Raw genomic sequence first — 57,671 nt, 5'->3', positions numbered from 1 at the left:
CGGCCACTTCTCGACGCTTCGGATATACACGATTCCGTTGAAAAAGTTGTTCCAGTATCCAACAGCGGCGAACAAGCCTAGGGTCGCTACGATCGGCATGGAGAGCGGGAACACGACGCGGAACAAAATGTACGGCTCCGAAGCCCCGTCGATCCGGGCCGCTTCTTCGAGCTCTTCCGGCAGGCTCTCCATAAAGTTTTTCATCAGAATCAGGCTGAAGCCGGACATTAATGCCGGAAGGATGAGCGCGGCCAGCGAATCCAGCAGCCCCAGGGAGCGCATCAGGTAAAAGTTCGGAATGAGCCCGCCGTTAAACAGCATCGTGAACACGATAAGCAGCATGAATATCCTGCGGCCGCGCAGATGGCTTTTGGATAACGGGTAGGCCGTGATCAGATACAGGAAAACGCCGATGATGACCCCGGATACGGTCACGATGATGGTGTTCAGGTAGCTTTTCCAAAGAATCGGGTGACTTAAAATTTCCTCGTAGGCGCCAAAAGTGAAATCCTTCGGCCAAATCAGCATCGGGTTCGCAACGAACGCCGTATAGGAGCTGAGCGAAACCGCTGCGACGTTAACGAACGGATACAGCATGCCTATACAGGTGAGTACAATCAGTACGTAGTTAACGATGTCGAATAGTTCTATCCGCTTCCATCTCATGAGCTTCACCTACCAGATTTGTTTGCCGAACAGGCGGGAGAAGCGGTTCGCTCCCACGATCAGCACGAAGCCGACAGCCGCTTTGAACAGCCCCACCGCAGCAGCGAACGACATCCGGCCGTCAATTAAGCCGATTCGGTACGTGTACGTTTCGAACACATCCGCCACATCGTAGGTCATCGGACTGTAGAGGAGGAAGATTTGCTCGAAGCCGTTGTCGAGAATATTGCCCAGCTGCAAAATGAACAGCACGATAATCGTGCCTGTAATGCCCGGCAGGGTAATGTGCCGGATTTGCTGAAAACGGTTGGCTCCGTCCATTTTGGCTGATTCGTACAGCGTAGGATCGATGCCGGTCATGGCCGCCAGGTAAATGATCGTCCCCCAGCCGACGCCCTTCCACACCTCTGCGGTCACGATGATGCTCCGGAAAAACTCCGGCTTAAGCAGGAAATTGATCGGCTCGCCGCCGAATTCCTTGATCACGTGGTTCACTGCTCCGGTAGAGGGGGACAGGAAGTTCATGATCATACCTGCGAGGACAACCCACGAAATAAAATGCGGCAGGTACAAAATCGTCTGGGAGATTCGCTTGAACAGCATGTGCCGGACCTCATTGAGCATTACCGCCAACAGAATGGGCGCCGGAAAGCCGAATAAAATCTGGTACATACTGAGCACAAGCGAGTTGCGCAGCACCTTGTAAAATTCAGCCGATTGGAACAAATACTCGAAGTTCTCGAAGCCGATCCACGCGCTGCCCCAGATGCCCCGCACGAGGCTGAAATCCTTGAAGGCAATGACAATGCCGAACATAGGGATATATTTGAAGACCAGGAGATACGTGAATCCCGGGATCAAAAACACATACAGCCATTTATTCTGCCTCATGTACGTGAGCAATGATTTGCGTCTGGGAGCGGCTGCAGCCTGCTTCGCAGCCTTGGAGGAGGCCGTTATTTCCATCGTTGTCACATCCTTTCTTATCTGCTGACGAGGCAGGTCTCTTGTCGTACCTTTATTAAACCATGACCTCCGGGTGAAAAAAGTTCAGAATCTGGCGAAATGTTTCACTATATCGTGGAGTTGCCGGGCCGGCGCGGGCCTGTATGTTCTGCAGTTAGAACCGGGATTACCATGGATCGTCCTGCCTGGGAGGCAGGACATGCAGATGAAAAAAAGCCCCCAGATGTAACACCTGGAGGCGTCCCGTCATAAGGACTCGTTTATCTGTAGAAGGCTGTCGAATCAATCATTCGGCTTCTCCTATCAAGCCCAAATCAAGCAGCATCCGGTCAGCGAACGCCGGTTGGATTCCTTTGCCCCGCTGGGCGCGGAGCTCGTTCATCAGCGGTCGTACCCGGTCCTGCTTCGCCATGAGGCTTCTCAGCAAGCCCTCGCCATCAATCCAGCCTTGGGCATAGGCGTAGTTCAGCGCTTCCCCGATGTCCGGGGCCTGCAGCTGCACCGCAAACCCGTGACGCTGCACAGCTTCATTACCAGCCCCGTCAACCGCCCTAACCAGCAGCTCGTGGCTGCCGGAAGCAAGGGAATAAGCTTCCGCTCGATAAGGCGCAGGGAGCGGGTTGCCATCCAGCTGCACGCTGCTGTATACCACACCGCTAACCGTATCGGCTATCCTAATGTTCGCGGTAAAGGCTTGCGCCGGCGAAATTCGCTCCGGTGCGGTCAATGTAATGACTGGCGGAGCCCCATCCTCCGCCTCCGCCGGAACCCAGCGAAACTTCACGGCATCCGCCCGCGTATAGATGCGGTCAAGCACTTCCGGCGGCAGCGTCGGTGCCGTGCGTGTCAGCTTCACGTATTCCGTTCCGCTGCCGGTGAACTTGAACCGCCCCAGACTGACCCAACCCGAAGGAGCCTCGGTGGCATTGATCGTACGGGTTTCCGTCCGATCCCCGTACCGTACCTCTACCTGAACGGAAGCATCGTTCCCCGAGGTATGGACGATTTTGTAGAAGGAGACCTCATAGTCTCCGGCATGCAGCACCGGCGTCCATGTCGCTGTAGCGCCCTGTTCTTCGGTATAGCGGCTTTTGACGGCTTTGTTGTAGCCGGTCAATCCGCTGGCGGACCACCTGCCGGTCTCCCGGTAACCCGTCTGCGAGGAATCCACGATGATCTCCAGCTCTTTCAGCGTCAGGCGGGCCGGCTCCGTGACATGCCTCTGCCCGTCAGCCGTAACGACCTCTGCCCATACGTCCAGCTCCGGAACTTCCGGGTTATACCTCTCCAGCGTCAGCCTTCCGGCTCCATCGATGCTAACCAGCTCCGGGTGATACGTATGGTACGTCACTGTCGCCTGCGACAGATCGCCGTCCACTCCTGTTGTCAAGGTGCCCCGCACCTTCAACTGGGTCGACTCAAACCTGCCTAACACTTGCTTATCGGCTTCGATCGTGATGCTGCTCCACTCATCGGCTACCGAATCGTGAATCAGCATGATCGCATCGGCAGCCACTTGAGGCTTGCTGCCGGTATTGGTCAGCTCCACGCGTCCGCTCGTGCCTGCTGTGAACTCGTGCGTCCCAAGCAGCTGCCACCGGCCTGTGGAGGCGGATTGATCCACCGTATACGTCTTGGTCCCGGCCGCGTCGTACACCGTATACTTGGCGTCAGGAGACCACTCCGTCCGTCCGACAGGTACATTAACATACACGCGGTACGTTCCTGCCAGCTGCAGCTCCGGTACCCACGTCACCTTGGCGGCAGGCGCTCCCGGAACGGTGTTGGCCACCAAATAATTATCATAATAATAGCCGTTTGCGGCCGTATTCCGCATCCATGTGCCGCTGAGCTCGGCCTCGGCATTATCTACACGCACTACGCCCGGCTGTTCCTCATACGCAGGCTGCTCCGGCACACTCGAAACCGCATAAGGCAAATACAGCGTACGTGCTCGCGTACTCTTGCCATTCGATTCCACATAATACGTAAATGTCGTGTTCAGCTCATCTACACGAATAGACCATTCCATCGGATACACGGTATCCGGACTGGATTGATACGTTTGTCCGCCGTCCAGCGAATAATGCAGCGTCGCCGGGTCCGTCGTCTTGGCTTGAACATAAGCCTGGTAAGAAGATTTGTCCGGCTTCACGAGCAGCATTCCCTTCACGGCGTCAATCGGGCTATGCGTATCGAAGAAGTAGCTCGCGTCCGACGTGTCCTGCTCAGGCGCCGCCTGATGCAGAGGCACCTGGATGTTCATGCCGCCGACGATGACGGCCGTAAGACCTCTCGCCGATACGGTAACGTTCAGCTCCCCGCCGGTAAGCGTTGTCGTCTCCGGTGCTCCGCCGTCCCGAATGATCGTGACCGGATACGACAGCGCCGGATCAAATCCGATCAACGCCGCGTTCAGCTTCAGGTTGACCTGTTCCTCCGACTTGGCTTCGTTAGCCAAAGAGATGAACAGCTTATCGCCGCTTTCCGCCGTTATCCAGTTGATTTGCGGATTGCTGGACTTCAGAATGCCTTTCGGCATCCAGAGCCATGCATTCGGATGGCCGTAGAACGTGCCCGGCTTCGCCCCGAACACATGGTACTTAAACCATAGGAAGTCCGTTTCAAAAACCGACGGGAACGAAATTTGCCCGTTCGAGCGGGCCATCTGCTCCGTGATGAGATAATCGATCGTCTGCCCCAGCTGCGCCGGAGCGTGATGGTAGTAGATCGACGTACCTTCTGTCGGACCGAGGATCGGGAAATCCGGCTCAAGCTGGCTGGTGATAAATCCTCGGTAATAATAGCCGGGATAGTTCGAATAACGGCCGACGACGGCATTGTGAGCAATATCGGCCATCAGCGTATCGCCTGTATACTCCGCCAGCCTCAGCAGGAACGGCGCTTCCTGCGCATTCATGCGGTAAGCCGAATTCGTGTTGCCTGCCTCATACGTCAACCCGTTCGGCGATACCATCCAGGCTTCCGCCTGCATCGCAGCCCCCGGCTCATCCTCCGGCAGCTTCGCCCTCAGATAGTGATACTTCCCTTCATCCTCCCAGTTGTTCGCCAAATAATAACGGAACGGAGACGGATCGGGGATCGGGACCGTTCCTTCGGGAACCGGCCTTACGGTAAAAATACTGACATATCTCTGCGCTTCCTTATGGGCGGCGGCCAGGTATTTCGGATCTTTCGTCTCCTCGTACAGCTCCAGAATCTCCACCCACAGCTTCCCGTACTGGTAGAAAAAGCTGTTCCGGTCGCCGTTTCTCGTCGCCGGGGTGTCGATCTCCTCCGCGATATATTTATCCGCGGCCGCCTTAGCCTGCTCAAGGTAAGACGCGTCTTTCGTCATCCGGTACATCATAAGCGGCTGAATGACCGGTCCCCTGGCATACTGCCCCTCATTGCGCACCTTGAAATCGTCCTGGCCCATCCGGTACAGTCCGGCGTTGTACCCTTTGGTCATCTGATAAAAGGTCGACAATGTCGTCACGTCGAAGGCGACGGAAGTCATTTTCCACAGCGAAGGATCTCCGTAAACCGGCTTCTGCTTGGGCGACCAGCCGCGCTCATTGCGGGAGACCCCGTGCTCCAGCATCGGCAGCGCCCTTTTATCATAAAGCTCTCCATCGTTCGTCACATAATAAGCGCCCATCAGCGTGCTGCTGGCCTCCGTACGGATCGCCTGGTCGTTCTCGATGTCGATAAAGCCCTTGGCCCGGCTCCACCAGCCGCTGGCGCTAGGCACATAATTGACCGTATCGTCCCCTGCCGGATCAATCTTGAGCAGGTCGATCATATTGAACATCGCATCGGTCAAGGATTGGCCTTTGACGTTCTGGCGGTAGGCGCTGTAGCCGTATTCCTCCCGCAGAAGGCTGGTATAGGCTTCATAGATCGTGCCTTCGCCGGCATAAAGGCCGATCGTGAACCGGTAAGGGTGACCGGCCGTCAGCTTCGAGTAATTCCCGAGCTGCGGGGCATACAGTATCGGCTGAACCGCATTCTCGTTGTTCACCAAGCTGATCCCTACCGGCTGATTGCTCGCCGTACCGGCCGGCTCGAAGCGGAGCGGCAGCTCGGCGGCAGGAATGTACACGCCGTACGTAAGCGGCCCGTCCGCGCCCGGCTTCTCCACCAGGCCCAGTGGAGCCGTGAGCTCCCAGAGACCGGTCGACTCGGCCGTGCCTACCATTTTGGCCCGGTTGCGCCCCCCGCTCAGCACCTCGGTAACCGTCTCCAGCTTCTCCTCCGTGAACGATTGATAGCCTACCACATAATCGCCTGTGGTCTTCGGCACGAACTCCAGGGAGATTTGCGGCGTTTGGGACGCCAGTGACCAGTTCACTTTAAAGTCAAACTGATCCGCATGCTCCGTATCGGTCAGCTCCACCGTTTGGGCATCCACCTGCCGGATTTGCCCGGGGAGCACCCACGCGGTGTTCATCGTTTCGTAGTAGTTCAAGCGGCTGCCCGAAGCTCCGCTCAGCACGACCCACTGCTCCTCCAGACGCTCCGCCTGCCCGTGAACCGGAACCCATGCTCCGTTTTTCCGCAGGAACAGATCTTTTACGATCGTTTTCCCTCCGTCCCAAGCCGCTTCATAGAAAACGACCCGGTAATCGGCATTCTCGATGGCCGCCTTCTCCGTGTAAGTCAGATTGCTGAGCTGGCGGGTTCTCAAGGCGCCCGGCGGAGGGTCCTTGCGAATGATATCGCCTTCGAACTTGACGGCATCCACACGGGTATAAATGGTTGACCCGCTTGCGGCCGTCCGCGTCACCTGAACATATTCATGGATCGGATCTCCGGCAAACTCATACGTGCCCAGCTCCAGCCAACCGGCGCCCGGCTTGGTGAAATCCACATTAACTGTGTCCGTACGGCCGTTATGCACGATATCCACCCGGATATTCGGATCCGCCTTATCCGGCCAATCCGGCTTGTAGAGGGAGATAGCCGCCGTACCCGCTTCAATATTCGGGCGATACAGGACGGAAGAGTTCTGTGTCGTCGTATATCGGGTGGAGGACTGGTTGTAGCCCTTCACCGTCGTCGACCCGTTCCAGCTGCCGCTCTCTGTGTAGCCATAGTCGCCAAAATCAATAACAAAGGCCGTCGTCGCCTGGCGAAGCACTTTGACGACATAGGTTTGCGAAATGCCGGTACTGCCGGTTACGGCAATCATGACGTTCGTTTCCGCTCCGGTAAGCGGCACGGGACCGAAGGGAACGCCGCTCTCTGCCGTCTGCCCGTTCACTTGAATGGCCGCCGACGGCTCCGACGCCGCAGCTGTTACTGTTACCGCTTCCACAGAAGCGGATACTTGCGCTTCATACTGGAATACCGCCGGATCAAAGGCCGGGCTGAGTGAGGCTTCCTGTACCGTTAACCCTGACAAAGCGGCCGCCGGAGCATCCTGAACCCGCTCGAATCGGACCGCATCCGCATGCGTAAACGTTCCGCTTAGCGTGGTGATGCGGGTCAGCCTTACCAGCTCATTCCCGCTGCCTTCGAAAGCGAATGTCCCGAGCTCGACCCAGCCGGATGTGCCCTCTGTTGCATTGATCGAAGCGGTGTGCACCGCACTGCCGTGCACTACCTCCACCTTCATCTGAGGATCCCCGGTGCTGGCTATAGGACGCACGACCTTGTAGAAGGAAACGCGGTAAGTCCCCTTCTGCAGCGGCGGATTCCAGGACGCCGTATGCCCGGTGCCCCCGGTCACTCGGGTGGCCGTGCCGTTGTAGCCTTTGACACTGCTTGCACTCCAAGAGGGAGTCTCCGAGTAGCCCGCATCCCCGTTGTCGAGGATGATCGTTTCCTCTGCCTCCGCCGCATGGATCATAGCTTCAGGAAGCCACAACCCTTGCAGCGGGAGCATGCCGGCGACCAGCAGCATCGTCAGCCATAACGCCGTTTGTCTTCGTATTCGAACCATCAAGCTGCACATCACAACCCATCCTTTCCTCATTTCAGTTTGCTTCAACAACCTTTCAAACGGAATGATTCAATATCACCTCCTTCTTTCTTGTTTCTATTATCAGGGAGGAATTGGGAGGAAAACATTACACGATCTGAGGAAATTGTTCAGTATTCCACGAATGTACGGAATGCAAAAAAGCCCACACCTTTGTGAGAGCTGATGAAATCGTACTAAAAGGTCCTCATTGAATACCTTCGTCTTAGGACAATTAAAGATAATTGGATTTACAACTACAACGACATATGTTACTATTAACCTATGTTATCTATAACGAGGTGTAATTATGTCAATCCAATTAGCCATATTAGGCATTCTGAGTTGGAAGTCCTCAACAGGATATGAACTAAAAAAGATTTTTGAGGATTCCTCCTTCATGTATTGGTCCGGTAATAATAATCAAATTTACAAGGCGTTAATGAAGATGGAAAATGACGATTTTGTTACCAGTGAAGTGGTCCATCAGGATAACTCTCCTTCAAAAAAAATATATGCCATAACAGAAGAAGGACTAAAAGAATTAAAAAAATGGCTTGTGTCATCACCAGAAGCCCCCGAGATAAAAAAAACTTTTTTGGTGCAGTTTGCATGGTCAAATATGTTAAGTAATCAAGAATTAAGTAATATACTCTCAGAATATGAAAATGCTATCAAACTGCAATTGATTATGCAGAATGAGAAAAACAGACGTGCTCTTCATTCACCTAATAGAGCCACTAGGGAAAGCTTAATATGGGAAATGATTTCAGAAAACATTATCTCAACCTATAATAATGAACTAAATTGGGTCCGTGAAACCCGTCATAAATTGTTTGAAAATGAAGCTGTGGAAGAAGAGGAGAAAATGAACTATCAAATTAGAGAAATAGAAAGTAAAAAATATATTGAACTGATCTCTACTACTGAACCTTTAAGCACAGAGGATGATGCACTTGATCTCATAGCTTTGTGTTGGGAGCATGAGTCAAATGCAATTATGATACACTATGCAGCCTTATCAGAAGTCTTCTTCAAACTTAAAACCAAAGTTGCTGGTGATATTATTCAAAAATTTATAAATTATGGTATAAAGGCTGCTGCTATTATTCCTCAGGAGACCATTCAAAAGGGCAGATTTAAAGAAATGGCCATGGAAATGAACAAAGGCCATCATTTTAGAATGTATGAAAGTAAAAAAGAAGCTGAAGAATGGATTCTGAAATAGAGAGAAGGCGAGAACTGATGGAAAATCTATATAAGTCAGAAGCAGGTAAACGAGAAGTTTTAGGACAGTACCGAAAAATACTTGCCAGCTGGCCGGTGGAAAACCGCCAATATGAAGTTGAGACAAGTTTCGGACCGACTTTTGTCATTGAGTCAGGATTAAAGGACAATCCCCCGCTGATCCTCTTGCATGGAAGCGTATCGAATTCTTACACTTGGTATGGCGATGTAGCTTCTCTTTCTAAAACTCACAATGTTTATGCAATCGACATTATTGGAGAAGCAGGATTATCAGCGGCAAGCCGTCCAGGCTACGAAAGTGGTGCATATGCTCTATGGTTGAACGAAACAATAAACGCGCTTAGATTAAGCTCCTGTTCAATTGTAGCTATGTCATTAGGCGGCTGGATGGCGTTGAGTTTCGCAACCACTTATCCCGATAAGGTTGAGAACTTGGTTTTGCTTTGTCCTGGAGGGCTTGCGCACGAAAAAGCCAGTTTCCTATGGAAAGCAATCTTCTTCTCTCTTCTTGGAAAATGGGGTCGGCCACAAATTCTTAAATTAGTGGGTGCTGGGAATCTTTCTTCATCATCGTCCGGATTTCAAGAAGATCTTGCATTCCCATCACTTACTTTCAAATATTTCAAACCACGTACTGCAAAAATGCCACTATTTGATAATCAGTCACTTAATCAATTAACGATGCCGATATTAATGCTTTTTGGCGACTCTGATCAATTAATACCTGCTAGCAAGAGTATCAATCGACTTCAACAATTTGCACAACATGCTAAGATCGAGTTGCTTCCGGATACGGGCCACCTTATTGTCAACCAGGCAGTTAGAATACTAAAATTCTTAAACCCTCAGGGCAGTTGATAGGTTACTGCAAAACATAATCTATCTACCTATTACTTACTAGAAACAGTCATGCATAGCAAGACAACTGGCTCGGTATCGATGAAATCCACATAAAGCCAGCATGCGTTATAACGAATCTAAGCGGCTGCCGGCTCGGCCAAGTGTGTCTCACAAAGGCGGCAAGCGGCCGGCACCCGCTTCTTATACACGCAAGCTAAAGTTCAGACCGCGGCTGATCAAGCCGGGTAGAATCGAGACGTGGGCTTCCTCCTCCAAGTAGTCGAACCGGAAGCGCATGCCTTTCGGCTTGAGCCTGTACAGCCTCTCGGCCAACATGCGTGCATCGACAATCATATGCGGCTTCTCAGCCCCTCCGACCGCCAGCAGCAGAGAGGCGTCAAGCTGCGGGCGTTCGCCTTGGAATCCACGCTCCCAGTCTTCCACATGCTGCACAAGCTCATGCTCGTTCCACCAGATGGACGGGCTGCCGGCTATGTACGTTTGAAACGCAGCCGTGCGGGTAAACAGCGTATCCACTACGAACAAGCCTCCCAGCGAATGCCCGAACAACGTCTGGCGGCCGCGATCCACGGGCAGCTCGCGCTCGATATGAGGCTTCAGCTCGGCTTCGATAAATTGGATAAACGCTTCCGCGCCTCCGTTCGGAGGCCAATCACTGCCGTCCGGCCGGGCAGGCAGCTTGCTCGGATCGGCGGGACGGGTGAAATCATAGAAGCGAGCCGGGTCCATAGGGGAATCCGTCTCGTATCCGATGCCCACGACGGCGACCGGTCCGAAGCCGTGAGGCTTGCGGGATTGCATTCTGACCGCCTCAACTGCCGTGCCGATAACCGAATTGGCATCCAGCAGATACAGGATCGGGTACCCCTTATCGGGTGGCGGTTCGGCCGGGATGAAGGTGTAGATCCGGTATGTTCTGCCCTTGGATGATGTCAGCGTATGCTGCTCCAGCCCCGGCAGACGGGCGGGCACGCGCTGCGTCGCCGCACAGCCGCTCCGTGCGTCTGCGGTCCGGGCAGCGGCTTGTTCCTCGTCCAGGAGACTTTCCGGCTGCAAGTTCACATTTCCTTTATTCATACGAAACTCCCCTCCTTCCTTCAGGCAGGCCCCGTTTACCCCCGGGCCTTGAAGAGCAAATAAACAAAGTAAGGCACGCCCACCAGTGAGATGACGATCCCGACCGGCAGCTCGGCCGGTGCGAAGACTGTCTTCGCGATCAAATCCGATACGATGACCATCACCATACCGATCAGGCCGCATGCGGGGAGCAGCCGTCTGTGGTTCAGGCCGACGAGTCTTCTCGCAATATGAGGAGCCATCAGGCCGATAAAACCGATGCCGCCCGATACGGCCACACAAGCGCTGACTAGACCGATGCTGGCGAGCAGCAGGATCGAACGCTCCTTCTCCGTAGCTACCCCCAGACTTTTGGCGCTGCCGTCATCCAGCTGGAACAGATCCAGCTTGCGCGACTTGCTGTAGATCACGGGGATAAGCACCAGCAGCCACGGCAGCATAGCGACGATAAACGGCCAATTTGCGTTCCAGATGCTGCCGGTGATCCAGACGGTTGCCATCTCGAAGTCGGAAGCCTTCATTTTAAGAGACAGGTACAGCGTAATGGCTCCCAGCCCGCTGTCAAGCGCGATTCCGACAAGAATCAGGCGCTGCGGGTCCAGCTTGCCGTTTTTCCATGAGAATAGATACAGCAGCAGCGCCGTCAACAGCCCGCCGAATAAACCGAACAGCGGCATAGTGAACGTAGCCAGCAAGCCGGCGCCCTTCATCTGCCCCTGGAAGAAAAACATAAAGATAACGATAGCCGCCCCGGCGCCTGCGTTAATCCCGAGAATACGGGAGTCGGCCAGGCCATTTCCCGTAACGCCTTGCAGCACCGCGCCGGCGATGGCCAGGCCGAGGCCGACCAGCCCGGCGATCACGATGCGAGGGAGCCGGAAATCGAACACAACCAGATCATGCTCCGGAACAGGGTCAATCCGCAGCAGCGTGCGCACGACGTCTGTTATCGTGAGATCGAACGAGCCGTTCGTCAAGCTCACATACACCGCAGCCAGCAGCAGAGCGAAGCCGGCGCCGAGGACGGTCCAAAACCGCAGATTCGTATCCTTAGGCATGTCTGCCTCCCCCCTTTTTGTGGATCAGATACAGGAAGAAGGGCACGCCGAATACGGCGGTGACGACGCCGATCGGCGTTTCGAACGGATAGTTGAGAAACCGGCTCAGCACATCGGACAGCGCGAGAAACACGCCCCCGAGAATCGCTGCGCAGGGGATGATGCGCTTGTATTCCAGCCCGACCAGAAATCGCGTAATATGCGGGATGATCAAGCCGACAAAAGCGATTTTGCCGGCGATCGCCACGGCAATGCCGGTCAAAATGACGACGGCGCCCATGGCTGCGGCTTTGACGAGCACGGTCCGCTGACCGAGCCCCTTCGCCACGTCATCGCCAAGCGACAGCACCGTGATGGAATTCGAGATCCACAAGGCGATAAGGATGCCGACGATGGCGAAAGGAATGGAAAACCGGATAAGCTCCGGGTCCATCTGATGAAGTCTGGCGTTAAACCAGAAGCTGAAGCTTTGAGAGACTTGAAAATAGCCGGCAAGAGCCGCCGAAGCGCTGTTAAGGAACGTGCCGATGATGGTGCCGATAATCGCCATCCGCACCGGCGTCATGCCGCGCGGCATCAAGGAGGCCATCCCGAAGACGAGAGCGACTCCGACAGCGGAGCCGATGAGCGAGAAAGCGATTTTTTCCATCGTTGTCGAGCCGGGCAGAAACACCAGGCAAAGCGTGATGGCGAAAGCAGCGCCGTCCGATACGCCCATGATGGAAGGGGATGCCAGATAATTGCGGGTCATCCCTTGCATCAAAGCCCCCGAAATAGCCAAAAACGCACCGATAAGCAGTGCGCCGATGACACGGGGAAGCCGGGACACGCGAACGATTTGATGGTTCACGTCCCCCGGATCGAATTGGAACAGCGCCGCCCAGATCGTATCCGCGTCAATATCTTTGGCCCCGTACAAAATGGAAAGCAAAATAGTTAAAGCAATCCAGAGGGGCGAGGTCCAAATCATGAGCGCGGACGGTGAAATACGCAGTCGCATGTTGCTGTCCACCTTCCGCAGGCAAGCGATTAATTGCTCAGCTTAGGCAGAGCGGCTTCCAGGAATTTCATTTTGCTCCAGGCAGTTCCGCCTTGGGCGAGCGGGTCGATCACGTTGACGAATACCTTGCCGTCTTTGACAGCCTTGATGTTTTGCCAGATCGGGTTCTTCTGCAGATCTTCCATCGCCTTCGGGTTATCCTTGTTCTCGTCTTCGGAGAATTGGACGAACAGATAGTCGGGATTGATCTCGGAGAACTTCTCCAGCGAGATAACCTGTTGAGCCTTGGCTTGCTTGATCTCTTCCGGCACGGTAAGGCCGAGATCCGTGTACAGGGACGGATTCAAGAAAACCGTTTCCGGATAAACGTTGATGCTGCCCTGACGAACGCGGACGATCACCACTTTTTTATCCTTCAGAGATCCGCTCAGCTTTTCTTTGGCAGCCTTGGCGTCTTCTTTGTACTTGGCCAGCGCCTTCTCGGCTTCCGCCTGCTTGCCGGACAGTTCACCCAGCAGTCTAAGATTCGCTTCCCAATCCGTCGAGATATGCGATATCTGAATCAGCGGTCCGACCTTGCCGAGCTTCTCCGCCACATCAGCCGGGAATTTGGTCGTGCCAAGAATAACGTCCGGCTTCAGCTTGAGAATCGTCTCCACATTAGGCTGGGTTTTCTCTCCGATAGACTCCACGCCCTGGGAAATACTATCGAACATAGGCGGGAATTTCCCCCCGATCGTGATACCGCCGACTGGCTTGACACCGAGCACCATCGCGTCTTCCATCGCTTCCAATGCTCCGGTGATGACGATCCGGTCCGTTTTGGCAGGCACCGTGTACTCTTTGCCCAAATATTTAATTGTCTTGGTCGTCTTCTCCGGCGCAGCCGTCTTAGCCGGCTCGGCGGCCTTCGTCTCTGCCGCCGCTCCTCCCGATGCGGGCTTCGCTTCAGGTGCGGCAGTACCGCAAGCGCTCAGCGATACGGCCAGTGAAGCAGCCATAAGAACTCCGACCCATTTGTTTCTTGTCATTGTGTAAAAGCTCCTCTCATTTCTAGAACGGCTAATGACACCCCGTATTGATAACGGTTATCATTGATAACGATTATCATTATAGAGCCTGATCCGGCTTTTGACAACCTTTATTTTCTGAAAAAAACAACCGCCGTATCGGAACGGCGGTTGTTTCGCTGTAGGCAGTCTTCAGACCTGATGCAGCCAAATTTGACGAATGAGCCAAAGCATGACCAGATGCAGCGGATAAAAGCTGCGCCATAGCCAAGCCGGCGCCCGCCTGGCCTTGGGAGCCGCTTCCGACAGCAGCAGAAGCGAGACCGGCACGCTGTAATACTGCACGGGGACTTGATGAAAAAAAACGAATGTAGCTGCCGCATGCAGTACAGCTCCCCAATAAGAGCGCACATAACGGTAAATAAGGACAAGCAGCAAGCCGTACAGCCCGTAATCGATGTCCAGCAGGAGCAGGGCGGCTGAGCACGCAGGTATGAGCAAAGCTTTCAACCACAGCTTGGACTGGTCGGCCGCCCAGAGGACGACGACGGACAGAAGCAGCGTCCCGATGACGTTCAACTCCTTGGTCTGGAACAAAGCCATATACGGAACTTGCGAGACGGCAAACAGCAGAAGCAGTCTCAGCATATACCTTCGTACGTTTCTCGTATGCTTGTACCCTTCCACCAATAAATAAGCGTACACCGGGAAGGCCACGCGGCCTATGATCCGCCAAAGCTGTTCATCCGGAAAGAACACATAGCCGATGTGATCGATCGTCATCGTGATCATGGCCAGCCATTGCCACATCCGCACTCCTCCCTTCCATCAGCCTGCATGGCGACTGAAGTTCTGCCGCTTTGGCCGCCAAACTGAAACCTCGAGCCTCATCCTTGCTTGGCCTACTCTTCCTCCTCAACCTCATACCCGCAGCGAAACCGCTCCACGCCGGGGTAAAGCTCGCCCAAGCTGATGACCGTAAAGCCGATATTCCGGTAGAAATCGACCGCATCCTCATCCGTCTCGGCAACAATCCGGACCGGCTTCTTCAGCTCGATCAGCTCAAGAATTTGCCCTCGTCCATAACCTTGTCCGCGCATATCCGGCTGGACTGCTATATGGCGAATAGTAAGAAGCCGCTCAGACGATACCGTGAAGCCTACAATCCCAAGGATTTCTCCTTCCTCTTCATAGGCATACAGCTCAAATTCCCCGATTGTCTCATAATCGTCCGTCACCGCCTGCAGACGTTCCGGATCGGGAAATACACAGTAGCTCAGCAATTCTTGGACAGCTTCTTCTCTCACACGTTCCTTGATAGGCACCAGCATGCTGCTTCCTCCGCTCTTTCTTATCGTATCCCTCCATTATATAGGATAGGACCGCTCATTCCAATATGCCCGCAGCAGGCAAACAAACGGCCTCATCCGGAACGCTGGACCATATACCCGGGCAAACTTGCGCTACTGGTCGGCAGAAGCTTGATTGTGCGCCGCTTGCAGCCGTTCGATGCCCGCCAGGAAGGTATCGACCAGCAGCTGCAGCGTCACATCCATGTCCAGAGGGAGGCCAAAGCCGCCCTGCTGCTCGAGCGAAGCAAATCCATGCAGCAGACTGCGGAAGCAGCGGATCGCATGGAGCGCCATTTCATCGCGCAGCCGGTAGGTTTCCAGCACGCGCAGCAGCAGCCCTACGATAAGCTCGCCCGCTTGGCGGTGCTCGTTATCCTCTTCAGCCGGCGCCTGCAGCGTCGCCTCGTACAACCCCGGGTGGCGCCGGGCGAAGCCGACATAGGCCAAGCTCATCGCCCGGATGGCGTCTTCTCCAGAGCGACCTACGGCGGCTTGGGTCAGATCGGCCGTCAGCAGTCCGAGACCATGCAGCGACAGCGCCCTGCGCAGCCCTGTCAAGCCGTTCACATGATTGTAAAGCGAGGGAGAACGGACCTCCAGCTTCTGGGCGAGCGTAGCCATGCTGACCTCCCGAAACCCGTGACGGTCGGCGATTTCTGTCGCTGCCTGCAAAATAGCTGCTCGATCAAGACCGATTCGGGGTGACATGTTCGCTTGGTCCCCCCTTCCCGCCGAGCCGAATTTCCGCTTCGCGGATCGCCCGGTTCATGACCTCCTCGGGCTGCTTGACGATGTTCCCGTGACCGACAGCCAGCAGCGAAGGATTCAGCGCTTCAAGTTTTCGCGCACTCTCCAGCGCCGTGCGTTTATCCCAGGTGGCCATCGCCGGAAATGGAAACCAGGGCACCCACTGACCGCTGACGGCAACGCCTCCGCGAGTTTGCAGCGCGTCTCCGGCAATCAGGTAATGATGCCGGCGATCGAAAAAAGCCATCGAGCCAGGCGTATGTCCCGGCGCCGAGACAGCAAGCAGAGAACCGACGTTATCCCCGTCATTCAGCAGCACATCCGGCCGGGTCCTCACCTTCTTCGGCACGCCTCCGCGAACCGGTGTATCCGGCTCACCCGGCTCCAGCGTCCTGTCGCCCGCGAGCAGCCGGCTGTCGCGCCGGGATATATATACCCGGACGTCCGGCAGCTCCGCCTTTAACTTATCCAGCGCGCCCACATGATCGTCATGGGCATGCGTCAGCAGGATGCGCGTAATAGGCTTGCCGATCGATTGAGCGGCTTGCAGAATAGCCTTGGCCATCACCGGAATGCCGGCATCGATCAGAGTCAGCTCCTGCTCCTCCTCCACCAAATAAACATTAACCGGAAACCACCCGGGAAACACCGTCAGCTGAGTCAAATGGGTTTCGCGCACGATTCGCATGTGGAAGCACACTCCTTAAACTAATATCATTAGTAATAATATAACTAATGTCATTAGTTTTAGCAAGCCGTTTATTTGTCACCCTTCCGTCGCCAAAGCATAAACAATGTACTAACAATAATAAAACATCAAATTTCATTATTTATTTATTGCAAAACGATAAATGGTGTGATAAATTCAAATCAAAATTAATGAGAAGCGAGGGGCTTTTATGAAACGAGGAACGACGCTTTTTTTAAAAATTGCTGTTATTCTTATGGGAATCCCGGTACTTGCCTTGTGCATATTCGTTGTGCCCGGGATAGGAAATTTTGCGGCAGAGCTGTATCCGGACTTTACGTCTATCAAATATCTGGTTTGGCTTGATTTGTACGCGACGGCAATACCTTTTTACTTGGCGTTGTATCAGGCCTTTAAGCTGCTGAGCTATGTTGACAAGAATAAAGCTTTCTCGGAATTGTCTGTGCGGGCATTAAAAAATATTAAAAACTGTGCAGTCGCAATCGGCTGCTTGTATGTGGCAGGCCTGCCTCTCTTCTATCTCATGGCGGAGAAGGACGATGCGCCGGGCATCATACTGATCGGAATGGTCTTGATATTCGCCTCGCTGGTCATTGCCGTCTTTGCCGCTGTTCTCCAGAAGCTTCTTCAAGAAGCCATTGATATAAAATCCGAAAATGATCTGACGGTCTGAGGTGACTATAATGTCGATTATAATCAATATTGATGTGATGCTGGCTAAAAGAAAAATGAGCGTAACCGAACTGTCGGAGAAGGTGGGAATTACGATGGCGAACCTTTCCATCTTGAAGAACGGCAAAGCGAAAGCGATTCGGCTCTCCACCTTGGAGGCCATCTGCAAGGCTCTCGATTGTCAGCCTGGCGATCTGTTGGAGTATAAAGATGAAGAGGACGCCGACAGCAGCGGCTAATGCTAACCGGATCACCCCCCTTCGAGCGTTCGGAGGGGGGTGTTTTTTTTAACAGCCTTATTAAAAATGTGTTCAGGCTTGATTCTGCCGGACTTCGGCGCCGGCGTATTTCTCCGCAGCATCGACCGTATGCTTCAGCAAAGTGGCTATCGTAACCGGTCCGATCCCGCCCGGCACAGGGGTGATCGCGGATGCCCGGGGCAAGCATGCCGCATAATCGACATCTCCGATGTTGCCCTCGTTATAACCGGCATCTAGGACGACAGCTCCCGGCTTGATCCAGTCGCCCTGCACGAATGCGGGACGTCCTACCGCGGCCACCACAATATCTCCGAGCCGCACGATATCGGCGAGCTGCTTCGTCTTGGAGTGGCATGTCGTAACCGTAGCATGAAGGTTCAGCAGCATCGCCGAGACGGGTTTGCCGAGAATCGGACTTCTGCCGATGACCACGGCATGTTTGCCTTCTACAGGAATGCCGTAATGGTTCAAGACCTCGATGATCGCCGCCGGCGTACACGAGGGATAATCGGCGAAGCCGAACGCGTTTTGGGCAAAGCCCAGCGCTGTTACGCCATCGACATCCTTCTCGATGCGAATGGCCTCGAAAGCAGCTCTCTCGTCGATCTGGGCCGGAACCGGATGCTGGAGCAGGATGCCGTGAATGCCCGAATCTTCATTCAACCGTCCGATGACAGCGATCAGCTCCTCCGTCGTCGTATGCGCAGGAAGGTCTACCCGCACCGAGTTCATGCCAAGCCGCTTGCACATGTTTCCTTTCATCCGCACGTAAGTCGCCGATGAAGGATCGTCCCCGACCAAAACCGTCGCCAGCGTCGGTGTGACGCCGAGCGCCAGCAGCCGGCCGATCCGGGCCTTCAGTTGCTCCTTCATCGCTTCCGCCACCCGGTCGCCGTCCAATATAACTGTTTCATTCTGTCGATTCATTCTACAGCCCTCCACTCGGTTTGGAAACGCGAAGAGGCAAGGGGAAAATTCCCCTTACCTCTGCCCAGGCGTACGGCTGAACCATATGTGCTCCCTCGTGGTACTCCACGTCTACGCCAGTTACACATACTTTTTATTTGAAGTTCATTATAAGCCGAACCTTTCCATTTTTCAACAGCAAGCTGCATGTTGACCGGTTTGAGCGTTCCTGAACGCCCGCTTCATGTCAGCCCTGCTGCGGCAAACCTGCCGGCCTGCGGGCCTCCCGCTATGCGCCCTTCTCCCATCTTGCCGCCTGCCCTCCCTTCTGTCTCTATCAGGCTCGCAGCTTCCGGCATATGCTATAGAGCAAGACAACCCTGGAGGAAGGAGGTATGGAAGTGAGCTCCACGCAAGCTCAAGGCTGCCCGAATCCGCTTGGCAAAACATTGCGTCAGCGATTGACGCCGCTTATCGGAAGCAGCATGAGCGTCTACACACCCGGATCGGCGAAACCCTCACGCACCCGCGGCCGGCTTCATGCCGTCGACGACGACGGCTTTACAGTCGCCGCCCTGCAGGTGCTATGGGAAGCCCCCTTCTACATCGTCGTCCCGATCGTGGCCCAATACCGGATGCCTTACGAGGTTGTTGCCCGGGGCAAAAATCTCGGATGTCTCGCAGGCAAGCTGATTGCCGCCGGGCTGGATTATGTGGAATTTATCCAGATACCGGGCTCCAATGTTCCGACGATCTATCCCCTGAACGCATACACTGACGTAGTATGCAGCCATCAAGGGGACGAGTAGCCGCTGGCAGTATCTTCATCTCTGCAATTGAAAAAAACCGTCGGGAGAATTCCCGGACGGTTGTTGGCGCGCAATCCGCCGGCCATGCGGTACGGCTGCCGCCGCAAGGGGCGGCCGGCATACCACATGGCCAGCACAGCACAGTCAGGCTTCAAGCCTGCTGCTTGGCCGATTGCACCACTTCGTAGAAATCAGGCGAACCGCTGAGCAGCCAGTTGCGGTGAAGCACCGCTTGTTCGTGCTGCTCCGGCTCGCCGAGCGGCCAGCCCATGCCTAATCCAAGCGCATAATCCTTGATCAGCATCAGGAAACCCGCCGCCCATTCTCTCGTTCCTTTGACCGTAGGCACCAACGGGTAATATTTGTCGTAGGCGGCGCGGATCAGCGTATGCACCACTTCCTGCAGCTGCGACGGGAGCTCGGCCTGCTTGACCTTCTCGGCGATATCCTCCGGGAACTCCGGCTCGTCGTTCGACGCCCAGGCTTCGTACTCCTCAGCCGTCACATGGCCCTGCTCCTTCGCTACCCACAGCAGCATCCGGCTTAACGCGGGCTTGAAGACGGCCGGGACGGATACCGTCAGCTCCGGCTGCGGGTTGTCCAAATCAATGACAAACGACTCGCCGAAATTGTTAAATTTGGCGTTGCCCCGCACCCCCAGCCAGCGCAGCGCGAGCAGCGCATGCGTACGCACCTTGCTGTCCAGCTCTTCGTTGCGGCATACGCGGCGCAGCAGCTTCTCGCTGCGCAGATCCGGGAGCATGCAAAGCAGACGGACGCAAGACAGCGCATGCTCAGGGTCTGTGATCCATTCCTGGGCGTTCTGGTAGATCGTATCGACAGCGCCTTCCTCATGCATCCAGTCCAGCTCTATGCGCCGGACCGCATACTCCTGCAGCGAAGCCATGCCCTTCTCGGCCAGCGACTCTTCCCCATGCTCCGCCACAAGCGCCTCATAGCCTTTGCTCAGATCGGCATGCAGCTCGACCAGCATTTCTTGATGATTGCCGAGGTTTTCCTTCTGGGATACGGCCTGTACCCATTCGCTCAGAGCCCGGGGATTATGCTGCCACATCATCATCGCAAACGTAATCATATCCGAATCATAAGGCAGGTCGGGCTGCAGCGCGAAGCGGGCAAGCACAGTCTGCACGTCATATTCCTTACGCATGAAAGTCAACGCCAGGAGCAATCCGTTCCAGGCATTGGAATTAAGCTTGTTCTCCAGAATCGCCCGGTACAGGCAAAAAGCCGCGACCCCATATGATTCCGCTTGCAAATAATGACGCCCCATCGCGCCGTAATCTGCTGTTTGATTCATGAACGGTTCAACCCCCAAGGTGGACAAGATAGATGAGTACTACAGTAGACATAGCCCCAGTATACCTTATTCCATCCCACTTGAAAAATATAGTTTTCCCGTCCCCCGCCGCCGCAGCGCAAAAACAAGGTCAACCCGGCGGATCCGGCGGCGCTACAGCCACTTCGCCACTACGCTCACCCAGTAAGCGGCCGGGAGAAAAAACGCCTGCGCCAGCAGCGTTCCCGCGAATCTCGAGATCATCAGCATGCCGAAGATGCGCCCCAGCCTGCCCCGTTCCTCAGGCCGGGCAATCGCCTTGTCCGTAATCAAGGCAAGCCGGGGATCGACAAAGATCGTCAGCAGAATCGTCGCCACGCCGTTGATCAAGCCTGACGACTGGGAAGCGGTCAGAGAAACTTCCGGCACCAGGTAGGCCGCATAAAGCGCAGCCAGCACGCCGACCGTGTAGACAGCCGTGACGAGCGCATTGAGCAGCAGCAGTCTTTTCGGAATGCCGTAATAACGCAAGCTTTGCAGCATCGCCCATCGCGGCTTGCGCACATGGTAAGCGGCATGCCGCAGCTTGTCCACCGTGACGCTCGTTATGAGCCGGGGGATCGAGCCTTCCAGCTCCAGATGGACGATGACCCGCGCGAACAGGAAGACGCCTGTCGGAAACAGGATAATCGCCGCCATCGTTCCGATGGAAGAAGCGCCCAGGATGTAACGGAAGTACGTCTCCAGCGGGAAAGCCGCGTCTTGCTTCGCCTGATCGATCAGGTTGGCCGTCAGCGGCGCCTGGATCATATTGGCCGTTCGCGAGACGAGCACGACAATACCGGTGAGCGACAAAGCCACCGCCAGCTTGCCGGCCCGGACGCCAGCCAGACGGATGGCGTAGGACAGCGTCTCGGCCGTATGGATCGCCAAGGTCAACAGACATACCATCAGCAGCGTATCAATCAATGGTTTTCCCTCCGAGCGTCGTTCAGAAAATAGTCGCTGTATACGACCGATAGATCATATATATTTCTACGAGACTCTCGGTATTCACAAATCGATAATTGCCCGGTACAGCGAGGCGTCCCACTCTACCCGGCCGTTCAGCGATTCGGAGACGAACCGCAGCGGCACGTACATGCGGCTGTCCTCGAGAATCGTGAGCGGCATGGTCAAGCCGACCCGTTTTCCGTTCACGACAGCTTCGCTTTGTCCGTCCCTCAGCTTGAGCGTAGCCCCGTCATACGAGATGGTCGCCTCCCTCGCTTCTGCATCCCATTGAAATTCAGCCTGCAGCGCCGTAATGAACGGACGGATCGGCACCATCGTCGTCACGCCCGCCAGACGACCTTTAAAATCGGTCAAAAGCTGGCCGTTCAGCTCGATCTGAACTTTCGGAGCGGCGGTCCGCCGCACGACGAGCGCATTGCTGAGGCTGCGGCCGGGTGCCTGCAGCATCGCGCCATTCGCGTACAGGCCGGAGCTCGCTCCGCCGTCCAGATTCATCGCCTCGCGCAGACCAAGACGGACGGCGATCTGGGCAAGCTCGGCGATCGTAGCCGAAGAGACAGCGCCAAGCACGAGCTGTCCATCCTGATCCACGCCGGCGAAGCTCCGCGCGGCCGCCCGCTGCGTGATGCCGGGGTCCGTAAAGCCGTCGCGGGCAAAGTCGATATCCGGCTCGCCCGCCGTCACCAGCTTGGGCCCGGCGCCAAGGGCAGCCAGCCACGCTGCGGGCTGATCAGCACCGGCTTCGCCCGTCGCGAACGGCTGGACAACCACCGGATCTCCCACATGCAAATGAGGCAGCACATGAGTCCTGTTATTGGCGCTCAGGCCCAGGAACAGCACGCTGCCGCCCGCCGGTACGGCTACGGCATCCTCGGTGATGCGCGTGATCTTGCCTTCTTCGATCACAATTTTCATCCCGCCCGAGAACCCGATCCAGCCGCCGAACTCATCCGTAAACAAGACAGTCTGATCCACGTTGTCTGCTCCGTAATATTTGTTGACCCCCCACGGCCGAACGGTGTACGCGGCCTCCCCTTGGCCGACCTGTACGGCTGCGCCCAAACTAGCCCAGCGAATCGCGGGCGTCTTGTCAGGCCCGATCACGAACGTCTGATTCTCGCCGGAATGCAGCAGCTCTCCCTCAGCCAACAGCGCCCCGTTCGGATAGCGGATGGCGCTGTTTTTCTCATAAGCGTTAAAGAAAGTGCCGTTGACGGCAGCAACAGCCTGCTCTCGCCCGATGATCGAGGCGAAAGCCTCATCATGGCCGATTCCCCCTGCCGCCACTACGGGCACCACTTCAAGCGATGGGTCCTTGACATCCACCTTCACCGTATGGACAGTGAACGACTTGCCGTTCACGCTGAGCTTGGCAGACGCAGCGGATACCGGCTCGGCAGCCGGCGCAGCGTTTGGCACGAGCCCAGAGACGAGTATAGCTATAGCTATAGCGGTGGCGGCTCTTCCGCGTCGTTTGTGAAGCAGCATGCTTATCCCTCCTTTGGAGCCGGAATCGGCTGCCTATATCACTTATACGAGCAGCTGCCGCATCCCCGCCAGCTTGTCCCGGATCTGCCCAATCAGCCTCTCCCCGTCTCCCGGACGATGCACGACATCGACGCTGTCCATATCGACAACCAGCATCTCGGCGGGGTTGTAATGCTTCATCACCCATTCATCATAACCGGCCCACAGCACCCGGTAATAGTCGACCAGCGACCGGTCCTGCTCGAAGCTCCGGCCGCGCTGCCCGATTCGTCCCATGACGGTTTCGAACGAGCCTTTCAGATACACCATCAGATCGGGGCCTTTCTGTGGAATGGCCGCCAGCTCTTCCATCATGCCGGCAGCCTTCGATTCGTAGGCGGCGAACTCCTCCCCGCTAATTCTTCCGAGTTCAGCATTCACCTTCGTAAAGTACCAATCCTCATGCATGCTCCGGTCCAGTACGTTATGCTCATGCGCCAGCGCCTTCTTGATAGCCTCGAAGCGGCTGTTCAAAAAATGCAGCTGCAGCAAGTAAGGATACCTCTTCCTGACAATTTCCTCCGGCGACGCCGTATAAAATAAGGGCAAAATCGGATTATCATCCACGCTTTCAAGAAACACTTCCGACTTCAGCGCCTCACCAAGCAATGTCGCTACCGAGGTTTTACCAAGCCCGATCATTCCGCCAACTACAATCACAACCGCTGTCCCCTTTCTTCCTCCGCCAAGCAATCCCGTTCATCCGGATTAAATGAAGCCCTCCTATTATAGCAGGGAATTTCGTGGAGGGGGAGCTACGGATTGGAGCACCGGGGACGACGACAGACGGAAAGCGCGGTCGGATTGCGGACCTATGGCCATCTTTTGCTCATATGAACAATCTGATCCGACTCCCAGTAGCGCTCAACATAACCGCAGGACAACCAGAACGGATAACCGCCCGGCAAATAGGTGGATGTATGCAAATAGCTTTCTCCATACCCGGCGCGCCTCGCAAATTGCTCCACCTTCTGAAAAAGCTGTCTCCCGACTCCCTTTCGCCGATAATCCGGATGAATATAGAACCTGGCCGCTTCACAGACCAGCCCAGCCCCAATCACGGATTCCACCTCGGGAAAGCGTCTATCGTACGGTTTGACCGCTGCGGTGCCAATCAATCCGCCGCTCCTGCTTTCAGCTATGAAAAAGCACGCATTTTCGGGCCGGACATAAACGTCTTCGAAAAAAGCCAAATCATCCGGCTGCTCATCATAAGAGCCTTTCGGATACAAACCGCTCATCATGGACAATACAAAATATGCGATCTCTTCCCGCTTGTTTGCAGCCGCCGACAAGATGCAAACTTCCTTTTCTTGCTCCATCCGGCCTACTCCTCCATCATTTTCATTATCGGACTAAGCTCCGCTTGTCCGTTTTTTTGCTTCGCGGTTCAGCATGACCATACAAGTCGCAATAACGGCCAACCCGGCGCTGACCGCATACATGAAGCTGTAGGAAAAGCGGTCCGCCAACGGCCCCATCGCCATTCCTCCCATCGACACGCCAAGATCGGCCATGGCAATAAACCATCCGATCCCTACATTGCGGGACGAACTCGGCAAAATAAAGGTCAAGTACGACACCAGCGTCGGGTACAGAAGCGCTTGCGCCATACCGATCAGCACCGCCGCCCCATAGAAAACGACTGGCCCCCATGCTTGCGACAGCGACAACAGCCATGTCCCGAGCGCCGCAAACAGGCAGACCGCGCCAATAAACCGGGCATGCCAGTTGCCGTCGGAAGGAATCCGTTTGCTGTAAGCAAACCGGCTGACCACGATAACGGACGCCTGTATCATCAAATACACGCCCGCCTGTCCGTAGGCAACCTGCTTGGCGTACAAAGGAATAAACGTGCTGACCGCCCCGAATACAACAGAAGCGGTCAACATCAGCACGCTGCACACAAGCAGCGGACGCTGAGCGGAGAGCTGACGCAGCGCTCCCTTCTGCTCCGCAGTCGCGTCTTCTGACGGCCGGACCTGGTGCATGGGCACGTTGTAGCCAAACAAGCCTGTCACCAGCGCAAGGCCGATCATGGCAATGGTGAAAGCGTTCATGCCCCCCCATTCCCATAGCCCGATCGCAAGGAGCGGACCGATAACGGTCGGCATATACGTAAACAAGGAATAGAGCGACACGCCCTGGGAGCGCTGCTCCTCCGGCAAGGCATCGATGATTCCCATCTGAAGCGCCATAGAAAAAAAGGCTGTGCATACGCCCTGCATGATCCGAGCGGCCATGTAGCCTCCCAATCCCGAAAACGGATATAGGACAAGAGCCAGGCCGTTCACGATCAACAGGATGCGAAGCACGGGGACAGGTCCATGCTTATGAATCAAATGGCCGGCCCATGGCCGAAAAAACATGCAGGTGAACATATAAGCGCCCATAATAAAGCCGACCTGGCTATTGCTTGCCCCGAGCGATTCACTTTGCAAAGGCACAATGACATTCAAAATGGCATTGGCGCTAAAAAACAGCAAAGCAAGCGCGTATAAGCGCAAAAACGGTGCTGTAAGAGCTTGATTTCCCTTCATGCCGACAACCTCCGGCCTCGTCTCTTATACAAGGCTCAATCCGATGTTTGGTTGCACATTACCTGTGCACGGCCCTGTTACTCATCTCCGCATTTATACTCAGCGTAGTTTCCGGCACATCCAAGCTTTGAATCAAATCCGGCCGGTAGTTGGCCTCATCGGTCGGACACAAGCTCCAGGGCTGCAATTGCCGGGCCATAGCGCGAATCTCTTCCGTATCGGAGACGGTCGCAAACTCCTGCTCCGTCATCCATTCCTCATTAAACAACGTTTGGATATAACGCTCCCCTCCGTCGGAAACCATGCAGACGACCCGTTCTCCCGGCGCCAGCTCCTGGGCGATTTTGAGAGCGACCAAAGCGCAAGCTCCGCTCGACGGCCCCATCAGAATGCCTTCATGCCGGGCAAACGCACGAGCGGCGAGGAAAGCCTGCTGATCCGTTATTTGATAGGCGCTGTCGATATCCGATAAATGCAGGTTGACCGGCGTCCAGCTCAGACCGATGCCCGGAATACGATAGGGCTTGGCTTGACCGCCAAAAATGGTAGAGCCAGCCGCATCCACGCCGATAATCCGCACGTCCGGCGCATAGGTTTTCATATAGCTTGAGATCCCGCCCAATTGGCCGCCCGTGCTGACCGCCGTGATGAAAGCCGCAATATTGCCGGAGCAGGCATCCAGGATTTCGCGGGCCGTGCTTTTGAAATGCGCTTCGCTGTTCAACATATTAAAGCACTGATCAGGACGGTATGCATATTCGATTTCCTTGGCCAGCTTGTTCGCGAGCGCAATTCTTGTTTTATGATAGCTCCCGGAATCGTCTTGTTCGGTTACAACGATCACTTCCGCTCCGAAACCTTTTAACAGCGCCAAGTTGGCGCTCGTTGTTTTGGGGTCCGCCAAAATAATGACCCGATAACCTTTGGCCGCGCCAATCATAGCAAGCGAGATGCCGAAGTTTCCGCTGGACGACTCAATAATCGTCCCCCCGGGCTTCAGCCATCCTCTTCGTTCGGCTTCCTGAATGATATAGATGGCCGGTCGGTCCTTGATGCTGCCTCCCGGGTTGAATCGTTCGTATTTGAGCAATACTTGGCCTTCATTCGCCTTATTCGTATTGGGAATCGTGATGAGCGGCGTGTTGCCGATCGTTTCCAAAATACTTTGGATCATATCGCTTCCTCCCTTGTATGCCTGGGTCATCCCAATCCGGCTTCCATATCGCCTGCGCATTGGCATAATAATTGCGTATAGGGCTGCTTGCTCTCCTCAAGCAGCCTGCTTGCCTGCCGAACCTCGCAAAAGCTCCCCTTGTTCATGACAGCAATGTTATGGCAGAAGGAGCGAAGCACTCGAATATCATGCGAAATCATCAGGATCGCAAAGCCGTACTGCCGATGAAGACGGTGCAGCAGAGCCAAAATTTGCGCTTGGACGCTCATATCCAGAGCAGACACCGCTTCGTCGCAAATCAGTACTTCCGGCTGCAGCGCGAGCGCCCGGGCAATCGCAATCCGCTGGCATTGGCCCGTGCTTAGCTGCGGCGGTCTCCTGTGCTGCATCTCTCCGGCGATGCCCACTTCGCTCAAATAAACCTTCGCCAGCGCCTCCCGTTCCCGCTTCCCTCCGATGCGATGATAGCGCAGCGGCTCCTGCACAAGCTCCAGAGCCGTGCGGGCCGGATTGAGGCTCGCTCGCGCATCCTGGAAAACAAGCTGGATTCGCTTGCACAGCTCGCGTCTCGATTTTCCTCGCAAGCCGCCGATCGATGTGCCGCGAAATATAATGGTTCCCCCGCTTGGCGACTCCAGACCTGCGATACACCGGGCCAAGGTCGATTTGCCGCAGCCGCTCTCCCCCAGAATGCCCAGAATTTCCTGTTGATGCAGCGTCAGATCGACCTCATGCAGTACCCGCTTGCTCCGATGGAAGGTTTTCCACAGCCGGCTAATTTCCAGCAAAGGCTCGTGCGGCCGCAGCTGCTCGAGCTCCTGCGCGACGCCTGCGATTTGCGCACGGGAGGCAAGCAGGGCGCGCGTGTAAGCCGCCTTGGGCTTCGTGAGTACGGCCCCCGTCTCCCCGTCCTCCTCAATAACGCCTTGGTTCAACACGATGACGCGATCGCTTATCGCATTAGCCACGGCGATATCATGGGTAATCAGCAAAACCGTTAAATCCTGTTCCTTCCGCATGTGCTTTAACAAATCAAGCACTTCCTTCTGACTTACGGTATCGAGCGCGGAGGTGGGCTCATCCGCAATCAATACGGCCGGCTTCAGACAAAGCGCCAGAGCAAGACAAATCCGTTGACACATCCCCCCGCTGAGCTGAAACGGATAGCGCTCCAAAACGCCATGCGGATCGGAAAAATTGAGCGACTTCAGCAGCCTTATGCTGACATCTTGTACTTCATTCGCCGAGGCAAGGCGATGAAAAAGCAAAGTTTCACGGAAATGGTCTTTGATTTTGAGCACGGGATTGAGCGCCTGCTGCGCGTCCTGATAGAGCATCGCAATCCTTCTTCCCCGGATTCGTTCCCATGGCACACGCTTGCCGGCTAAATCGACGATCGTATCGGAGCTGACAGTCAACGTTCCTCCGGCAATCGTTGCGGATGGCGGAAGCAGCCCCGTCAATGCCTTGGCAATCGTCGATTTCCCTGAACCGCTTTCCCCCAGCAGGGAGACAATCTCTCCTTTTTTCAGTTCAAAGGAAAGGTTATCCAGGATGTTGACGAACTGGCGGTTTTGTTGATACGCCACCCGCAGGTTCTGAATACGGAGCATGGCCTTGTCTGCTTGCTTCACCTTCTCCCGCCCTCCTACATGTCTGATTTTTCATAGGGGTCCAGCCGGTCCCTCAACCCTTCGCCAATTAAGCTGAACGCCAGTACGGTCAGCACGATAAAGCCTGCGGGTCCGAGCAAAATATGCGGCGCTTGCAGAAAATGATCGCGTCCGTCCGCCAGCATGCTGCCCCATTCGGGTGTCGGCGGCTGCGCGCCCAGTCCCAAAAAAGAAAGCGCCGCAATGGACAAAATCAAGCTGCCCAGCTCGAACGTCGCCAGAATCAGTACCGGGCTGATCGCTTTGGGAAGAAGCTCCCGCCACATGATGACTCCGCTTGAAGCGCCAAGCACTTTCGCCGCGGCGTACGACACGTCGTTTTTGGCATGCAATACAACGCTTCGCGTCAACCGGGCAAACGCAACCCACCATACCGAGACGACGGCAATAAGCAGGTGGAGAAGGCTTGTGCCGAACAACGCCGCAATGAGCATAGCCAGCACCATAAACGGAAAGGCAAGCAGCACATCGATAAGCCGCATCAACATAACGTCGAGGAGCGAGCCGTGATACATGCCAGCCAGCAATCCGACGACAAGGCCGATGGCAAGCGCGGCGCACAGCGCGGTGACGGATGCCAGCATCGTCTGTTTCCCGCCGTGCAGCGTGCGGGAGAGAACATCTCGGCCAAAACGGTCTGTCCCAAGCGGATGATGGACGCTTGGCTTCTCCAGCCGTTCGGATACTTGCTGTTTTAACGGATCATACGGCGTGAACCAAGACGCACCCGCAATCGCGATCGCCAGCAAACCAAGAATGACAACCCCCGCCATCAGACTGATCGGGCGTTTCATGTTGAACCTATTCATGGGCATCCGCTTCTCCTCTCCGATGGATGCGGGGATCAATCCAGACATACATGACATCAACGAGCAAATGAATCAGGATGACCAGCGATACCATGACCAAGGCATAACCTTGAATCACCGGATAATCTTTCAGCAATATGCTGTCAAGCGCATATTTTCCGATCCCCGGCCAGGAAAAAATACTTTCGATAACAACGGCCCCGCTAATGAGACCCGTCAGCGCAAGGCCGGCCATGGTGACGACAGGAAGCAGCGCATTCCGCAAGGCATGTCTTACGACGCGCTGGCGATCCAGTCCTCTCGAGGACGCGGAAAGCACGTACGTTTGGCCAAGCTCGGATAACAGGTTAGCTCTGATGATGCGGATGAGTTGCGGCGCCCCGATCAGGCCCAGCGTCACAGCCGGAAGCCATAATCTCGCCAGACTGGCCTCGCTGCTAATTTCGTACAGGGGCATGGTCACCGCAAAAAGCGATAATAACACCAACCCCAGCACAAACGCCGGCGTAGAGGCGAGCCCCACGCATGCAAGCCGGATGACGTTATCCTGTACTTTTCCCGCCTTAAGCGCTGAGACCGTTCCGAAAAACAATCCCAGCACAACTTGAATGGTTAGAGCGGAAACGGAGAGGATGGCCGTTGCGGGCAGTCTTTCCGCCATTTCCGTGCCAACCGCTCTGCCCGACTGAATGGACGTTCCCAGATCGCCTTGCAGCAAACGCATAACCCAGGAGGCATACTGGCCGGCCATAGGCTGATCCAGACCAAGCTGCATGCGCAGCTCGGTCACTCTTTGCTCATAGGCTTCCGTGTTGCTCATCGCGACCTCTGTAGAGTAGCCCAGCAGCAATTTGACCGGATCGCCGGGCGCGAGACGAATCAAGACAAATAAAATAAGCGTCGCGCCAAATAAAGTGATAAAAGCCCCGAGCAGTTTTCGCAAAAACAACTTGGCCATGTTCGCAGCCTATTTCGAAACCAGAGAGAGATTGGCGTTCACGACATTTTCGAACTGGCGAAAATGAGCTTCAAAGCCTTGCAAGGATTTGCTTATCGCGGTAATTTGCGGGCGCGGGAACAAGCTGATGGCAGGTGCTTGCTGCGCCACCCGCTCATTGATCTGCAGCGCCAGCTCGCGTCGCGCCGCGTCGCTCGACGCTTTCTCCAGCTTCGACAGCAGTTCATTGGTTTGCGCATCATCGTAACCGCCGTAGTTTGCGCTTCCCTTGGGCGAGAACTGCCCCGTCAGCAAGGCAAACTCTTCGCCAAATGTGCTCCAGGCTTCGATGGAGGCATCCCAATCGCCGGACCCGCGAGCCGTCTCGATCAGGCTGTAGTCCCCGTGCTGCACCTCGGTTTTTACGCCGATTTGCGTCCACTGGCTTTGCAGCGCTTCGCCCAATGCCTTGTCGCCCCCCCAAGTCCTCAAACGCAGTGTCAGCGGCTTGCCGTCCTTATACCGGACGCCGTCTGTTCCCAGGCTCCAGCCTGCCTCATCCAGGAGCTGTCCCGCTTTAGCCGGATCGGGCTTGGCATATATAGCGTTTCGCGCTTCCGCGTACGCAGGATTGGAGCTCAACCAGGTCGCAACCGGAAAGCTTTGCCCTTCGGCGGCCAGCGTGACAAGCTCTTCCCGGTTCAAGGCCCATGACAAGGCTTGCCTCACTTTGACATCCGCGAGCTGCGGTTGTCTAAGATTCAGATATACCGTCTGCGTGTTGGCGGCCGGAGAAGCCGACAAGGTGGTTTCGGCATTGCTTTTGAACTGAGCCAGACTTGCTGCCGGTATGTTTAAGACGACTTGGCCGCGTCCGCTCAGACTCGCCAGCACCCTCGTCTGTTCGTCCTTCATTTCTTCGAACACAATCCGCCGGATCGCAGGCTTTGCTCTCCAGTAGCTTTCATTCCGCTCCAGAACCATCCTCTGCTTCGGAAAAAATTCGACGACTTTATACATTCCGGACAGGTCCATCGTTGATACCGCATCTTGCTTCGCTTCCACATTATGAATAAGGGTCTGGTAGTAGGAAAGATTGAGCGGAACGGGCACATGCTCGCGTGTGGTTTTGACGAGGATCGTCCGATCGTCCGCTTTGTCGAACGTTAATTCCTTCAGAAAAGGCAATGCCTGCAAATCAAGGGCTCTGGAACGCTCCAAAGAGGCGATGACCGCATCGGCATCGATGTTCTTGCCGCTCCAGAAGCGGGGCTCCGTTTTAAGTTTGATCTCCCATGTAGTAGGGTCTACCTCTTTTGCGCTTTCCGCCAGCTCCGGTTCAATCCCGCCCTTGGCATTCACTTTAAACAGTGCCTCCCCGGCTCCGATGAGACGCAAATAGCTGGACGTGAGCGGTTTGACCGGATCAAGGCTGGCCGCAATCTCCTGGCCGACCACAATCAATTCCTGGTTATTCGCCTTGGATGCATCATCCGGCGTGTTCTTTTTCCCTGCTTGCGAATTGGATTGGTTTGCCGTGCTGCCCGTTTGTTGCTCAGTCTTATTGCAGCCGATCAACAATGTAAATATTACGATTATAAGAAGTGCAAAATAACTTCTTTTCATGATATCCCCCACTCTGCCATGACGGTTGAAATATAGAGTTGATCTTCGGTTACACAGCTTGTGCAATGACCTGCATACGTCTTCCCCGCAGCTCCTGACTGAACACAAGCGGACGTTCCTGCTCATAGCGGTCAATATGCGGAGCCGGCTGATCGAACAGATGAAGCAGCCGGAAACCGCTCGATGCGAGATAGTGGGCCAGCTCTTGCGGGAACAGCAAGCGGTGCTGCAAACGCTCGACGATCGGCTTCTCCCCCGGCACAGTCCAGCAGTAATCCCGCAGCAGCAGCTGGTTGACCGGATCGATGCTGAATCGGGTACGTAGCGAGAGCGTTATTCCGTCGACTGCCGTTTGCTCGGTCAGCTCCTCGCTCAGCCATCGCTGTCCTTCCTCCGTGAGAAAGAAAGCGGCATTTCGCATATCCAGATAGAGCAACCCTCCGGCACGGAGATGCTGCCGAAAACATTGCAGGCTGGCGAGTATCGCTTCATTCGTGAAATTGTATAAAAAGGTGCTGCCTACGCAGTACAAGACATCGAATTGCCGCTGCAGCGAGAAATCGGCCTGATTGCCGTAAACAAACTGCGATCCGGGAGCATGCCCCCTGGCCCATGAGAGCATCTCTTCCGAGTTATCCAAACCGACGGCTTCATATCCGGCTTGATTCAAGTAAGCGACCTCGCGGCCCGGACCGCAGCCGACATCCAGCACCGTTTTACCGGTATGAAACTCGGTTAGGAGCGTATGTATGAAATGCGCCATGCTGTTATCATGCTCCCCGTTAAACGCCAGATAAAGCGAAGGGTTGGTATGCAGAAAATTGTCCGTTCCCGTTTTAACCTTCATCCGCCCTTTCCTCCTTTTTGCTCCTGTAGCTATAGAGCCGCGTAGCGCCCGCGCTGAATTGCGTAAAGGGGAACGGCTCGGCAAGCAGCGCCGTAACGCCTTTGTTTACAAATGGAGCAACAACCGCACTCCCTGTCTGCGCGTACACGGTGAGCGGGATCTGCCTTTCTCTGACGCGTTCCAAAATACGATCGAACGTCCCGTTGCCAAGCGTCATGGCCGTGCAAATCACATTGTCGGCGCGGTCCAGCACCTTCTCCATATCCTTCTCCACCGCGTCCCCCCACTGGGTCGCTTCCAGCTGCAGATCGCATGGCAAGCATGTTCCGCCTCTCGCTTGGATCGCCTCCACCAGCGGATTGACGACGCCAATAAGCGCAACGTTTTGCTTCGGCTGTATGCCGGCCATATCCGCGATGAGCGCATCGCGCCGTTTGGCTTTCTGAATCGGCGTTCCGGCCGGGATGTCTACCGCCTGGCTGCAATGCTCGGCATGCGGCCGAGCGACGCCGAGATAAGCGTCCATAGCCGCAATTTGTACGGGCAGCCGCTCATTTCGCAATGCGGCATCCAGAGATAATCCTGACAGTTGTCCTGCCATCTCGGCATCCAACTGACCGGCTGTATAGGAGCAGGCCCCAAAGTAAGACTCCGACCGAAGCAGAACATAATAATTGTGATATTTGATGTTTGAGGAAGGAAATTGCGTCGTCTGGTAAATGCTCGATGATCCCGTCACCGGCAAGTCTTGCGGCGAGGGGCCCCATTCGCCATGCAGGATGGCTTCCCGCAAAGCGGCCACGCTAACATGGGAGGAGATTGGCTTTTGCTTCATGCGCCGCCTCCTGTAGGCTCAAAGCTAAGCTTCAGGCATCCCAATGCTTTTTCCGCAAACAATCTGGCGTTTAGCCCTTCTTTGTCCTCCGCAATGACATGGCCCAAATAGCAGGCGTTATCGATGGGCGCCGAAATGGACTTGCCTGCGCAATCCTCGATTTTGTAGCGCATGACATGCTCGTTCGCAGCCAGCTCCTCAAGCCCCGCCATTTGCGCTACCGTACCGCCTTGAGGGGGAACGAGAAACATGACGGCTGCGCTTGCGATCCCGGTTTCGGTTGGCGTGATGGCCGGTTTCAAACCTAACGAGAGCTCCACAAAAGCCTGAAGCAAATCAACCCCCGTCACACGCCCGATAAGCTCCACGATATAATTGCCGGCTGTTCTCGGATTGATCTCAACGATTCGCGGTCCTTCCGCCGTCAGCTTCACTTCCGTATGGGCGATCCCGTGATCGAAGCCGACCGCTTCCAGCGCGCTGCGGACAAATTGCTTCACAGACGCATCGGTTTCCTCGGTCAGCTTGGCCGGGAACATATGCCCGTTTTCGATGAAATAGGGGCTGCCTGTGACGGATTTATCCGTAATGCCGAGAATCGTCGTTTCGCCTTTGTACGAGATGCTCTCCACACTGACTTCATCGCCACCCATGTAGGCTTCAAGAAGATACGTGCGATCGCGCTCCTGATCTCTGAAATTAAGCGGGAATGCCTCCAGCGCTTCATACGCTTCAAGCAGCTCTTGGCGATTTTGAATAAGGCTGACAAAGGCGCTGGAAGCCAGGTCCACCGGCTTTAAGACAAGCGGATATCCGATGGCTTCCGCAGCAGCTTCCGCCTCCGCCCAGCTTAACGCGAGACGATAGTCCGGGTTGTCCAGACCGGCCTGGTCCAGCAACTGGCGCATAAGATGCTTTTGCCGCACCGCCTTCACTTCATCCGGAAAAGGGCAAGGGAGCTGAAAAGCTTTGGCCACCTCTCTTGCCGCTTCAATGTAGTAATCGCAGACCGTAATGACGCCGTCAAATCGATAAGGCCGCAGAAATGAGATCAAGCTCGGAACATCATTCGTCTCGGTAACGAGAACGGCATCGGCAAATCGTATGACAGGATGCTTCTCCGTGCTGAGCGCGCTCTGGTAATGCTCCGGCTTGCGCGTGACGAAGGTATACGTATGCCCCAGCGATTTCAGAAGTGGCGGCAGCAAGTTTCCGCTTGCTCCAACCCAGCTTTCAATCATAAGAAGATGTGCCATGTGAACCTCCTAGATTAAAATAATGAGTATGATTCTCAATGGATAAAAATGATACACCTCCTTTAATTAGTAATTATTACTATTAAACGAGTATATACTACCCTTCTTTGTATTGTCAATTGTTGTATGCAGCTTGTTTTTCACGATGCCTTATTTTGTGAAATTTGCGCGAAAAACCCGGCCGACGGCCGGGTTCATTGTCCAAAATGAGGCTGTGCGGCTTGCTCGAGACCCCGAGCTTCCTTGATCCTCTCCGTCCGGGCTCTATTCGTTCGACGACTTACCGTCAATTCCCAAGCTTCTTCGCCCACTGCTTCAGGCTGTCCTGCCCGTTGACGTAAATTCGTTTGAGCTGCAAGGGCTCCTGATCCGATGCGGCTCTGCCCTGCTCGATTGTGAAGGCATACCGGAACCCCAGCTCCTTCAAAATCGCCAATGTGTCTTTGTTGAAATCGCCATACGGATAGCAGAAGACATCCGGCTTCACTCCCAGCTCCTCTTCGATCAAGCGGCTGGCCTCCTGAATTTCATGCCGCTGCTTGTCGCGAGAAAGCTTGGACATGCGGGGATGGGTCATGCCATGGGGCTGAATATCCCAGCCCGCTTCTTTCATTTCTTTCGCCTGCTCCCAGGTAATATAGAACGGATCACCGACAGCGCCAGGCGACATAAACAAGGTGGCTGGAAATGCATACTGCTTTAAAATTGGCATAGCGAGCTCATAGTTGTCCGCATAGCCGTCATCGAAGGTAAGCAGCACCGGCTTGGCCGGCCTCTCCAGCTTTTTCTCCAATATTTGCTGAAATGCCGACAATGTCAGGGGCGTGTACCCTTCCTGATGCAAATAGGCCATCTGAGCGGCCAGCAGCTCGGGATCAAGCACGATTGTGCTGCCAGGCTTCTTCCCGATGCTATGATAGTTCAAGACGGGAATCGAGACCGCCTTGCCCGACTCGTAGGCAGCCGCGGCGACCGTCTTCCCTCCCTTGTTCGCCGCCGGCTGAAGGGCAGCCGGTGTCTGAGCTTCCGCGGTCAGGCCGCTCGCGGGAACCGCCGGAATTTCTTCGGCTTTGGGGTGTACTTCAGGCTCGGGGGCAGCGGCCTGCTCTGGCGGTTCAGGCTTGTACGCCGATGGATCGGACATAGGCACTGCGGGAGCAACAAGAAGCTCCGCTTCAGGAAGGGATGGCAATGGCGCCGCCGTGTCCAGGGGCATATGGGGGGCGGAGTTCGGCCAAGCTGACGGCATAAGCGGATTGACGGCCTCCGGACGATCTTCCATGCCGCTGGTTGAGCATCCTGTCAGCAGCATATGAATCAAGGTCATAACGAGGAAGGTTTTCATTAACGTGATCATGACGAACCGTTTCATCAGACACACCCCTTTCCTGCTTCATATAAACCTATGTATATCCGTTTTGCATGGCCCTCATGCATGAAAGCGCTTCACTTCCATTGTACCAACGTGACTGAAAATAAGGAAGGCTCCTCCTTTTGGAACCTTCCTTATTTCATTGGTTGCCTCGTATTGCGCCCAAATCAATTAGCATCATATATATTTAATATTATTAATAATAAATGTCATTATTAAGTTTTGACATCCGTCTTTTTATTCCTGTTTTTGAAGAACGGGAGGGATAGAGCAAAGGATTTGCAAGGCGGCTTCGTCTGGCCCGTCTTGAAGAAATGCAGCGTAGCGTTAATCTCTCCCCCAAGCAAAATGATCATGCTGGACAAGTACAGCCATACCAGCAATACGATAATCCCGCCGAGGCTTCCGTACGTTTTCGTGTAGCTGTCGAACTGGTTCACATAAAACGAGAACAGTATGGAAACGACAATCCAGCCGATCGTGGCAAAAATCGCTCCGGGGATAACCCCCTTGAACTTCAGCCTCAGATTGGGCAAGTAGGCATATACAAGGACAAATAAAGTCCAGAGCACGACGATTGGTATCGCATACTGGAGCACAGCCCATAGCGGGGAAAACACGACCTCGATATGTACGGTTCGGAAGATCCACTCGGCAATGGTTTTCCCGAATACAAGCAGAACAAAGCTAAGCACGATCGCAACCGCCAGTCCCACAGTAGCCAAAATCGACAGCAGGCGTATAAGCCAGAACGGGCGATTTTCCTCTTCGTCATAGGCTTTATTAATGCCCTTAATAACCGCGTTGACTCCATTGGAAGCCGACCACAAAGTGGCGATAAGACCGAAGGATAACAAGGAGCCGCTTCTGGTGCCCTCAATCTCGCTCAGCACTCCGGCGATCGTCTGATTTGACATATCCGGCAGCAGCACGGCCAGTTTGGCGATCGCATCCGAGGTGCTGAAGTCCGTAAAGCTAAGCACAGCCCCGGCAAAAATCAGAAACGGGAAGAAGGACAGGATCAGATAATAAGTTAATTGCGCCGACAGCGCAGGCAGATCGTCGTCTTGAAAGCGGCAGATCAGCGTCTGAGTAAAGTCCATAAGTTTCATGTTGGCCTTGTTCCCCTTTCCGTCGAATTACGAGCCTTCTATTCAGCATAGGCCGTAATGTTTATTTTATTCAAGAATAACCGATTTCGCCCCTTATGACGCAGCAAAACCGGCTCTCGAGAGAACCGGTCCATCCATCTCACGTATGAAATTGCTTGCTTAAATGGCCTGCCGGGCTTAAAGCGGAGCCTGGAGAAACGTGTACGTATCCGAAGGGGTGTCGGCAATAAAGGGGCTGATTTCGCCCAGGCAGAACAGATGCAGCTCGTGCATCGCCCGCGTACAGGCCGTATAGAACAGCCTGCGCTCCGATTCGCGTCCGTAGCTGTCCTTCGACGCATTGTACAGCAGAACCGCGTCAAACTCTACGCCCTTTGCCAAATAAGCCGGTATAACGACCAGTCCCTGCTCGAAGGTGACCGTCTCCATTCCGATCAGCTTGGCCGGGACCTTGTCCTTCAGATGCCGATGCACCAACCGGCTTTCTTCCGCCGTTTTGCAGATCACGGCAAGCGTCCTGTGCCCATCCGCGATTAATTCCTTCAGCTTGGAGACGATAAGCTCCAGCATCTGAGCGGCTTCCCGCGCTAAGGTTACGGTTGGTTTCCCGCCATGCCGGTTGAACGGCTCGATCGTATCTCCGTTGGGCATCATGCCCCGGGTAAAATCTACAATCTGCCTTGTCGACCGGTAGCTTTTGCTGAACAAGACCGTCTGGGAGCTCTCCTTGTCAAACAAGGCCGCCAGTTCGCCAAAACCGTCGCTCTCCGCCGCCTGCACATGGATCGCCTGATTCCAGTCTCCAAGCGCCGTCCACCTGGCCATAGGAAACAGCTGACGCAAATAAGCGAGCTGGATCGGCGAATAATCCTGCGCTTCGTCGATGAAGAGATGCCGAACCTTCAAATTCCGGTGGCTGCCCTCTATCCGGTCTTTAAGCAGCACATAGGCAGTAGCATCTTCACTGGGCAGTTCACCCGCGGAGAGACGCGCAGCCGTATCGGCGCATATAGCCGGCCATTCCTCGGGAAGCTCCACCTCCGGGGCCATTGCGGCAGCGCGGTCAATATCCTGGAACAGCGCGGCATAGGTAGCGGGAAGGTCGATGAAGGACAGCCGTTTGACCCACCGGCGCAGCGGCTTAAAATGCTCGTTGACGACCATGGCCGCCAGCGCCGCTTTTTCCCGGTCAAAATCGTCGAATGTGTTTTCCGAAAACTGCTTTTGGCTGCGAAGCCGGTTATACGCTTCCAAGTAAGCCTCGCTGTCCAGCAGCTCAATCTCATCCTCGACCCATGGAGCTGGCCGTTCGGCCTTGGCGAACTGTCGGAGCTGCTGCTGCAGCCATTCCGTCACATCTACCAATCGGTTCGGAATCGACCAGCTCGGTTCGCAGCTATAAAATTTATCCCGGATCTGGGAGACAGAGATGAGCACCCGATCCCGGAAACGAATATCTTTGAAGACGATGCCTTCCTGCTTGAGACTTCTGACATAAGCCTCCATAAGCTCCAGAAATGTGTTGCCCGCTTTAAACCGTATTCCCGCTTGGCGGGCTGCGTAGTACGGGTGGTCCAGAGCTGTTAGCGCGAATTCGAGCTGCTCGAACGTATTCTCGACCCGGAACGCCTCTCCGACCCGATGTTCGACATATTCCTGGAATGTCGTCTGCTGCATATTGTCTTCCCCGAGCTCGGGCAGCACAGTCGACACATAGCTGTTGAACATCGGATTGGGCGAAAATAGCAGGATATGCTCTGCGCTAAGCGTCTCCCGGTAGCGATACAGCAGATAAGCGACCCGCTGCAGCGCCGCCGACGTCTTGCCGCTGCCGGCCGCCCCCTGCACGACTAGCAGCCGGCTTGTTGTATTCCGGATAACTTGATTCTGCTCGCGCTGTATGGTCGCCACGATGCTCTTCATCTGCGCGTCGGATTGCTTGCCCAGCACCTGCTGCAGCAGCTCGTCGCCGATCGTAATCCCCGTGTCGAACAGACTTACAATCTCGCCGCCGCGAATGATATATTGACGCTTAAGCTCCATCATGCCTTCGATACGGCCCATCGGCGTCTCGTATTCGGCCGGCCCCGGCGCGAAATCATAATACATCCCGGAGACAGGCGCCCGCCAGTCATAGATCAGGAACATTTCACCGTCGTCGTCCAGCAAGGAACCGATCCCTATATAAATGCGTTCAGCCGCGCTCTCTCCGGCCTCCCTGAAGTCGATGCGGCCGAAATATGGCGAATCCTTCAGCCTCTCCAGCACCTGCTGCTGCGCCCTGGCGTGACGATGGCTCCGCTCCCGCTCGGATAACACCTCGGCCTGCTGTTTCATGCTCGCGAACGTCTCAGCGGCTTCCGCAGCATCCTCGAAGTTGACGGTCACATCATCCCAAAATTCCTTGCGGATGGTGACGATCTCCGACTTTACCGTCCCCAGCTGCTCCTGGAGGCGGGAGATGCGGCTTAAGATCAGTGCTCTTATTTCGCTTGCACGCTGCTGTTCCTCCTGCCTCTCCGCATGTTCCTTCGCATTCATGCCTCGTTCTCCTTTACGCTATCGAAATTGTTGGCAATGCCCTCAACCGTCCGGTTCTGCCGGTCGGGACTCCTGTCACTGCAACTTTGCTCGCCATCCTCTCCAGCAGGCGATAACGAAAGCTTGACATACACATGGCGAGTGTGATAAAATAAATATGTACGCAGACGCCGAGAATTCATATTGAGGCGTATTTTTTTATTTTATCATATCTCACTTTATGAAGCAATTCAGGGATTACAAGTCCCGTATCCCCCATAGAGCGAAACCTGGAACTGCACCTTTAAGCGTTAGCCGATGTCTAACAATTCAGGTGCAAGTGTACTCAGATTTCGCTCTTTTTGATGTGCAAGAAACCGCTATTTCAGTTTAGAACAGATACCAATAAATCGCCACCTCATCACTTTCTTTATTCAGACCGCGATAGACATAGGAATCGAAGCCGCCGATGACAAATCCGCAGCTTTCGTAGAATTTACATGCGCGGACATTATTGTTTTGCGTCTCCAGCATGATTCCCGTCATATCGCCATCCTTCATCCAGCGTTTAGCCTGTTCGATTAGTTTCTTACCGACGCCGTATCCTCTGAAGGACTTGTCAACCTTGATATCCTCCACATAGGCATAGTTGTTCCAATTTCGTTTTAGAACAATTTGACCCACCACTTGATTCTGGGCGACGGCCAAATAACTAATTTGATGGGGATTGCCGATATAGTTCGAATAATCCGGAGCAGCGTCGCCTTCCGCAAATGCCTCATCTTCGTAGCTTTTATATGTTACTGGCCGCTCCTCCACCGTATAACCGATTTGCTGTCCCTTGAGCTCCAAGACAAGGACAGAATCCACGATAAAGCTCCCGTCAATGGTTATCTCGCTTACATCGTCCTCAGCCCTCAGTTCCCTGATTAAAATATCCACAGTCGGCCTCCCCTTTTTCGATAACATCGCAGAATGTTCTTTTTATGATAATCCAAACCATGGTACAGTCAAGCTCATTTCCCGGGCCTTCCCGGATTATTTCCCAGGCAACCGCATAAATCGCAGCGGATTGACAATTTCTCCTGTCTTTCGCCGCGTCTTCACTTCTCCATAGCAAAAATCACCCCTCCGGCCGGGCAGGCGCGAAGCGGGTGATTATGCAATAACCGATGAAGCATACAAAAGCCACAGCCTAAGAATCCAGCCGGATACGAGCGCCTCCGGATGACAAGCTCCGGTTGGCCGCATCCAGAAAGCGGATGATCTCAACCGTTTCCATCAGCGGTACATCGCTCTCCCCCGTATGGAACAGCCGGATCACGTGCTCCAGCATACTGGCGTAATAAGGCTTGGGATGGCTGGTCGTGTCGGCAAATCTCGTGCCGGCCGACGTATGGACGGCAGCTGCAAACTCCTGGCCCGGGCTGCGGCTCCCTCGAATGGTGCCGATCCGGCCATCCGCCCAAATGCCGGTGATCGTATCGCTGTCCCCCGACCGTACGGCCGCGACCGATACGCAGCCGGGCCCCATAACCCGGTACAGCATATCTGCCGTATGGACACCGTACCAATAAAACCCGGGCTGCGTCGGCTCCATATACATCGGTCCGAAGCAGTCCGCGCCCGCGATCTCGGCGCCGTCTGTCCGGATAGAGCGCAAAACCTCCGTCAGAGCCTCCGCATAACGCAGCGCCGACGAGCTCATGACCGGGATGCGGTAACGCTCGGCCTGCTCGGCGATTCGCAGCGCGGCGTGCGGATCGACGGTCAGCGGCTTATCGATGAACACCGGCTTGCCGTACGGCGCAACCGCGCGGAAGTGCTCTTCATGAACACGGCCATCCGCCGAAATGAGCAGCAACGCATCGGCCTGCTCGGCCACCGCCTCCGGCGAATCCAGGATTGCGGCGCTATAAGTGTCGCGCAGCTCCGCAGTAAAGCCCGCTACCCGATTGATGCTGAGCGGAAAGTCCGGCGAGCCTGCCGGGTAGGCGGCTACCACTGTTCCGCCTGCGACATAATACGGATGCGAAGGCTCATTCAGCAGTTTCGCGAAAGCAGGGGCATGCGAAGTGTCCAGACCGATCATACCGATGCGGATAGGTTTTTTAACAGAATGCGACAATCGATTTTCCTCCCTTAACGGTAACGGTCGGAAATTGAGAACCCTACTTGGCCGAGGATGCGCCTGCCTCGTTCCACAGCCGCCTTGCATTGTCGAGCGCAATACGTACGCCCTGACGCGGATCTTCCATACCCTCGAATTCCAGCGACACATAGCCGTCATAACCGGAGTTCTTCAGCACCGAGATGACCGCAGGCGTATCGATATCCCCTTGCCCGAAGATGGCGCCGCGCAAATAAGCGCCATGGCTGGAACGGAACCAACCCTCTCCCGGGTTGCCGGAAGTGCGGCGGTAGAAATCCTTCAGATGCACCATCGAGGCATAAGGAATATTATTCATAACGGCGCTAACCGGGTCCTCGTCCACGCACAGGAAGTTGCCGATATCCAGCGTCGTTCGGAAGTTGGGGCGGTCCACCTCGATAACCAGACGTCTTACCCGCTCGCTGTTCTGCAGGTAGAAGCCATGGTTCTCCAGGCTTGTCGTTACTCCGAGGCCGGCGGCATGATCCGCGATCCGTCTGCAGGCAGCCACCAGCTTGGGCAGGTCCTTCTCGAAATTTTCCAGCGTCGTCTCCGGGATCGGGCGCGAGGCGACATCATGACGCATCCGGGTTGCGCCGAGGCGGTGAGCGATTTCGACATGCCGGATCGTTTTCTCAATTTCCTGTTCGTATTCTTCATCGCTGTCCTTCACAAAGTTGGCGCCGATACAATAGCCCGAGATGGCGATGCCAACCTCTTCGGCTGTCCGGCGGATGTCGTCGATCAGCTCCGGCGTTTCGATCAGATTGAAGCTGATGGGAACGATCTCGACATGCTCGCCTCCATGCTCGGCGATCCAGCGGATCGCATCGGTCAGCGACATTTCATTCGTATTCAACAAGCGGTGAAGGCTATAAGTGCTGAGTCCAAGTTTCATATTTCTAATCCTCCCTGACGATTCCTTCTGAATTGGTTAGTGGCGAAGCAAATTATCCAGACAAACAAACCGGTAAATCTGCTTCGGTCTTCCCTTCGCTTTCCCGCGTTCTTCTCCCGCCACATGCACCAGGCCTCCGTCCATCCATTGCGTCAGCAGCCGGTGCGTGCTGCGCACGGTGACGCCCAGCACGGCCGCCAGCTCGTGTACGTTGTAGGCCGTCTTGCCCGTACGGGTCAGCTGGGCGACGATGCGCGACAAATAAAGCTGGGTGAGTCCAGCCCCCTCCGCCTTCTCGATCAACGCCGCGTCCAGCAGCGATACCTCGGCCTCCAGCGGCTCCGACATCTCCAGCGGCCCGATCACGCTCTCGTCCTCCCGGACGATGAAGCAAAGATTGCCGCCGGCTTCCTTCGCATGGCGCAGCGCAGTCCGGGCGTGCGACCCGGCTTCATTGGCGGAACGGCCGAAGCCGACTCCTATGCTGAGCGACAGCGACAGCGAATTTTGCGCCGACTTGGCAAGCGGGATAAATTTGTAGCCGCCCGTATGCCGCTCGAAGGTGCCCCGGGTTGTCACGAACAAATATTCGTCCCCGCCGAGCGTAGTCACATGGCCCTCCAGCGACTCCGCATACTCAAGCATCATCCGGTGGATATCCAGCTTCAGCCTCTGTACGTCATGCTCGGACTTGCGCAGCTCGGCCGCCTTGCGGAAGCCGTCGATGTTGATCAGCCCGACGACGATCTGCGCTTCCTTGCTTTTACGCGTCTCGGTCGACAGCAGCGCCCGCTCCAGGGTGACGATAATATCCTGCTCGGTCGGCAGCACCCATTCGCATGCCACACCGTCGCGCGTCAACACCTCGGCAACCGATCTCAGGGCGGTCAAGGCTACGGCGCCTCGGGCTGCCGCCTGCTGCTTATGGAAGGCAATCAGCGCTTCGGTATCGGTCGGCCGGCCTCCGTCGTAGAAGCTCAGCTCAGGCAGCGGCTGGCCCAGCTCACGGAACGTGCGGACAAATGGCTGCTCCGGCAGCGTATCGACGGACAACGACGCCAGCCCCCAGGTCCGCTCTATACGGAACAGCGAACGGTACAAGCCCGCTCCGGTGAGCGGCACGAATAACGCCGGCACGCGGTAGTGAATGCGCTCCCGGCATACCTGGTACGGCAGCGGCCCGGAGTACAGAATAACCTCCACCCCGGGCATCAGCTTCTCCGTTAGCGAGACAGCCTCATCCAGCGCAGCGTACGTCCCCGTAACCGGGGCAAATGAAGGGAAAGACTTGATTGCTCGAAGCATTATAGGGATCATCGGTTCTGGACCGATCAAGGCGATAGGAATACCCTTCTCTTCCGAAACGGGACGAAACAGCTCAGACATGGCACATCAACACTTCCCTCTTGTTGTTTCAAATGACGGTCGGGCTGCTGAAAGCGACCGGTTCCGGCGGTCCGCCTTAAGAAAGGCGGGCGTTCGCAGGATTCGCGGTTTCTTCAAGAGCCAGCCCCGCCATCATCAGCACGCCTTCGACCAGACAAGCCTCGTCGACGACGAACTTGGGATGATGAAGCCCGAAGGCCTTCTCCGCTTCCTCGGCAGGGCCGGAGCCCAGCCAGAAGAGGCTGCCCGGTACATGCTGCAGGAACACGGCGAAGTCTTCGCCCGCCATCGTTGGCCGGGCTTCCTGAAGACGCCGCTCGCCGAACAGGTCCCGGGCTACTTGCCCGACTCGCTCAACGCATGCGTCCGCTCCGGCCAGCACAGGCGTCTGCGGGATATAGCGCAGCTCCGCCTTGCACCGGTATGCCTCGGCGATATGCCGCACGATCCGCGTCAAGCGATCCGGCATCAGCTCCTGCACCTTCGGCGAGAACGTCCGGACTGTACCGGTAAGCACCGCCCGATGCGGGATCACATTGTTCGCTTCGCCCGCCTGCAGGCTGCCGATCGTTACGACAGCCGAATCGAACGGCGAGATCTCGCGGCTGACGGCCGTTTGCAGCCCCATTACGATGGCGGAAGCCGCCACGATCGGATCGATGCTTTGATCCGGGATGGCGCCATGCCCGCCCTTGCCTTCGATCGTCAGCTCGATCCGGTCGACCGAGCCCATCATCGGGCCTTGGAGGACCGCAATCTGACCGGCAGCAAGCGTAGGCAGGTTATGCAGCGCATAGATGGCATCGACATTATCCAGCACGCCGTCCTCCAGCATCGCCTTGGCTCCGGCATTGATCTCCTCGGCAGGCTGCACGATGAACCGGACGGTTCCGGCGAGCAGATGCCGATGAGCGGCCAGAAGCCGGGCCGCCCCGATCAATATGGTCGTGTGCACATCGTGGCCGCACGCGTGCATAAGGCCGTCACGCTCGGAAGCGAACGGCAGACCGGTCTCTTCTCCGATGGGCAGAGCATCCATATCGGCTCTCAAAGCGACCGTCGGTCCCGGACTGGCTCCGCGAAGCTCGCCGACTACGCCCGTGCGGCCGACTCCCGTAGTGACTTCAAGGCCCGCTTCCCGCAGCAGCCTGGCGGCCAGCTCGGCGGTCCGGACTTCCTCGAACGCCGTCTCCGGGTAACGATGCAAGGTGCGGCGCAGCTCGACGAGCTCCGGCAGAAGCCCCTCGGCATACGTCCGCAGCTCGGCGGCCAGCTCGGGTGAAAGAACTTTAGCCATTGGCGTCCACCTCCTGCCCGTTTTGTGCGCCGGATGAGGGGTCCGGCTTCTGCGGCTCGGCCCCGTTCAATGGCGGCTCTCCTGCAGCCGGCTCTGCCGCTCCGGGGCTTGTGGAAAGTCCGCCCCTGCGATACAGCTGCTGCATGAGCTTTTTGCCGGTTTGCGTCTGAGCCAAGCCGCCTTTGGCCGTTTCACGGTGCTTCTCGGGCATCGCTGAACCGACCTCATACATCACCTGGATCACTTCATCCGACGGGATCACGCTGCGGACCCCCGCCAGCGCCATATCGGCGGCGGCAAGTGCCGTAACGGCTCCGAAGCCGTTGCGTACGATGCACGGCACCTCGACAAGTCCGGCTACCGGGTCGCAGATCAGACCCAGCGTATTTTTGAGCGCCAGCCCGACCGCATGAACGGCCTGCTCCGGACTGCCTCCTCGCAGCTCGACCAGCGCCCCGGCGGCCATCCCGATGGCAGAGCCGACCTCCGCCTGGCAGCCGCCTTCGGCTCCCGAGACGAAGGAACGGTTCGCGATGACGTACCCGATCGCCCCGGCGGCGAACAAGCCGGAAACCATGTGCGCGTCATCCCAGCCGAATCTTTCCTGCGAGCTGAGAAAGACGCCCGGAATAATGCCGCAGGAGCCGGCCGTAGGCGTTGCGATAATGCGGCCCATCGAGGCGTTAACCTCGGAGACCGCGAGCGCATAAGCCATCGACCTGCACGCCTCCTCCCCAAGCAGCGGAGGGGTGGCTGCCGCATAAGCCTGCACGCGCTGCGCATCCAGTCCGGTCATCCCGCTGCGGGACAGCGTATTTTCCGTCAGCCCCTTGCGGACCGCCTCTTTCATGACGCCGTAGTAGCTGGTCATTTTGGCGAACTCTTCTTCCCGGCTGCGGCCGGTTTCCTCCGCCTGATCGTCCAGCATCAATGCTCCGATGGTCTTGTTTTCCAGCATACAACGTTCGGCCAATTCCCGCAAGGAACGAACCATCATTGCTGTTTCCCCTCTTCTTTCTTCAAGTCGATGGTGATGGCGCGCTTGACATGCGCGACCTTCGCAATCCGCTTCATCAAGTCGTCCTCAAGCGACTGATCCGCCTCAATGACCGTCATCGCGCTTCCCGTCCGGGACGTGCGGTCAACATCCATATAACCGATGTTCATTCCCTGCTCCTTGAACAGCTGTGTGATGTCGGCCAGCACGCCGGGACGGTCGTCATGATAGATCAGCAGAGTCGGATATTCGCCTGAGAAGGTCACCGCGTGCTCGTCTACAGCCTGAATCTCGATATTGCCGCCTCCGATGGAGACGCCGCGCAGCGACGTCGTCAGCGTATCGCCCGACAGCAGCAAATCCACGGTGTTCGGATGAGTGATCCGGCCGGACCCGGTGCGGATGACCAGTTCCAGTCCGGCAAGAGCGGCTTCTCCAATCGCGTCCGGGATGCGGACATCGTCGGTGGCGAACCCCAGCAGGCCGCTGACGACCGCCAGATCGGTGCCGTGGCCGCGGTACGTATCGGCGAACGAGCCGTAGAAAATGATCTCGGCGCGCGCCATTTGCCCGCCGAAAAGTTGACGGCCTACCTGTCCGATCCGGACCGCGCCTGCCGTATGCGAGCTGGACGGCCCGATCATGGCCGGCCCGATAATGGAGAAAACGTCTTTAAACCTCACGTCTACGCCTCCAGCCAGCCCTGCAACCGAGAGGCGACGAAATCATCATCATTCAGATGAGGATAACTGCGGTACACCCGATCAATCTCCTCCATCTGTCCGGGGGAGAGCTCCTCGTCAGGATTCAAGCACCAGCGTCCTTCCAGCAGCCCCTGGCGTCTGAGCACTTCGTGGATGCCCGGAATGCAGCCGTGGAACCCGTTCGCCGGATCGAAGAACGCCGCGTTGCTGTCCGTTACTTCGATATTGCGAGTCAGCCATTCCTGGGCGATGAGCTCGTCCTTGCGGGCTTCCTTGATTTCTTCCAGCAGCCGGACCGCCGTATGGGTCCAGACCGCCCAGTGGCCGAGCAGTCCGCCGACAATCCGCTTCTCGACCGGCTGTCCGTCGACCGGGAACCGGTATACGGTGAACAGATCGTTTACGATGTTGTCGTCGTTGCCCGTGTACAGGGCGATCTCGTCCCGGCGGGACGATTCGATGACAGCCCGAGCCACATCGATCGTCTGATAGCGGTTGAACGGCGCCATCTTGATCGCGACCACATTCGGAATTTCAGCGAACTTCCGCCAGAAAGAGTAGCTGAACAAGCGTCCGCCAACAGACGGCTGCAGGTAGAAGCCGATTACGGGGATGATAGCGGCAATCTGCCGCGCTCTCTCCAGATGCTGCTCCTCCGACCAGCCGGGCAGTCCGCCCATGCTGAGCAGGCCGGCGTCATAGCCAAGCTCCGCCGCAAGCTTTGCTTCCGCGATCGCCTGTTCCGTAGGTCCGCAAATACCTGCCACTTTGATAAACGGACGGTCCGGATTCGCCTTATCGATCTCTTCGGCCGCCAGCCGCAGCACCGGCTCGAACAACCCGATCTCAGGCTTTCGGATCTCGAATTGCGTGGAGTGGACGCCTACGGCGATGCCCCCCGCTCCGCTGTCTATATAGTAGCGGGTAAGCGCCCGCTGTCTGCGTTCGTCGAGCTGCCTGGCTTCATTCAGCGCCAGCGGGTGGGCGGGAATGACCAGCCCTTCGTGCAGCGCGCGCAGCTTCGATTCGGATAGTTGTTTCGCTGTGCTCATCGCTTAGTAGTTCCCCTTTCTCTCCTGGAAGTGAGTCGGCTTATTCCACATCTCGCCGCCCTCCATAACCCAGCCTGCCACCCAGTCAAGCATCTGGTTCAAGCTGACTTTCGGATAGCCGAACAGCTGGTTGCATTTGCCCGAGTTGCTCAGCAGCGCATCCGTTGCTTCCACTCCGGTAAAGGCCGGCTCCAGCCCCATCCTGGCGCCAAGCGCTTCCGCCACCCGCCGCAGCGAAATCGTCTCAGGTCCGGTTACATTCAGCACAGTCGGCGGCGTAGAGCAGATCGTAAGCGAGCGCAGCGCAATCTCATTGGCATCTCCCTGCCAGATGCAGTTCACATGGCCCATCGTCACATCGATCGGGTTGCCGGCCTTGATGGACTTCGCCACCTCCAGCAGAACGCCGTACCGCAGGTCGATCGCATAGTTCAGGCGGTAGATCGTCATCGGGGTATTGTTTTTCCGGGCAAAATGCTCGAACACGCGCTCGCGTCCCAGGCAAGACTGGCCGTACTCGCCGACCGGTCCTGTCGGCTGCTCTTCGGTTGCTCCGCCATCGCTGACCGGGGTAAGCGGATAAACGTTGCCTGTCGAGAATGCCACAATGCGCGAGTTTTTATACTTCTCGGCGACGCGTCCAGGCAGGTAGGCGTTCATCGCCCAGGTGAAATGCTCGTTGCCCTTCGTGCCGAATTTATTGCCCGCCATATACAGCACATTGTCCACATGAGGCAGTGCTTGCAGAGCTTCGTCGTTCAACAGGTCAACAGCGATTGTCTCCACGCCGATGTCCTCCAGCTCTTGACGGAGCGTGCCGTTGGAAAAGCGCGAAGCGCCGATCACTTTTTTGCTGATGCCCGCTTCTTTAATGGCATTAACAGCCAGCTGTGCCAGGGTCGGTCCCATCTTGCCGCCGACGCCGAGCAGCAGAATATCGCCCTCGACGGAAGCGATGTCGCGGATTAATTCGGAAGATGGCTGCGCCATGCGCGCTTCGAGCTCTTGAATCGTTTTCATGAATAATCTCCCTCTCTGAAAAAACTCATTTTGAACTTGATTGTGTGTGTGTCTCACTCCTTATGATAAAGGTCTCGCGTATTAAAAGACAGGACTTTAAAAAGTCTATAATAAACGACAAAAACGGGTTTGCTCCGGCGCAGCCTGCTTCTTGCTCTTCTTGCACCGCTTTTTTCAACTTGGCGCCTCGGACAAGCGCGAATCAGCTCCATGCCGGCAAGCTGTCTCGCGTCTTAGCGAGCGCCAGCCGACAACGTATAGCACTTCCCACGCTGCATCGCTTCACCGTATGAAAACGACCCGGCAAAGAAAAACGCGTCAGGTCATTAATCTCCTGCCGCGTTTGCAGCTCTTGTTAACCTATTCCAGCAGCTCGCACATGGCGTCGAGCGCTTCTTCCTCGTCTCCGCCGCGAGTTTGTATACGCAATTTGGTGCCTTCGCGCAGCGGCAAAATCATGATCCCCAACACGCTTTTGGCATCCAGCTTGATCTCCTTCTCCTCGCAGAGCAGCAGGATGTCGGACTTGAAGCCGCTGGCTGTCCGGGAAAGCGTCTGCCAATCCTGAAAATCGAACGAACGTCTAACCGTTACTTCATGTACTCTCATCGCCCTAACCTCCCACCGCGCAGAACAAGATGCGTAACTATTTATCGTATTGTATGCCGGGAGAAAAGGACGAGCAGCGGCCAGCGTCTCTCCGTACCTGCGTATCCTTCCTCGCCCGCATCTACAGTAGTATTCGCGCTCCGGAGCATTTCTCCTGCTGATGGAAAACAGCCCGCCTCACCTTCTCATCCACCGGGTTTCTCCCCCCATTGCCCGGCAAGCCACCGCTCGATGCTGTCCGCCGTCTTCTGCAGATTAGTTATCCCCTGCTCGTCCATATATGGAGCATAACTGCGAAAATAATCAGGATGTCCGCCTACGAGCGGCAGCGTGATCCTGACCGCCGGCGCATGCTTGCTCCGATTCCAGCGCAGCCTGGTGAGCGATGTCCGCTCCCAGCCGCCCCAGCGCCCGAGCAGCGTGACCGGGTCCCCCCAACGCAGTCCGGGATGGCCGGCTGCCCCAATAACCAATACGTCCTCCCGTTCGTCCGGAAGAACCCGGCATCTGGGAGAGCCTATCAGGACACAGCGTACGCGGACCAATCCCTGGCCCCGGCTCTGAATCCGGCTCTGGCGCAGCCACCTCGCTGCATGCAGTCCGGCTGCGCCCCCTCCGCTATGGCAGAGCAGCAGCACATCCACAGGGCCGGCGGAGTCATCCTTGTCCGTCACTCCCGCCTCTCCGCTCACTTGCACGGCTTCCCGCAGCCTCTCCCTTATTCGCTTCGCTCCGATGCTTCTCTCATATTGTCCGGGCGGCAAAGCGATATCATAGGCGATCTCGCCGAGCTGAGCCAGCAAGTAGCGGCTCCAATCCCCGTAGGGAAATGCCGCCGCCGTCTCTGTCTGCCAGCCCTGACCGCACAGTCTCTCCGCCATCTCGGCTCCAATCGCATCCATAAATCCGGGAGCCGTCGCCAGCCCCGGCAACAGAACGATAACCGCTTTGCGGCCGTTTTTCATCCTACCCCTCCCATTGGCGTTTTCGCTCCAGCAGGCCTAATCCGATCCTTAGTGAGCCTGCCTGGCAGACTCCCCTCCCGTGCAGACTGAACAAGCTCCCTGCATAGGCAAGGAGCGGGCAATACGATTCGCGTTGAGCGGCCTGTCCTCCTGTCTCCGTCACCGTCTCCAGAACGTGCCGGTGCCCGGCTGCGCTACTCGTCCCTCGACCAAGGTCCAGCAGCGCATCAAGCCTTCAGGCGGTTTTCGAAACCGGTGAAATGGTTTACAATGAACTCATAACGAATGATCGCGCAAAGGACAGGTGAAGAAATCATGAAATGGAACGGAAGAACGATCGGGGGCATCGCCCTTGCGCTGCTGGGAATATGCTCCGCTTTTGTATGGGGGGCCTTGTGGGCGTTGATTTCTTACGCCGTGGCCTTCGCTCTGCTCTTCTTCGGACTCCGGTTCTGGCGGGAAGCGGACAACACCTTCAAGCAAGTATGCAGCGGCCTCGGCATGCTGGCCGGCGTGCTGCTCCTGCTTTACTGGCTGCCCAAGTTCATCGCCCTGCTCATCTCCGTCGCTATGATCCTCGGAGGCTGGTGGTTATATCGGACAGGCCAGTCTTCAGGCTACACTTATCGGGTCAAATAAGACCGGCCAACCGCCACCTATCTCCAACTCCCGGCTGCCCGCTGCGTCGCGATCGAAAAAAATGCGACATATCAGCCGGAGCAACAAAAAGACTGCCCCCGGGCGGTCTTTTTTGCAATTTATTGTCCCGGCTTGCATCCGTTTTGATCAGCCTGTACCGGCTTGTACGGGCTTATATCGGCGTGCACCCGCTTTTAATCCGCCTGCATCCGCTTTCGAACCCGCTTGCCTCAAACGCGCGGCTTCGCCCGGCTCGTCGGAGCCGCAGACAACGGATCATCCGGCCACACATGCTTCGGATAACGACCCTTCAAGTCTTTCTTGACTTCAAAGTACGCCTCACGCCAGAAGCTGGCCAGATCGCGAGTCACTTGAACCGGACGATGCGCGGGAGACAGCAGATGCAGTACCAGGGGGACTTTGCCCTCCGCCAGCCTCGGCGTCTGCTGCAAGCCGAACATCTCCTGCAAGCGCACGGCCAGCAGCGGGGCATCCGGATCGCTGTAATCGATCGGGATGCGCGAGCCGCTGGGCACAGTCCAGTGAGTGGGCGCCTGGCTCTCCAGCGCCTGACGCTGCGCCCACGACAGCATCCCCTCCAGCAGAGCGGCCGGCTGCAGCCGCTGCAGTTCCTCACGCTGCTTCATGCCGTAGAGGTGGGGACCAAGCCACTCCTCCAGCGTGGCAAGCAGCGCTTCATCGGACACATCCGGCCACCGGCCATCACCGGTATGGCGGTGCATGAACGACAGCCTCTCCCGCAGCTGGCGGCCCGCCTTCGACCAGTTCAACAGCTGAAGCCCTTCCGTCCTTATCCCCTCAAGCATGGCGGCAAGCAGCGCGTCCGGGTCGGGTTTCTCCCAGACATTCTCCTTCAGCGTGAGCGCCCCCAGCTTGACTCGCTGACGAGCCCGTACATTCCTGGCTTGTCCGTCCCAATAAACGACCGACTCCTTGGTGATCGCATCCCCCAGATGGCGGTACAACTCCTCCTCGGCGATAGGAGCCGCCAGCAGAATCCGGCTGTCCGTGCCCTGATCATCCAGCTCGGCCACGGCAAGATAGGCGGCCATCGACAAGCTTTGCATCCGGCCGAAGACCACTCCGCGTCCGCCGCTTAGCTGAAATCGGCCGTCGCCCCGGCCTTGGGCAATCCGGTCGGGATATGCGAAAGCCAACAGCAGGCCGCAGCAATCGTCCCCCTGCCCGGCATTTCCCTTCAAGCTGAGCTTGCGCTTCCATTGGGCCGCCTCGTCGACCACACGGCGCTTGGCCGCTTCATCGGCCCCGGAAGAGCCGCGCTCTCCGGCCCGCAGTCCTTGGATGAAGCTTCGCAGAGCCGCATACCGCTGCCTCAGATCGGCATCCGCTCCCCCCGACTCGCTGCGGAAGATGTCCCGCTCCTGCAGCAGCGCCGCCAGCTCGCAGGCGGCCTCGCCAAGCCCCAGCGGGATCGCGCGCAGGATCATATGGGCGAGCCTGGGCTCCATCCCAAGCTCCGCCATCTGGCGCCCATGCGCGGTCAAGGCGCCTGACGCGTCCAGCGCGCCAAGCTGGCGCAGCAGCTCGCGCGCCTGCCTATAGGCGCCCGCAGGCGGAGGGGTCAGCCAGCGGAGAGTGCCGGGGTCGGCGGCTCCCCAGGCTGCCAGCTCCAACGCCAGCGGGGCCAGATCGGCCTCGGCGATCTCCGGCGTCCGATGCTCGCTCAGCATCCGATTCTCCGCCTCGGACCATACGCGATAGCAGATGCCCGGAGCTTGGCGGCCCGCCCGCCCGCGCCGCTGATCCGCCGAAGCGCGGGACGCCCGCTGCGTCTCCAGCCGGGTCATGCCCGTGCGCGGCGAGAATCGCGGAGCCCGCATCAGCCCGCTGTCCACCACGATGCGCACGCCGTCTACCGTAAGGCTGGACTCGGCTATGGGCGTGGACAGCACAATTTTGCGCTCGCCAGGCTTCCCCGCCCGCAGCGCCGCCTCCTGCGCCTGGGGAGGCAGCATGCCGTACAGCGGCGCAAGCCGAATGCCGGCGAGTCCCGGCCGTCCTGCGAGCAGCGCCTCCACGCGGCGAATTTCGGCTGCGCCAGGCAGGAAGACGAGCACGTCCCCCTCGGCCTCCAGGCAAGCCGTCTCGACAACTCGAGCGACCGCCTGCTCCATCCGCTCCTGACTCCGCAGCGGGGGCATATACCGGGTCTCAACCGGGAAGGTTCTCCCTTCGCTGACAAGCACCGGGGCGTCGGCCATAAGACCGGATACGGCGGCCGCATCCAGCGTCGCGGACATGACCAGCAGACGCAGATCATCCCGGAGCGCGTCCTGCGCTTCCAGACAGAGGGCGAGGCCCAGATCGGCCTGCAGGCTGCGCTCATGGAATTCGTCAAACACCACGATCCCCGCCTCCTCCAGCGACGGATCATGCTGAAGCATCCGCGTGAGCACACCTTCCGTGATCACCTCGATCCGCGTCCTTCCGCTCACCTTCGTCTCCAGCCGAACGCGATAGCCGACCGTCTCTCCGACCGCTTCCCCGAGAGCCTCCGCCATATGCCGGGCCGCTGCCTTGGCCGCCAGCCGTCTCGGCTCCAGCAGCAGCAGCTTGCGTCCCTGCAGCCAAGGCTCGTTCAGCAGCGCGAGCGGTATCCTCGTCGTTTTGCCCGCCCCCGGCTCCGCGACAAGCACGGCTCTCGTTTGCCGCTCCAGCGTGCTTCGAATTTCGGGCAGCATGGCGTCTATGGGCAATGTATACGTATTAGTCACTTCCGCTTGCCTCCTGTACTCCGTCTATCCACGCCGGGCGTCGCTCGGTTCGGACAGCTTACGCTCTCCTGCCTGTTCACTGCAGCTTCGATCCGTTGCCTTTCCCGTCTCAACTCCGGCTCAACTGCAGCTTCGATCCGTCCTTTTCCTAACTCACGCTCTCCGGGTCAACGGCAGATCCGATCCCTCGGCCGGTCACACCGCTGTAAGTGTGAGTGTGCCTCGGTATCGTCAAGATCGTCGTATAGAAATTGCCCTGCGTAATGAAAGGCTCATCATCCACCCGGGACACAATTCTATGATAATGCTCGCCGTTTGGCAGTCCGACAGCCGGTCCCGTCGTTCCGACATACCGGTGGAAATGTCCGTCGGCCATCAGCGTATGTCCCTGAAACGTATGAACATGCCCATCGGTGGAATTGCCGTTCACCGGATAAGTAAACAGCTCCATCCGATGGGCATGATCCAGCGTGACGTCCGTAATCGTCTGAAAATAATGGGCATGCGCAAAAGCCGGGGCCTCTGTTGTCTGAACCACCGGCTGCACGATGCCGCGATTGTTGTCTATGCGTATAAATTCGCTCATATTGCTCCGCCCTTCTCCCGCGCAGGGGCATATACGCCCAGTATACGCGGGAGAGCGGCCCAATCATGCTTTGCCCCTCACAACTAACTCTCAACCGTTTCGCGCCGAGCCGGATTATCCTTGCTCAGGCAGCGCAATCCAGCCCTTGTAGATCGCATAATAAAACAAAAAGGAACTGATCAGTCCGAGCGCCAGCATCAGCAGCGCAGCAGTCTTCTTCTTCTGGAAAGCGAACAAAAACGCAAGGCTGAAAAAGGTTCCCATAATAATCAAACAAACCAGCATGATAATCGTTGCCACTCGCTCTCATACCCCTTCACTTCGCAATAGGACTTTGGTGGGTCCTGACGATTACCAAAATACCACAATTCGGCCTCGAAGCCTAGACGCTTCGCTCCCGACCCATGACAATTTATTGACGGGAGCCGGATATGGCTCCTCTTCCCAAGCATGCCGCCTTATTTCTTGTCATCTCCATGGCTGTGCGCGTGCTCGGCGGGGCTGTCATGGGGGTCCAGGAACGTAACCGACAATTCGGCATAATGCACGCCCTTCAACACCTGAATGCGCCGCTTCAGTTCCTCCAGCTGGGCATGCAAGCCGCGAACGACCAAAATCTCCAGACATTGATGATGATTAAGATGAACATGCATGGTCGAAATAATCTGATGATGATAATCATGCTGAAGCTCGATCAGAGTAAGCGGAAGATCGGAGATATGATGGTCGTACACCATCACGATCGTTCCCGCCACCGGACGGTCTGCCTGCAAGCCTCCGGGCTCCAGCAGCACGCGGCGCACCAGATCCCGGATCGCTTCCGACCGGTTCGGATACCCTTTTTCCGCCAGATACACATCGAACTGCTTGACCAGCTCCTCCGGCATAGACACGCCGAAGCGCGTTAATATATCTTTTTCCAAGCGATCACCTCGTCCTGTCTCTGCTGCTCATTTTATCACAACGTCCCGCAGGCAAAAAGACCTTCCCCCGTCCATCCGACAGGTAGAAGGTCTTCGCTCGGCCTTGTTACGCCGCGGCTTCCGCCGCTTGCCAAGTCCGGCCGCTACTCAGAGCAGCCGGAGCCCACGGCATCGGCTTCTTCCACATTGATTTTCTCCGAGATCGAATCACGGATAACGCCCATTACCAGCTGCAGCAAGTAGTTGATATCTTCCTGAGACTGCTTGAATTGGCTGACGATCGGGATCGAATCCAGCTGGTCCTGGAGCTCTTCGATTTCCCCTTCGATCTTGTCGACCATCTTCTGGTTCTGAAACGATTCGAAGGCTACAATCTCCTTCTGCTTCTTCTTGATGGCGCTGATCAGCGTCTGGATCTGGTCATTGCCGGCAATCTGCTTCTCCGCCTGCTGGAAAAACTGGACCTCGTTGGAGGTCGCCAGCATCTCCGCCAGCTCCTTGGCCTTCGCCAGGATGTCTTCGCCGACGATCATCTCGGTATTCGTATACAGCTCCATGCCGCAGTCGTTATATTTTTGCTCTGCCATTAGGTGGACACGTCCCTTCTTATCCAAGTTGTGAACTTACTGCCGCTTCCTGAACCCATTCCCCTTTGATATAAAACGTTGGCGTCTCGGTGATGCGCACCTGTACGAATTGCCCGATAAGCTCCTTCGGCCCTTCGAAATGCACCAGCTTATTCGTTCTGCTCCGCCCCGCGAGCACCTTATCATTGTTCTTGCTCTCGCCCTCAACCAGCACCTCCAGCGTCTGGCCGTGCAGCCGTTCGTTGGCCGCCTTGCTGTATTCGCCCAGCGTGTCGTTCAGCCGGTACAAACGCTGCTTCTTCACCTCGGACGGGATATCGTCCTTCATATCCGCCGCAGGCGTTCCTTCGCGAGGCGAATAGATAAAGGTATATGCGCTGTCATAGCCGACCTCGCGCACGAGCGCCAGCGTCTCCTCGAACTGCTCGTCCGTCTCGCCTGGGAAGCCGACAATAATATCGGTGGTCAGCACGACATCCGGCATGGCGGCCTTAATCTTGCCGACAAGCTCCAGATACAGCTCCCGGGTGTATTTGCGGCTCATGCGCTTCAAAATTTCATTGCTGCCCGACTGCACCGGCAGATGGATATGCTCCATCAGATTTCCCTTCTTCGCCAGCACCTCGATCAGGTGGTCGTCGAAGTCGCGCGGGTGGCTTGTCGTGAACCGCACACGCGGAATATCGATCTTGCTGACATCCTGCATCAGATCGCCGAACCGGTATTCGATGTCCTCGAAGTCTTTGCCGTACGCATTGACATTTTGCCCGAGCAGCATAATTTCTTTGAAGCCCTGCCGCGCCAGCTCGCGAACCTCGGCAATGACGTCCTCAGGCCGGCGGCTGCGTTCTTTGCCACGCGTATACGGAACGATGCAGTAAGTACAGAACTTGTCGCAGCCATACATGATGTTGACCCATGCCTTGATGCCCTCGCGCTTCTTGGGCATGTTCTCGATGATATCGCCTTCCTTGGACCATACCTCGACAACCATCTCCCGGTTGAAGGACACGTCCCTGAGCAGCACCGGCAGCCTGTGAATATTATGCGTGCCGAAGATAAGGTCGACGAACGGATGCTTGGTCATGATCCGGTTCACGACACCTTCCTCCTGCGACATGCATCCGCAGACGCCAAGTATAAGCGACGGCTTCTCCAGCTTCAGATGCTTCAGGTGGCCAAGCTCGCCGAATACCTTGTCCTCGGCATTCTCGCGCACGGCACAGGTATTCAGCAAAATCATATCGGCTTG

52 protein-coding genes and 1 riboswitch (2 of these 53 cut by a window edge) are annotated in these 57,671 nt (G+C 56.4%); of the genes, 6 read left to right on the top strand and 46 right to left on the bottom strand.

The features are described 5' to 3' along the window. The 3 genes from BLR08_RS09930 to BLR08_RS09920 all read right to left on the bottom strand — a co-directional run. Positions 1-666 carry the 5' portion of a carbohydrate ABC transporter permease gene (locus tag BLR08_RS09930; protein ID WP_072329047.1) on the bottom strand. 213 nt of this gene lie to the left of the window's left edge, so only the first 666 of its 879 coding nucleotides appear in the window; the start codon lies at positions 664-666; the stop codon falls past the left edge of the window. Between the two features lie 9 nt (positions 667-675). Continuing rightward, entirely contained in the window at positions 676-1,632 is a 957-nt protein-coding gene (locus tag BLR08_RS09925) for an ABC transporter permease (protein WP_083536816.1), read from the bottom strand. Positions 1,633-1,918: 286 nt separating this feature from the next. Beyond that, positions 1,919-7,612 (bottom strand): golvesin C-terminal-like domain-containing protein, encoded by a 5,694-nt coding sequence (locus BLR08_RS09920; RefSeq protein ID WP_143014351.1) that lies wholly within the window; start codon positions 7,610-7,612, stop codon positions 1,919-1,921. A 295-nt stretch (positions 7,613-7,907) separates the two neighbouring features. Between BLR08_RS09920 and BLR08_RS09915 the strand changes: the two genes are divergently transcribed. Together BLR08_RS09915 and BLR08_RS09910 are read left to right on the top strand one after the other, a co-directional pair. After that, positions 7,908-8,825 carry a PadR family transcriptional regulator gene (locus tag BLR08_RS09915; protein WP_072329045.1) on the top strand — a complete coding sequence of 306 codons (918 nt, stop codon included), beginning with the start codon at positions 7,908-7,910 and terminating at the stop codon, positions 8,823-8,825. A 17-nt stretch (positions 8,826-8,842) separates the two neighbouring features. After that, entirely contained in the window at positions 8,843-9,703 is an 861-nt protein-coding gene (locus BLR08_RS09910) for an alpha/beta fold hydrolase (protein WP_072329044.1), read from the top strand. A 183-nt stretch (positions 9,704-9,886) separates the two neighbouring features. Here the strand turns inward: BLR08_RS09910 and BLR08_RS09905 are convergent, their stop codons facing one another. The 8 genes from BLR08_RS09905 to BLR08_RS09870 form a co-directional block, all read right to left on the bottom strand. After that, on the bottom strand, positions 9,887-10,783 hold the full coding sequence (locus tag BLR08_RS09905; protein ID WP_083536810.1) for an alpha/beta hydrolase: 897 nt from the start codon (positions 10,781-10,783) through the stop codon (positions 9,887-9,889). Positions 10,784-10,818: 35 nt separating this feature from the next. After that, complete coding sequence (locus BLR08_RS09900; protein ID WP_072329043.1) at positions 10,819-11,841, bottom strand: FecCD family ABC transporter permease; 1,023 nt, start codon at positions 11,839-11,841, stop codon at positions 10,819-10,821. Continuing rightward, the gene (locus tag BLR08_RS09895) at positions 11,834-12,841 is read right to left on the bottom strand and encodes a FecCD family ABC transporter permease (protein WP_072329042.1); all 1,008 of its coding nucleotides are present in this window, start codon (positions 12,839-12,841) and stop codon (positions 11,834-11,836) included. Before BLR08_RS09895 ends, BLR08_RS09900 begins: the two co-directional genes overlap by 8 nt. 29 nt (positions 12,842-12,870) lie before the next feature. Then, on the bottom strand, positions 12,871-13,872 hold the full coding sequence (locus BLR08_RS09890) for an iron-hydroxamate ABC transporter substrate-binding protein (RefSeq protein ID WP_072329041.1): 1,002 nt from the start codon (positions 13,870-13,872) through the stop codon (positions 12,871-12,873). 171 nt (positions 13,873-14,043) lie between these two features. Further along, positions 14,044-14,661 carry a TraX family protein gene (locus BLR08_RS09885; RefSeq protein WP_072329040.1) on the bottom strand — a complete coding sequence of 206 codons (618 nt, stop codon included), beginning with the start codon at positions 14,659-14,661 and terminating at the stop codon, positions 14,044-14,046. Between the two features lie 92 nt (positions 14,662-14,753). Continuing rightward, on the bottom strand, positions 14,754-15,182 hold the full coding sequence (locus BLR08_RS09880; RefSeq protein WP_072329039.1) for a GNAT family N-acetyltransferase: 429 nt from the start codon (positions 15,180-15,182) through the stop codon (positions 14,754-14,756). Positions 15,183-15,314: 132 nt separating this feature from the next. After that, positions 15,315-15,911 (bottom strand): TetR/AcrR family transcriptional regulator, encoded by a 597-nt coding sequence (locus tag BLR08_RS09875; protein WP_072329038.1) that lies wholly within the window; start codon positions 15,909-15,911, stop codon positions 15,315-15,317. Beyond that, positions 15,889-16,638, bottom strand: coding sequence for an MBL fold metallo-hydrolase (locus BLR08_RS09870; RefSeq protein WP_072329037.1), 750 nt, complete (start codon positions 16,636-16,638; stop codon positions 15,889-15,891). Before BLR08_RS09870 ends, BLR08_RS09875 begins: the two co-directional genes overlap by 23 nt. A 211-nt stretch (positions 16,639-16,849) precedes the next feature. Here BLR08_RS09870 and BLR08_RS09865 point away from each other — a divergent pair, with 211 nt between their 5' ends. After that, on the top strand, positions 16,850-17,332 hold the full coding sequence (locus BLR08_RS09865; RefSeq protein WP_072329036.1) for a DUF2975 domain-containing protein: 483 nt from the start codon (positions 16,850-16,852) through the stop codon (positions 17,330-17,332). 10 nt (positions 17,333-17,342) lie between these two features. Then, entirely contained in the window at positions 17,343-17,570 is a 228-nt protein-coding gene (locus tag BLR08_RS09860) for a helix-turn-helix domain-containing protein (RefSeq protein ID WP_072329035.1), read from the top strand. Positions 17,571-17,642: 72 nt separating this feature from the next. On the opposite strand, the gene BLR08_RS09855 is transcribed toward BLR08_RS09860, so the two are convergent. Continuing rightward, on the bottom strand, positions 17,643-18,518 hold the full coding sequence (locus BLR08_RS09855) for a bifunctional 5,10-methylenetetrahydrofolate dehydrogenase/5,10-methenyltetrahydrofolate cyclohydrolase (RefSeq protein WP_072329034.1): 876 nt from the start codon (positions 18,516-18,518) through the stop codon (positions 17,643-17,645). A gap of 55 nt (positions 18,519-18,573) precedes the next feature. Next, positions 18,574-18,652, bottom strand: a riboswitch (ZMP/ZTP riboswitch). A 246-nt stretch (positions 18,653-18,898) separates the two neighbouring features. Between BLR08_RS09855 and BLR08_RS09850 the strand changes: the two genes are divergently transcribed. Further along, positions 18,899-19,306 carry a hypothetical protein gene (locus BLR08_RS09850; protein ID WP_143151535.1) on the top strand — a complete coding sequence of 136 codons (408 nt, stop codon included), beginning with the start codon at positions 18,899-18,901 and terminating at the stop codon, positions 19,304-19,306. A 151-nt stretch (positions 19,307-19,457) separates the two neighbouring features. Here BLR08_RS09850 and BLR08_RS09845 read toward each other — a convergent pair whose 3' ends face one another. The 28 genes from BLR08_RS09845 to BLR08_RS09710 form a co-directional block, all read right to left on the bottom strand. Further along, a complete protein-coding gene (locus BLR08_RS09845) occupies positions 19,458-20,627 on the bottom strand; it encodes a hypothetical protein (protein WP_072329032.1) in 1,170 nt (389 codons plus the stop codon). Between the two features lie 153 nt (positions 20,628-20,780). Then, positions 20,781-21,575: a lipid II flippase Amj family protein gene (locus BLR08_RS09840; RefSeq protein ID WP_072329031.1), complete on the bottom strand. Its 795-nt coding sequence runs from the start codon at positions 21,573-21,575 to the stop codon at positions 20,781-20,783. 84 nt (positions 21,576-21,659) lie between these two features. Further along, the gene (locus tag BLR08_RS09835; protein WP_072329030.1) at positions 21,660-23,108 is read right to left on the bottom strand and encodes a phosphodiester glycosidase family protein; all 1,449 of its coding nucleotides are present in this window, start codon (positions 23,106-23,108) and stop codon (positions 21,660-21,662) included. 42 nt (positions 23,109-23,150) lie between these two features. Next, positions 23,151-23,807: a deoxynucleoside kinase gene (locus BLR08_RS09830; protein ID WP_256257479.1), complete on the bottom strand. Its 657-nt coding sequence runs from the start codon at positions 23,805-23,807 to the stop codon at positions 23,151-23,153. Positions 23,808-23,959: 152 nt separating this feature from the next. Then, the gene (locus tag BLR08_RS09825; RefSeq protein WP_072329028.1) at positions 23,960-24,469 is read right to left on the bottom strand and encodes a GNAT family N-acetyltransferase; all 510 of its coding nucleotides are present in this window, start codon (positions 24,467-24,469) and stop codon (positions 23,960-23,962) included. A gap of 33 nt (positions 24,470-24,502) precedes the next feature. Further along, complete coding sequence (locus BLR08_RS09820) at positions 24,503-25,687, bottom strand: staphylopine family metallophore export MFS transporter CntE (protein ID WP_072329027.1); 1,185 nt, start codon at positions 25,685-25,687, stop codon at positions 24,503-24,505. Positions 25,688-25,745: 58 nt separating this feature from the next. Next, the gene (locus BLR08_RS09815; protein WP_072329223.1) at positions 25,746-26,861 is read right to left on the bottom strand and encodes a cysteine synthase family protein; all 1,116 of its coding nucleotides are present in this window, start codon (positions 26,859-26,861) and stop codon (positions 25,746-25,748) included. 26 nt (positions 26,862-26,887) lie between these two features. Further along, positions 26,888-28,495 carry an ABC transporter ATP-binding protein gene (locus BLR08_RS09810; protein WP_256257478.1) on the bottom strand — a complete coding sequence of 536 codons (1,608 nt, stop codon included), beginning with the start codon at positions 28,493-28,495 and terminating at the stop codon, positions 26,888-26,890. A 14-nt stretch (positions 28,496-28,509) separates the two neighbouring features. Further along, entirely contained in the window at positions 28,510-29,343 is an 834-nt protein-coding gene (locus tag BLR08_RS09805; RefSeq protein WP_072329026.1) for an ABC transporter permease, read from the bottom strand. After that, positions 29,336-30,301 carry an ABC transporter permease gene (locus tag BLR08_RS09800; protein ID WP_072329025.1) on the bottom strand — a complete coding sequence of 322 codons (966 nt, stop codon included), beginning with the start codon at positions 30,299-30,301 and terminating at the stop codon, positions 29,336-29,338. Before BLR08_RS09800 ends, BLR08_RS09805 begins: the two co-directional genes overlap by 8 nt. 9 nt (positions 30,302-30,310) lie before the next feature. Further along, positions 30,311-31,906 carry an ABC transporter substrate-binding protein gene (locus tag BLR08_RS09795; RefSeq protein WP_072329024.1) on the bottom strand — a complete coding sequence of 532 codons (1,596 nt, stop codon included), beginning with the start codon at positions 31,904-31,906 and terminating at the stop codon, positions 30,311-30,313. Positions 31,907-31,955: 49 nt separating this feature from the next. Further along, positions 31,956-32,753: a class I SAM-dependent methyltransferase gene (locus BLR08_RS09790; RefSeq protein WP_072329023.1), complete on the bottom strand. Its 798-nt coding sequence runs from the start codon at positions 32,751-32,753 to the stop codon at positions 31,956-31,958. Beyond that, positions 32,743-33,588 carry a Rossmann-like domain-containing protein gene (locus BLR08_RS09785; protein WP_072329022.1) on the bottom strand — a complete coding sequence of 282 codons (846 nt, stop codon included), beginning with the start codon at positions 33,586-33,588 and terminating at the stop codon, positions 32,743-32,745. The genes BLR08_RS09790 and BLR08_RS09785 overlap by 11 nt, the downstream gene beginning before the upstream one ends. After that, positions 33,585-34,844 carry an ATP-grasp domain-containing protein gene (locus tag BLR08_RS09780; protein ID WP_072329021.1) on the bottom strand — a complete coding sequence of 420 codons (1,260 nt, stop codon included), beginning with the start codon at positions 34,842-34,844 and terminating at the stop codon, positions 33,585-33,587. Before BLR08_RS09780 ends, BLR08_RS09785 begins: the two co-directional genes overlap by 4 nt. 286 nt (positions 34,845-35,130) lie before the next feature. Next, the gene (locus tag BLR08_RS09775) at positions 35,131-36,216 is read right to left on the bottom strand and encodes a polysaccharide deacetylase family protein (RefSeq protein WP_256257476.1); all 1,086 of its coding nucleotides are present in this window, start codon (positions 36,214-36,216) and stop codon (positions 35,131-35,133) included. 215 nt (positions 36,217-36,431) lie between these two features. Continuing rightward, positions 36,432-37,328 carry a YihY/virulence factor BrkB family protein gene (locus tag BLR08_RS09770; RefSeq protein WP_072329020.1) on the bottom strand — a complete coding sequence of 299 codons (897 nt, stop codon included), beginning with the start codon at positions 37,326-37,328 and terminating at the stop codon, positions 36,432-36,434. Between the two features lie 177 nt (positions 37,329-37,505). Continuing rightward, the gene (gene helD / locus BLR08_RS09765) at positions 37,506-39,869 is read right to left on the bottom strand and encodes an RNA polymerase recycling motor HelD (RefSeq protein ID WP_072329019.1); all 2,364 of its coding nucleotides are present in this window, start codon (positions 39,867-39,869) and stop codon (positions 37,506-37,508) included. A gap of 369 nt (positions 39,870-40,238) precedes the next feature. After that, on the bottom strand, positions 40,239-40,790 hold the full coding sequence (locus tag BLR08_RS09760; protein WP_072329018.1) for a GNAT family N-acetyltransferase: 552 nt from the start codon (positions 40,788-40,790) through the stop codon (positions 40,239-40,241). A gap of 253 nt (positions 40,791-41,043) precedes the next feature. After that, on the bottom strand, positions 41,044-41,976 hold the full coding sequence (locus tag BLR08_RS09755) for a Gfo/Idh/MocA family protein (protein WP_371117202.1): 933 nt from the start codon (positions 41,974-41,976) through the stop codon (positions 41,044-41,046). A gap of 43 nt (positions 41,977-42,019) precedes the next feature. Continuing rightward, a complete protein-coding gene (locus tag BLR08_RS09750; RefSeq protein ID WP_072329017.1) occupies positions 42,020-42,898 on the bottom strand; it encodes a sugar phosphate isomerase/epimerase family protein in 879 nt (292 codons plus the stop codon). A gap of 36 nt (positions 42,899-42,934) precedes the next feature. Next, on the bottom strand, positions 42,935-44,284 hold the full coding sequence (locus BLR08_RS09745; protein WP_072329016.1) for a GGDEF domain-containing protein: 1,350 nt from the start codon (positions 44,282-44,284) through the stop codon (positions 42,935-42,937). A gap of 76 nt (positions 44,285-44,360) precedes the next feature. Next, complete coding sequence (locus tag BLR08_RS09740) at positions 44,361-45,581, bottom strand: M20 metallopeptidase family protein (protein ID WP_072329015.1); 1,221 nt, start codon at positions 45,579-45,581, stop codon at positions 44,361-44,363. Next, positions 45,574-46,578, bottom strand: coding sequence for an L-serine ammonia-lyase, iron-sulfur-dependent, subunit alpha (sdaAA, locus tag BLR08_RS09735; RefSeq protein WP_083536809.1), 1,005 nt, complete (start codon positions 46,576-46,578; stop codon positions 45,574-45,576). The genes BLR08_RS09740 and sdaAA overlap by 8 nt, the downstream gene beginning before the upstream one ends. After that, entirely contained in the window at positions 46,575-47,261 is a 687-nt protein-coding gene (gene sdaAB / locus BLR08_RS09730; RefSeq protein ID WP_072329014.1) for an L-serine ammonia-lyase, iron-sulfur-dependent subunit beta, read from the bottom strand. Before sdaAB ends, sdaAA begins: the two co-directional genes overlap by 4 nt. Positions 47,262-47,263: 2 nt before the next feature. After that, on the bottom strand, positions 47,264-48,334 hold the full coding sequence (locus BLR08_RS09725; RefSeq protein ID WP_072329013.1) for a dihydrodipicolinate synthase family protein: 1,071 nt from the start codon (positions 48,332-48,334) through the stop codon (positions 47,264-47,266). A gap of 3 nt (positions 48,335-48,337) precedes the next feature. Next, positions 48,338-49,354 carry an NAD-dependent epimerase/dehydratase family protein gene (locus BLR08_RS09720; protein ID WP_072329012.1) on the bottom strand — a complete coding sequence of 339 codons (1,017 nt, stop codon included), beginning with the start codon at positions 49,352-49,354 and terminating at the stop codon, positions 48,338-48,340. A gap of 360 nt (positions 49,355-49,714) precedes the next feature. Further along, the gene (locus tag BLR08_RS09715) at positions 49,715-49,963 is read right to left on the bottom strand and encodes an HPr family phosphocarrier protein (protein WP_072329011.1); all 249 of its coding nucleotides are present in this window, start codon (positions 49,961-49,963) and stop codon (positions 49,715-49,717) included. A gap of 185 nt (positions 49,964-50,148) precedes the next feature. Further along, positions 50,149-50,928: a hypothetical protein gene (locus BLR08_RS09710; protein ID WP_072329010.1), complete on the bottom strand. Its 780-nt coding sequence runs from the start codon at positions 50,926-50,928 to the stop codon at positions 50,149-50,151. A 315-nt stretch (positions 50,929-51,243) separates the two neighbouring features. On the opposite strand from BLR08_RS09710, the gene BLR08_RS09705 reads away from it, so the two are divergent. Further along, a complete protein-coding gene (locus tag BLR08_RS09705; RefSeq protein ID WP_072329009.1) occupies positions 51,244-51,567 on the top strand; it encodes a hypothetical protein in 324 nt (107 codons plus the stop codon). Positions 51,568-51,797: 230 nt separating this feature from the next. On the opposite strand, the gene hrpB is transcribed toward BLR08_RS09705, so the two are convergent. The 6 genes from hrpB to miaB all read right to left on the bottom strand — a co-directional run. Then, positions 51,798-54,323, bottom strand: a complete 2,526-nt coding sequence (hrpB, locus tag BLR08_RS09700; RefSeq protein ID WP_256257475.1) for an ATP-dependent helicase HrpB — start codon at positions 54,321-54,323, stop codon at positions 51,798-51,800. A 148-nt stretch (positions 54,324-54,471) separates the two neighbouring features. After that, a complete protein-coding gene (locus BLR08_RS09695; protein WP_083536807.1) occupies positions 54,472-54,909 on the bottom strand; it encodes a YmaF family protein in 438 nt (145 codons plus the stop codon). Positions 54,910-55,023: 114 nt separating this feature from the next. Continuing rightward, complete coding sequence (locus BLR08_RS09690) at positions 55,024-55,209, bottom strand: hypothetical protein (RefSeq protein ID WP_072329008.1); 186 nt, start codon at positions 55,207-55,209, stop codon at positions 55,024-55,026. Positions 55,210-55,367: 158 nt separating this feature from the next. Then, positions 55,368-55,832, bottom strand: a complete 465-nt coding sequence (gene nikR / locus BLR08_RS09685; RefSeq protein WP_072329007.1) for a nickel-responsive transcriptional regulator NikR — start codon at positions 55,830-55,832, stop codon at positions 55,368-55,370. Positions 55,833-55,975: 143 nt separating this feature from the next. Continuing rightward, positions 55,976-56,419 carry a YlbF/YmcA family competence regulator gene (locus BLR08_RS09680; protein WP_072329006.1) on the bottom strand — a complete coding sequence of 148 codons (444 nt, stop codon included), beginning with the start codon at positions 56,417-56,419 and terminating at the stop codon, positions 55,976-55,978. 19 nt (positions 56,420-56,438) lie between these two features. Then, a protein-coding gene (gene miaB / locus BLR08_RS09675; RefSeq protein ID WP_072329005.1) for a tRNA (N6-isopentenyl adenosine(37)-C2)-methylthiotransferase MiaB crosses the window boundary here: on the bottom strand, positions 56,439-57,671 show its 3' portion. The gene runs 360 nt beyond the window's last position; the window shows 1,233 of its 1,593 coding nt (coding positions 361-1,593); the start codon falls outside the window, past its right edge; it ends in the stop codon at positions 56,439-56,441.

The sequence above is a fragment of the Paenibacillus sp. cl123 genome, from assembly GCF_900101595.1.
In the GTDB taxonomy this organism is placed as follows: Bacteria; Bacillota; Bacilli; order Paenibacillales; family NBRC-103111; genus Paenibacillus_G.
This window is presented reverse-complemented; position numbering and strand designations above follow the sequence as displayed.

Coding starts and splice junctions, on each gene's coding strand:
- helD (WP_072329019.1), bottom strand. CDS start 39,869: ATGAATGCGAAGGAACATGCGGAGAGGCAGGAGGAACAGCAGCGTGCA.
- BLR08_RS09805 (WP_072329026.1), bottom strand. CDS start 29,343: ATGAATAGGTTCAACATGAAACGCCCGATCAGTCTGATGGCGGGGGTT.
- BLR08_RS09790 (WP_072329023.1), bottom strand. CDS start 32,753: ATGAAGGTTAAAACGGGAACGGACAATTTTCTGCATACCAACCCTTCG.
- BLR08_RS09795 (WP_072329024.1), bottom strand. CDS start 31,906: ATGAAAAGAAGTTATTTTGCACTTCTTATAATCGTAATATTTACATTG.
- BLR08_RS09715 (WP_072329011.1), bottom strand. CDS start 49,963: ATGAGAGTACATGAAGTAACGGTTAGACGTTCGTTCGATTTTCAGGAT.
- BLR08_RS09880 (WP_072329039.1), bottom strand. CDS start 15,182: ATGCTGGTGCCTATCAAGGAACGTGTGAGAGAAGAAGCTGTCCAAGAA.
- sdaAA (WP_083536809.1), bottom strand. CDS start 46,578: ATGATGGTTCGTTCCTTGCGGGAATTGGCCGAACGTTGTATGCTGGAA.
- BLR08_RS09695 (WP_083536807.1), bottom strand. CDS start 54,909: ATGAGCGAATTTATACGCATAGACAACAATCGCGGCATCGTGCAGCCG.
- BLR08_RS09710 (WP_072329010.1), bottom strand. CDS start 50,928: ATGAAAAACGGCCGCAAAGCGGTTATCGTTCTGTTGCCGGGGCTGGCG.
- BLR08_RS09720 (WP_072329012.1), bottom strand. CDS start 49,354: ATGAAAACGATTCAAGAGCTCGAAGCGCGCATGGCGCAGCCATCTTCC.
- BLR08_RS09870 (WP_072329037.1), bottom strand. CDS start 16,638: ATGCGAATCGTGCGCGAAACCCATTTGACTCAGCTGACGGTGTTTCCC.
- BLR08_RS09865 (WP_072329036.1), top strand. CDS start 16,850: ATGAAACGAGGAACGACGCTTTTTTTAAAAATTGCTGTTATTCTTATG.
- BLR08_RS09895 (WP_072329042.1), bottom strand. CDS start 12,841: ATGCGACTGCGTATTTCACCGTCCGCGCTCATGATTTGGACCTCGCCC.
- BLR08_RS09745 (WP_072329016.1), bottom strand. CDS start 44,284: ATGTCTGAGCTGTTTCGTCCCGTTTCGGAAGAGAAGGGTATTCCTATC.
- BLR08_RS09860 (WP_072329035.1), top strand. CDS start 17,343: ATGTCGATTATAATCAATATTGATGTGATGCTGGCTAAAAGAAAAATG.
- BLR08_RS09770 (WP_072329020.1), bottom strand. CDS start 37,328: ATGAAACTTATGGACTTTACTCAGACGCTGATCTGCCGCTTTCAAGAC.
- BLR08_RS09890 (WP_072329041.1), bottom strand. CDS start 13,872: ATGACAAGAAACAAATGGGTCGGAGTTCTTATGGCTGCTTCACTGGCC.
- BLR08_RS09820 (WP_072329027.1), bottom strand. CDS start 25,687: ATGAAGGGAAATCAAGCTCTTACAGCACCGTTTTTGCGCTTATACGCG.
- BLR08_RS09855 (WP_072329034.1), bottom strand. CDS start 18,518: ATGAATCGACAGAATGAAACAGTTATATTGGACGGCGACCGGGTGGCG.
- BLR08_RS09705 (WP_072329009.1), top strand. CDS start 51,244: ATGAAATGGAACGGAAGAACGATCGGGGGCATCGCCCTTGCGCTGCTG.
- BLR08_RS09905 (WP_083536810.1), bottom strand. CDS start 10,783: ATGAATAAAGGAAATGTGAACTTGCAGCCGGAAAGTCTCCTGGACGAG.
- BLR08_RS09680 (WP_072329006.1), bottom strand. CDS start 56,419: ATGGCAGAGCAAAAATATAACGACTGCGGCATGGAGCTGTATACGAAT.
- BLR08_RS09780 (WP_072329021.1), bottom strand. CDS start 34,844: ATGGCACATCTTCTTATGATTGAAAGCTGGGTTGGAGCAAGCGGAAAC.
- BLR08_RS09750 (WP_072329017.1), bottom strand. CDS start 42,898: ATGAAACTTGGACTCAGCACTTATAGCCTTCACCGCTTGTTGAATACG.
- BLR08_RS09800 (WP_072329025.1), bottom strand. CDS start 30,301: ATGGCCAAGTTGTTTTTGCGAAAACTGCTCGGGGCTTTTATCACTTTA.
- BLR08_RS09900 (WP_072329043.1), bottom strand. CDS start 11,841: ATGCCTAAGGATACGAATCTGCGGTTTTGGACCGTCCTCGGCGCCGGC.
- BLR08_RS09875 (WP_072329038.1), bottom strand. CDS start 15,911: ATGTCACCCCGAATCGGTCTTGATCGAGCAGCTATTTTGCAGGCAGCG.
- BLR08_RS09910 (WP_072329044.1), top strand. CDS start 8,843: ATGGAAAATCTATATAAGTCAGAAGCAGGTAAACGAGAAGTTTTAGGA.
- BLR08_RS09915 (WP_072329045.1), top strand. CDS start 7,908: ATGTCAATCCAATTAGCCATATTAGGCATTCTGAGTTGGAAGTCCTCA.
- BLR08_RS09925 (WP_083536816.1), bottom strand. CDS start 1,632: ATGGAAATAACGGCCTCCTCCAAGGCTGCGAAGCAGGCTGCAGCCGCT.
- BLR08_RS09845 (WP_072329032.1), bottom strand. CDS start 20,627: ATGAATCAAACAGCAGATTACGGCGCGATGGGGCGTCATTATTTGCAA.
- BLR08_RS09740 (WP_072329015.1), bottom strand. CDS start 45,581: ATGGCTAAAGTTCTTTCACCCGAGCTGGCCGCCGAGCTGCGGACGTAT.
- BLR08_RS09775 (WP_256257476.1), bottom strand. CDS start 36,216: ATGAAACGGTTCGTCATGATCACGTTAATGAAAACCTTCCTCGTTATG.
- BLR08_RS09785 (WP_072329022.1), bottom strand. CDS start 33,588: ATGAAGCAAAAGCCAATCTCCTCCCATGTTAGCGTGGCCGCTTTGCGG.
- BLR08_RS09920 (WP_143014351.1), bottom strand. CDS start 7,612: ATGAGGAAAGGATGGGTTGTGATGTGCAGCTTGATGGTTCGAATACGA.
- BLR08_RS09885 (WP_072329040.1), bottom strand. CDS start 14,661: ATGTGGCAATGGCTGGCCATGATCACGATGACGATCGATCACATCGGC.
- BLR08_RS09815 (WP_072329223.1), bottom strand. CDS start 26,861: ATGATCCAAAGTATTTTGGAAACGATCGGCAACACGCCGCTCATCACG.
- BLR08_RS09725 (WP_072329013.1), bottom strand. CDS start 48,334: ATGAGCACAGCGAAACAACTATCCGAATCGAAGCTGCGCGCGCTGCAC.
- BLR08_RS09825 (WP_072329028.1), bottom strand. CDS start 24,469: ATGGAGCAAGAAAAGGAAGTTTGCATCTTGTCGGCGGCTGCAAACAAG.
- BLR08_RS09835 (WP_072329030.1), bottom strand. CDS start 23,108: ATGCTGCTTCACAAACGACGCGGAAGAGCCGCCACCGCTATAGCTATA.